Source organism: Pseudomonas sp. EA_65y_Pfl1_P113, from assembly GCF_963970525.1.
Taxonomy (GTDB): Bacteria; Pseudomonadota; Gammaproteobacteria; order Pseudomonadales; family Pseudomonadaceae; genus Aquipseudomonas; species Aquipseudomonas tritici.
Genome location: NZ_CAXAQM010000001.1, coordinates 227,146 through 284,133 on the forward strand (window position 1 = coordinate 227,146; position 56,988 = coordinate 284,133).

General features: G+C 59.9%; 51 protein-coding genes and 4 pseudogenes (2 of these 55 cut by a window edge). 21 read left to right on the forward strand and 34 right to left on the reverse strand.

All coding sequences use genetic code 11. The features are described 5' to 3' along the window. Together recJ and AACY52_RS01095 are read right to left on the reverse strand one after the other, a co-directional pair. On the reverse strand, positions 1-154 hold the beginning of the coding sequence (recJ, locus tag AACY52_RS01090; RefSeq protein ID WP_339417297.1) for a single-stranded-DNA-specific exonuclease RecJ. 1,556 nt of this gene lie to the left of the window's left edge; only the first 154 of its 1,710 coding nucleotides appear in the window; its start codon is at positions 152-154; its stop codon lies beyond the left edge, outside the window. Between the two features lie 172 nt (positions 155-326). Then, entirely contained in the window at positions 327-869 is a 543-nt protein-coding gene (locus AACY52_RS01095) for a YaeQ family protein (RefSeq protein ID WP_339417299.1), read from the reverse strand. 148 nt (positions 870-1,017) lie between these two features. On the opposite strand from AACY52_RS01095, the gene AACY52_RS01100 reads away from it, so the two are divergent. Together AACY52_RS01100 and AACY52_RS01105 are read left to right on the forward strand one after the other, a co-directional pair. Then, positions 1,018-2,217, forward strand: a complete 1,200-nt coding sequence (locus AACY52_RS01100; RefSeq protein ID WP_049711684.1) for a CaiB/BaiF CoA-transferase family protein — start codon at positions 1,018-1,020, stop codon at positions 2,215-2,217. 14 nt (positions 2,218-2,231) lie between these two features. Beyond that, a pseudogene (locus AACY52_RS01105) lies at positions 2,232-2,738 on the forward strand (hypothetical protein); the annotation flags it as partial. Positions 2,739-2,908: 170 nt separating this feature from the next. Here the strand turns inward: AACY52_RS01105 and AACY52_RS01110 are convergent. From AACY52_RS01110 to xerD, 5 genes are all read right to left on the reverse strand, one after another. Further along, positions 2,909-3,193 carry a DUF3509 domain-containing protein gene (locus tag AACY52_RS01110; protein WP_339417301.1) on the reverse strand — a complete coding sequence of 95 codons (285 nt, stop codon included), beginning with the start codon at positions 3,191-3,193 and terminating at the stop codon, positions 2,909-2,911. A gap of 247 nt (positions 3,194-3,440) precedes the next feature. Beyond that, the gene (thrC, locus tag AACY52_RS01115) at positions 3,441-4,850 is read right to left on the reverse strand and encodes a threonine synthase (RefSeq protein ID WP_339427481.1); all 1,410 of its coding nucleotides are present in this window, start codon (positions 4,848-4,850) and stop codon (positions 3,441-3,443) included. A 103-nt stretch (positions 4,851-4,953) separates the two neighbouring features. Next, positions 4,954-6,258, reverse strand: a complete 1,305-nt coding sequence (locus AACY52_RS01120) for a homoserine dehydrogenase (protein ID WP_339560173.1) — start codon at positions 6,256-6,258, stop codon at positions 4,954-4,956. Between the two features lie 129 nt (positions 6,259-6,387). Next, a complete protein-coding gene (locus AACY52_RS01125; protein ID WP_064053737.1) occupies positions 6,388-7,119 on the reverse strand; it encodes a thioredoxin fold domain-containing protein in 732 nt (243 codons plus the stop codon). 141 nt (positions 7,120-7,260) lie between these two features. After that, the gene (gene xerD / locus AACY52_RS01130) at positions 7,261-8,157 is read right to left on the reverse strand and encodes a site-specific tyrosine recombinase XerD (protein WP_339417307.1); all 897 of its coding nucleotides are present in this window, start codon (positions 8,155-8,157) and stop codon (positions 7,261-7,263) included. Positions 8,158-8,264: 107 nt separating this feature from the next. Here xerD and AACY52_RS01135 point away from each other — a divergent pair, with 107 nt between their 5' ends. Further along, complete coding sequence (locus tag AACY52_RS01135; RefSeq protein ID WP_339417308.1) at positions 8,265-10,064, forward strand: sodium:proton antiporter; 1,800 nt, start codon at positions 8,265-8,267, stop codon at positions 10,062-10,064. An 87-nt stretch (positions 10,065-10,151) separates the two neighbouring features. Here the strand turns inward: AACY52_RS01135 and rplS are convergent, their stop codons facing one another. From rplS to ffh, 5 genes are all read right to left on the reverse strand, one after another. After that, positions 10,152-10,502, reverse strand: coding sequence for a 50S ribosomal protein L19 (gene rplS / locus AACY52_RS01140; protein WP_003175895.1), 351 nt, complete (start codon positions 10,500-10,502; stop codon positions 10,152-10,154). A 45-nt stretch (positions 10,503-10,547) separates the two neighbouring features. Further along, complete coding sequence (trmD, locus tag AACY52_RS01145) at positions 10,548-11,321, reverse strand: tRNA (guanosine(37)-N1)-methyltransferase TrmD (RefSeq protein WP_339417309.1); 774 nt, start codon at positions 11,319-11,321, stop codon at positions 10,548-10,550. Further along, entirely contained in the window at positions 11,303-11,839 is a 537-nt protein-coding gene (gene rimM, locus AACY52_RS01150) for a ribosome maturation factor RimM (protein ID WP_339417310.1), read from the reverse strand. Before rimM ends, trmD begins: the two co-directional genes overlap by 19 nt. 5 nt (positions 11,840-11,844) lie before the next feature. Next, a complete protein-coding gene (gene rpsP, locus AACY52_RS01155) occupies positions 11,845-12,096 on the reverse strand; it encodes a 30S ribosomal protein S16 (RefSeq protein ID WP_003175899.1) in 252 nt (83 codons plus the stop codon). Positions 12,097-12,347: 251 nt separating this feature from the next. Beyond that, complete coding sequence (ffh, locus tag AACY52_RS01160; RefSeq protein WP_339560174.1) at positions 12,348-13,724, reverse strand: signal recognition particle protein; 1,377 nt, start codon at positions 13,722-13,724, stop codon at positions 12,348-12,350. A gap of 234 nt (positions 13,725-13,958) precedes the next feature. Between ffh and AACY52_RS01165 the strand changes: the two genes are divergently transcribed. The 3 genes from AACY52_RS01165 (at position 13,959) to AACY52_RS01175 (ending at position 17,608) form a co-directional block, all read left to right on the forward strand. Next, on the forward strand, positions 13,959-14,771 hold the full coding sequence (locus tag AACY52_RS01165) for an inner membrane protein YpjD (protein WP_370467834.1): 813 nt from the start codon (positions 13,959-13,961) through the stop codon (positions 14,769-14,771). 12 nt (positions 14,772-14,783) lie between these two features. Continuing rightward, positions 14,784-16,025, forward strand: a complete 1,242-nt coding sequence (locus AACY52_RS01170) for a transporter associated domain-containing protein (protein WP_339560175.1) — start codon at positions 14,784-14,786, stop codon at positions 16,023-16,025. 272 nt (positions 16,026-16,297) lie between these two features. Next, positions 16,298-17,608 carry an MFS transporter gene (locus tag AACY52_RS01175; protein WP_339417313.1) on the forward strand — a complete coding sequence of 437 codons (1,311 nt, stop codon included), beginning with the start codon at positions 16,298-16,300 and terminating at the stop codon, positions 17,606-17,608. A gap of 106 nt (positions 17,609-17,714) precedes the next feature. On the opposite strand, the gene purT is transcribed toward AACY52_RS01175, so the two are convergent. The 5 genes from purT to AACY52_RS01200 all read right to left on the reverse strand — a co-directional run bounded on the left by purT (position 17,715) and on the right by AACY52_RS01200 (position 20,909). After that, on the reverse strand, positions 17,715-18,896 hold the full coding sequence (purT, locus tag AACY52_RS01180; RefSeq protein WP_314567802.1) for a formate-dependent phosphoribosylglycinamide formyltransferase: 1,182 nt from the start codon (positions 18,894-18,896) through the stop codon (positions 17,715-17,717). A 70-nt stretch (positions 18,897-18,966) separates the two neighbouring features. Next, positions 18,967-19,434, reverse strand: coding sequence for a preQ0 transporter (locus AACY52_RS01185; RefSeq protein WP_339427482.1), 468 nt, complete (start codon positions 19,432-19,434; stop codon positions 18,967-18,969). A gap of 99 nt (positions 19,435-19,533) precedes the next feature. Then, the gene (locus AACY52_RS01190; RefSeq protein WP_339417315.1) at positions 19,534-19,749 is read right to left on the reverse strand and encodes a DUF1289 domain-containing protein; all 216 of its coding nucleotides are present in this window, start codon (positions 19,747-19,749) and stop codon (positions 19,534-19,536) included. After that, positions 19,746-20,270: a gamma carbonic anhydrase family protein gene (locus AACY52_RS01195; protein WP_339417316.1), complete on the reverse strand. Its 525-nt coding sequence runs from the start codon at positions 20,268-20,270 to the stop codon at positions 19,746-19,748. The genes AACY52_RS01190 and AACY52_RS01195 overlap by 4 nt, the downstream gene beginning before the upstream one ends. Before the next feature lie 36 nt (positions 20,271-20,306). After that, positions 20,307-20,909 carry a CoA pyrophosphatase gene (locus tag AACY52_RS01200; protein WP_339496818.1) on the reverse strand — a complete coding sequence of 201 codons (603 nt, stop codon included), beginning with the start codon at positions 20,907-20,909 and terminating at the stop codon, positions 20,307-20,309. Positions 20,910-21,058: 149 nt separating this feature from the next. Between AACY52_RS01200 and AACY52_RS01205 the strand changes: the two genes are divergently transcribed. The 7 genes and pseudogenes from AACY52_RS01205 (at position 21,059) to nagE (ending at position 29,542) form a co-directional block, all read left to right on the forward strand. Further along, complete coding sequence (locus tag AACY52_RS01205; protein ID WP_339417318.1) at positions 21,059-21,607, forward strand: NUDIX hydrolase; 549 nt, start codon at positions 21,059-21,061, stop codon at positions 21,605-21,607. Positions 21,608-21,627: 20 nt separating this feature from the next. After that, the gene (locus AACY52_RS01210) at positions 21,628-22,131 is read left to right on the forward strand and encodes a L,D-transpeptidase family protein (RefSeq protein ID WP_339417319.1); all 504 of its coding nucleotides are present in this window, start codon (positions 21,628-21,630) and stop codon (positions 22,129-22,131) included. 262 nt (positions 22,132-22,393) lie between these two features. After that, a complete protein-coding gene (locus AACY52_RS01215) occupies positions 22,394-23,152 on the forward strand; it encodes a GntR family transcriptional regulator (protein ID WP_339417320.1) in 759 nt (252 codons plus the stop codon). Between the two features lie 10 nt (positions 23,153-23,162). Continuing rightward, positions 23,163-24,269 (forward strand): N-acetylglucosamine-6-phosphate deacetylase, encoded by a 1,107-nt coding sequence (gene nagA, locus AACY52_RS01220; protein ID WP_339417321.1) that lies wholly within the window; start codon positions 23,163-23,165, stop codon positions 24,267-24,269. Further along, positions 24,250-25,272, forward strand: coding sequence for an SIS domain-containing protein (locus AACY52_RS01225; RefSeq protein ID WP_339417322.1), 1,023 nt, complete (start codon positions 24,250-24,252; stop codon positions 25,270-25,272). The genes nagA and AACY52_RS01225 overlap by 20 nt, the downstream gene beginning before the upstream one ends. Positions 25,273-25,308: 36 nt before the next feature. Beyond that, a pseudogene (gene ptsP, locus AACY52_RS01230) lies at positions 25,309-27,819 on the forward strand (phosphoenolpyruvate--protein phosphotransferase). A 25-nt stretch (positions 27,820-27,844) separates the two neighbouring features. Continuing rightward, positions 27,845-29,542: an N-acetylglucosamine-specific PTS transporter subunit IIBC gene (gene nagE, locus AACY52_RS01235; protein ID WP_339560176.1), complete on the forward strand. Its 1,698-nt coding sequence runs from the start codon at positions 27,845-27,847 to the stop codon at positions 29,540-29,542. A 225-nt stretch (positions 29,543-29,767) separates the two neighbouring features. Here the strand turns inward: nagE and AACY52_RS01240 are convergent, their stop codons facing one another. The 4 genes from AACY52_RS01240 to purL all read right to left on the reverse strand — a co-directional run bounded on the left by AACY52_RS01240 (position 29,768) and on the right by purL (position 34,803). Further along, on the reverse strand, positions 29,768-30,055 hold the full coding sequence (locus AACY52_RS01240) for a HigA family addiction module antitoxin (protein ID WP_010207958.1): 288 nt from the start codon (positions 30,053-30,055) through the stop codon (positions 29,768-29,770). A 14-nt stretch (positions 30,056-30,069) separates the two neighbouring features. Beyond that, entirely contained in the window at positions 30,070-30,348 is a 279-nt protein-coding gene (locus tag AACY52_RS01245) for a type II toxin-antitoxin system RelE/ParE family toxin (protein ID WP_015885715.1), read from the reverse strand. A 242-nt stretch (positions 30,349-30,590) separates the two neighbouring features. After that, positions 30,591-30,902, reverse strand: a complete 312-nt coding sequence (locus AACY52_RS01250; RefSeq protein ID WP_339417325.1) for an NGG1p interacting factor NIF3 — start codon at positions 30,900-30,902, stop codon at positions 30,591-30,593. A gap of 4 nt (positions 30,903-30,906) precedes the next feature. Then, positions 30,907-34,803, reverse strand: a complete 3,897-nt coding sequence (gene purL, locus AACY52_RS01255; protein ID WP_339427484.1) for a phosphoribosylformylglycinamidine synthase — start codon at positions 34,801-34,803, stop codon at positions 30,907-30,909. 286 nt (positions 34,804-35,089) lie between these two features. Here purL and mltF point away from each other — a divergent pair, with 286 nt between their 5' ends. Then, positions 35,090-36,550, forward strand: coding sequence for a membrane-bound lytic murein transglycosylase MltF (mltF, locus tag AACY52_RS01260; protein WP_339417328.1), 1,461 nt, complete (start codon positions 35,090-35,092; stop codon positions 36,548-36,550). Positions 36,551-36,694: 144 nt separating this feature from the next. Here the strand turns inward: mltF and AACY52_RS01265 are convergent, their stop codons facing one another. The 5 genes from AACY52_RS01265 to treP form a co-directional block, all read right to left on the reverse strand. Then, the gene (locus tag AACY52_RS01265) at positions 36,695-36,976 is read right to left on the reverse strand and encodes a PTS transporter subunit EIIB (RefSeq protein WP_339420597.1); all 282 of its coding nucleotides are present in this window, start codon (positions 36,974-36,976) and stop codon (positions 36,695-36,697) included. 2 nt (positions 36,977-36,978) lie between these two features. Next, a complete protein-coding gene (gene ptsP, locus AACY52_RS01270; protein ID WP_339560177.1) occupies positions 36,979-39,495 on the reverse strand; it encodes a phosphoenolpyruvate--protein phosphotransferase in 2,517 nt (838 codons plus the stop codon). Between the two features lie 138 nt (positions 39,496-39,633). After that, entirely contained in the window at positions 39,634-40,854 is a 1,221-nt protein-coding gene (locus AACY52_RS01275; RefSeq protein ID WP_339560178.1) for a carbohydrate porin, read from the reverse strand. A 70-nt stretch (positions 40,855-40,924) separates the two neighbouring features. Then, positions 40,925-42,571: an alpha,alpha-phosphotrehalase gene (treC, locus tag AACY52_RS01280; protein ID WP_339493431.1), complete on the reverse strand. Its 1,647-nt coding sequence runs from the start codon at positions 42,569-42,571 to the stop codon at positions 40,925-40,927. A 44-nt stretch (positions 42,572-42,615) separates the two neighbouring features. Further along, entirely contained in the window at positions 42,616-44,058 is a 1,443-nt protein-coding gene (gene treP, locus AACY52_RS01285) for a PTS system trehalose-specific EIIBC component (RefSeq protein ID WP_339420593.1), read from the reverse strand. A 239-nt stretch (positions 44,059-44,297) separates the two neighbouring features. Between treP and treR the strand changes: the two genes are divergently transcribed. After that, a complete protein-coding gene (treR, locus tag AACY52_RS01290; protein WP_339420592.1) occupies positions 44,298-45,002 on the forward strand; it encodes a trehalose operon repressor in 705 nt (234 codons plus the stop codon). Here treR and AACY52_RS01295 read toward each other — a convergent pair. From AACY52_RS01295 to AACY52_RS01305, 3 genes are read right to left on the reverse strand one after another with little or no spacing between them, the layout of a single operon-like run. Next, positions 44,975-45,244 carry a helix-turn-helix transcriptional regulator gene (locus AACY52_RS01295; RefSeq protein WP_339455909.1) on the reverse strand — a complete coding sequence of 90 codons (270 nt, stop codon included), beginning with the start codon at positions 45,242-45,244 and terminating at the stop codon, positions 44,975-44,977. The two genes, treR and AACY52_RS01295, sit on opposite strands and share 28 nt — an antisense overlap. A gap of 39 nt (positions 45,245-45,283) precedes the next feature. Then, the gene (locus tag AACY52_RS01300; protein ID WP_339436002.1) at positions 45,284-45,757 is read right to left on the reverse strand and encodes a DMT family transporter; all 474 of its coding nucleotides are present in this window, start codon (positions 45,755-45,757) and stop codon (positions 45,284-45,286) included. An 11-nt stretch (positions 45,758-45,768) separates the two neighbouring features. Beyond that, positions 45,769-47,166, reverse strand: a complete 1,398-nt coding sequence (locus AACY52_RS01305) for an amidohydrolase family protein (protein WP_339506060.1) — start codon at positions 47,164-47,166, stop codon at positions 45,769-45,771. Between the two features lie 162 nt (positions 47,167-47,328). Here AACY52_RS01305 and AACY52_RS01310 point away from each other — a divergent pair, with 162 nt between their 5' ends. After that, positions 47,329-48,222 carry a LysR family transcriptional regulator gene (locus AACY52_RS01310; protein WP_339560204.1) on the forward strand — a complete coding sequence of 298 codons (894 nt, stop codon included), beginning with the start codon at positions 47,329-47,331 and terminating at the stop codon, positions 48,220-48,222. Here the strand turns inward: AACY52_RS01310 and AACY52_RS01315 are convergent. After that, a complete protein-coding gene (locus AACY52_RS01315; protein ID WP_339560179.1) occupies positions 48,135-49,382 on the reverse strand; it encodes an MFS transporter in 1,248 nt (415 codons plus the stop codon). The genes AACY52_RS01310 and AACY52_RS01315 overlap by 88 nt on opposite strands. Before the next feature lie 88 nt (positions 49,383-49,470). Between AACY52_RS01315 and AACY52_RS01320 the strand changes: the two genes are divergently transcribed. After that, positions 49,471-50,265 carry a helix-turn-helix transcriptional regulator gene (locus AACY52_RS01320; protein ID WP_339420587.1) on the forward strand — a complete coding sequence of 265 codons (795 nt, stop codon included), beginning with the start codon at positions 49,471-49,473 and terminating at the stop codon, positions 50,263-50,265. 183 nt (positions 50,266-50,448) lie between these two features. Here the strand turns inward: AACY52_RS01320 and AACY52_RS01325 are convergent, their stop codons facing one another. Both AACY52_RS01325 and AACY52_RS01330 read right to left on the reverse strand, forming a co-directional pair. Further along, positions 50,449-51,747: an SLC13 family permease gene (locus AACY52_RS01325; RefSeq protein ID WP_339560180.1), complete on the reverse strand. Its 1,299-nt coding sequence runs from the start codon at positions 51,745-51,747 to the stop codon at positions 50,449-50,451. Between the two features lie 30 nt (positions 51,748-51,777). Beyond that, a complete protein-coding gene (locus AACY52_RS01330; RefSeq protein ID WP_339435996.1) occupies positions 51,778-52,611 on the reverse strand; it encodes an amidohydrolase family protein in 834 nt (277 codons plus the stop codon). A 213-nt stretch (positions 52,612-52,824) separates the two neighbouring features. Between AACY52_RS01330 and AACY52_RS01335 the strand changes: the two genes are divergently transcribed. Then, positions 52,825-53,562 carry a GntR family transcriptional regulator gene (locus AACY52_RS01335; protein ID WP_339435995.1) on the forward strand — a complete coding sequence of 246 codons (738 nt, stop codon included), beginning with the start codon at positions 52,825-52,827 and terminating at the stop codon, positions 53,560-53,562. A gap of 41 nt (positions 53,563-53,603) precedes the next feature. Here the strand turns inward: AACY52_RS01335 and AACY52_RS32105 are convergent. After that, positions 53,604-53,808, reverse strand: a pseudogene (locus AACY52_RS32105) (hypothetical protein); the annotation flags it as partial. Between the two features lie 437 nt (positions 53,809-54,245). On the opposite strand from AACY52_RS32105, the gene AACY52_RS01340 reads away from it, so the two are divergent. After that, on the forward strand, positions 54,246-55,460 hold the full coding sequence (locus tag AACY52_RS01340) for an aldose 1-epimerase family protein (protein ID WP_339420583.1): 1,215 nt from the start codon (positions 54,246-54,248) through the stop codon (positions 55,458-55,460). 157 nt (positions 55,461-55,617) lie between these two features. Continuing rightward, positions 55,618-55,977, forward strand: a pseudogene (locus AACY52_RS01345) (tyrosine-type recombinase/integrase); the annotation flags it as partial. 55 nt (positions 55,978-56,032) lie between these two features. Here AACY52_RS01345 and AACY52_RS01350 read toward each other — a convergent pair. Beyond that, a complete protein-coding gene (locus tag AACY52_RS01350; protein WP_339560181.1) occupies positions 56,033-56,581 on the reverse strand; it encodes a cytochrome b in 549 nt (182 codons plus the stop codon). A gap of 189 nt (positions 56,582-56,770) precedes the next feature. Between AACY52_RS01350 and AACY52_RS01355 the strand changes: the two genes are divergently transcribed. Then, positions 56,771-56,988, forward strand: partial view of a thermostable hemolysin gene (locus AACY52_RS01355; RefSeq protein WP_339560182.1) — the 5' portion only. Its footprint extends 460 nt past the window's final position; 218 of the gene's 678 nt are visible here — the first part of the coding sequence; it begins with the start codon at positions 56,771-56,773; its stop codon lies beyond the right edge, outside the window.

Sequence of the window (56,988 nt, forward strand, 5' to 3'; positions counted from 1 at the left end):
CCTTGAGCTGCTGATAGGGAATCAACCGCGCCAGGCTTTTATCCAGCTCAGCCTCCGATTGCACACCGCGCGCGGCATAAAGACGGGTCAACAGCGGTGGCAATTCACCAAGAAACGGCAGGACGGCGGGCAACGGGCGGGGATCGATACGCATGAGGTAACGGAAACTTCTCTACTGATACAACGGTTAAACAACAATCCTGCAAACGGTACAAACCTGATGTGGGAGCTGGCTTGCCTGCGATGCGGACGGCTCGGTGAAACAGTTACACCGCGGCGATACAATCGCGGGCAAACCCGATCCCACACAAGCCGCTTGCCACATTTTAATCGCGTCCGCCGACCAGCCACTGCAATTGCACTTCATGCTGGCCACGGTCGTCGGTCACGAAGATGGTGCCTTCGCTGATCATCACATCCCACTTGATCACGCGGGGCATGTCTTTGGCCAGAACCTCCAGGATCTCCTGGGGCACGGCGGCGATGTGTACGTTTTTCAGGTTGGTCGCCACCGGCACCACCTTGCCTTCCCATACACGCAGGCTACCGTAGGCCAGCAGGCTGGTGCGTTCGGTGCGGCGCGAGCACCAGGTCAGGCGGTCGGCATCGGGTTGGCCGACTTCGATCCAGTGCAAAACCCGATCATCCAAACTTTTTTCCCACAGGGCTGGTTCGTCTACATCTGACAGTCCACGACCAAACGCCAGTTGCTCGTTGTAAAACAGGGCGTAGGCCAACAGACGCACGGTCATGCGCTCTTCGGTTTCCGAAGGGTGGCGGGCGATGGTCTGTTTGACGCTCTCGTACACCGAGCGATCGAGGTCAGTAAGGTTGAGTTCGAATTTGTAGGTCGTGGACGGCTGGGCCATGAACGGACTTCTAGAGACAGGGAAAGGCGGCCAGTCTAACCGATGGCGGGGCCATTCAACGAATCCTGCGCTGCATCATCCTTATCCCTGGGCTGTCCGCCTATGTTAAAAGGCATCACACCACCGCACTGCGCAGACAAGGATCATCATGTCGTTTAATGCCAAACCGCTTGCCGGCCTGAAAGTTATCGAACTCGGTACCCTGATCGCCGGCCCGTTCGCCTCACGTATCTGCGCCGAATTCGGCGCCGAGGTGATCAAGGTCGAATCGCCGGACGGCGGCGACCCGCTACGCAAGTGGCGCAAGCTGTACGAGGGCACGTCGTTGTGGTGGTTTGTGCAGGCGCGCAACAAGCAGTCGCTGACGCTGAACCTCAAGCACCCGGACGGCCTGGCCATCCTCAAGCAGTTGCTGGCGGACGCCGACATCCTGATCGAGAACTTCCGCCCCGGCGTGCTGGAGAAGCTCGGCCTGAGCTGGGAAACCCTGCACGCACTCAACCCCAAGCTGGTGATGGTGCGTCTCTCCGGCTTTGGCCAGACCGGCCCGATGAAAGACCAGCCAGGGTTTGGCGCGGTGGGCGAATCCATGGGCGGCCTGCGCTATATCACCGGCTTCGAAGACCGCCCACCGGTGCGCACCGGCATTTCCATCGGCGACTCAATTGCCGCGCTGTGGGCGGTGATCGGCGCGCTGATGGCGCTGCGTCATCGCGAAGTCAACGGCGGCGTGGGCCAGGTGGTCGATGTAGCGCTGTATGAAGCCATCTTCGCCATGATGGAAAGCATGATCCCGGAGTTCGATGTATTCGGTTTTATTCGCGAACGCACCGGCAACATCATGCCCGGTATCACGCCGTCCTCCATCCACACCAGCGCCGACGGCAAGCATGTACAGATCGGCGCCAACGGCGATGCGATCTTCAAGCGCTTTATGTCGGCCATTGGCCGTGAAGATTTGGCCAACGATCCAGAGTTAACCAGCAATGACGGACGCGATGGCCGTCGTGATGAGCTGTATGGCGTAATCGATCGCTGGGTGAATTCGCTGCCACTGGATGAAGTGGTCGCGATATTGAATAAAGCCGAAGTGCCTGCCAGTCGCATCTACAGTGCCGAGGACATGCTCGGCGATCCGCAATTCCTCGCCCGGGAGATGTTCCTCAAGGCCCAGCTTCCCGACGGCAAGGACTTCAAGATGCCTGGCATCGTGCCCAAGTTGTCGGACACGCCAGGCAGCTGCGAATGGGTCGGGCCGCAGCTGGGTGAACATAACAACGTGCTACTCAATAAACTGGGATACGACAGCGCTGCCATTACTCGCTTGCGTGAGGATGGCGCGATTTGATGGTTTACCCTGCTCAGAGCGAGTTGGCAGCGTTCATTGATGAGGACCAATTTGACCTGCAAGCCTTCCTCGGCTCCCCTACCGCACGCATTGGCGCAACCGCCGAACGCAGCTAAGGTCCGTTGATCGATGCACAACTCAAGGGTGCCGTCCCTCACACACTGGCACTCCATTACGGCAATGACGCCCTGGGCAGCCTGCTGCAAATGCAGCGCCTGGGCCGACTGGAAGCCGTTCTGGGTTACGCGCCGGAGATCCGCTATCACGCCATGCAACAAGGCATTGCCCCTGAAGACCTGATGTTCTACCCCATCAAGGGGTCAGCGCCCTACCAGCGTACGCATATCGGTTGTTCGGCCACACCTGAAGGTCGCCAGGCCATACAGCGAATTGATCGGGCCTTGCGCCATATCCCACAGGAACAGCTACAGGCTTCCTACGCCGAATGGCTGGACCCGGTCATGCGTGAACACTATCTGCAGGACAACCCGAGCTTTTTCCTGGATTCACCTGAACCCTGACAAATCGCAGGCAAAAAGAAACCCCGGAGCGTGGGGATACACTTCGGGGTTAAACGTGGCCTACAAAGACCCGTACAGCAAGGCACAAACACCGGAGCACAATGTCTGCTCTTGCTGTTACGAAATCTGACCGGCCGCCTTGTAGGAAGTTTCCACACTTAAACAATTCTTCATGCAACGGCAGCGCCACGAGCCTGGGCGGCGTTGCGCAAGGCCGCGATGACCGACGGTTCCAAGCGCCCTTCGGCAATCTTGAGATCGCGCAAGAGGCAGTCCACCACATCCACCATCACGCGTTTATCCATCAATTGTGCGCGATCAACTTCACGCTCGACCACGATCGCGCCAGCAGGATTCTTCACGGTCACCAGGCACTCGCCCTGCACACCGGCGGTGGTCAGCGAAACCTGATAAGGGCTCAGCGCTTCTTCTAGCAATAGGCTGATACTTTCCATCTCGATCACCACTCAATAGTTCGGGAACAATCGTTTCAACGGGAGAGCTGCATCTATCCTAAGTGACTGGTTGTGACGTAGGAAAGTTCGCTTTTTCGTCTTTTGGGGCCGTCAGGGGCTGACGGATTCCAGCATGCGCTCGCAACATGACAACGAAAAAACGGCCGCACCTACCGAACCTGCAAGCCATAAAAAACGCCGCTGACCCAAGGAAGGGAAAGCGGCGTTTTTGCCTGCACGGTTTGCCTTACAGCGGCTTACCACGGTTGCCATGCTGGCTGACAAACGCCTGCACAGCCTTGAGGTCATTGGCCAATACAGTGCAACGCTCTTCACGCTCGAACAGGTCAGCCAAGTGCGCCGGTAATTCCAGCGCCTTGCCAACGCCCGCCTTCTCCACCGCTTCCGGGAATTTCACCGGGTGCGCGGTGCCCAGGATCACCATCGGGATATCCAGGCTGCGGCGGCATTCGCGGGCGGCCTTCACACCAATGGCAGTGTGCGGGTCCAACAGCTCGCCGGTCTGGGCATAGACTTGTGCGATGGTTTCGCAGGTCTGCGCATCGTCCACAGCCAGGGAGTCGAAGAGCTTGCGGGTTTCGGTCCAACGCTCTTCGTCAACGCTGAAACCGCCACCGCTCTTGAAGGTGTCCATCAAACCCGCGATGGCCGCGCCGTTGCGACCGTGCATGTCAAACAGCAGGCGTTCGAAGTTCGACGACACCATGATGTCCATCGACGGCGACAGCGTGGCGTGCAGGGTTTCCTTGACGTACTGATTGCCGCTCATGAAACGGTGCAGGATGTCGTTGCGGTTGGTGGCGACGATCAACTGGTTGATCGGCAGGCCCATGTTGCGTGCCAGGTAACCGGCAAAAATGTCGCCGAAGTTGCCGGTCGGCACCGAGAACGACACCGAACGTGCAGGCCCGCCCAGTTGCAGGGACGCGTGGAAGTAGTAGACGATCTGGGCCATGATCCGCGCCCAGTTGATCGAGTTCACCGCCACCAGGCGCGTGCCTTTCAGGAAGCTCTGGTCAGCAAAGCTGTTCTTGACCATTTCCTGGCAGTCATCGAAGTTGCCTTCAATGGCGATGTTATGGATGTTCTCACCAAAAATGGTGGTCATCTGGCGACGCTGCACTTCCGACACGCGCTTGTGCGGGTGCAGGATGAAGATGTCGACGTTTTCGCAGTGTTTGCAGCCTTCGATGGCAGCCGAGCCGGTATCACCGGAGGTAGCGCCGATGATCACCACGCGTTCGCCGCGCTTCTCCAGCACGTAATCGAGCAGGCGACCCAGCAGTTGCAGGGCAAAGTCCTTGAACGCCAGCGTCGGGCCGTGGAACAGCTCCAGTACCCATTCGTTGCCGTTCAATTGACGCAACGGGGCGATGGCGCTGTGGGAAAACACGCCGTACGTCTCTTCCAGAATCTTCTTAAATTCCGCATCCGGAATGCTGCCGGTGACAAACGGGCGCATCACCCGGAAGGCCAGCTCGTGGTACGGCAGGCCGGCCCAGGAAGCGATTTCTTCCTGGGTGAAGCGTGGCAGGTTTTCCGGCACGTACAGGCCGCCGTCAGTGGCAAGACCTGCCAGCAAAACGTCTTCGAAATTCAGGGCCGGTGCCTGGCCGCGGGTGCTGATGTAGCGCATAGGGGCAAACCTTCGGTTTGGGCTTCAAGCTTCAAGTGACAAGCTTCAAGTTAAAGCAGATCTGCTTCTACTTGAAGCTTGTAGCTTGGCGCTTGCAGCTGAATTAATTCAAATGTTCGACACGGATACGGACTACCGGCCCAACCACGCCCTGGAGAGCTTCGAGCGCTCGGATGGCGTCATTCATGTGTTGTTCGAGCACACGGTGGGTCAGCAGGATCATCGGCACCTGGCCGTTTTGCTCCTCGACTTCCTTCTGCATGATCGACTCGATGTTGATCCCGCGCTCCGACAGGATGCTGGCGACCTGGGCCAACACGCCCGGATGGTCCTGGGCCTGGATACGCAGGTAGTAGGCACTTTCGCAGGCTTCGATCGGTAGGATCGGGTGGGCCGACAGCGAGTCCGGCTGGAACGCCAGGTGCGGCACGCGGTTCTCCGGGTCGCTGGTCATGGCGCGGACCACGTCCACCAGGTCAGCGATCACCGACGAAGCCGTTGGCTCCATGCCGGCGCCGGCGCCGTAGAACAGGGTCGAACCGGCGGCGTCACCGTTGACCATCACGGCGTTCATCACGCCATTGACGTTAGCGATCAAGCGATCGGCCGGGATCAGCGTCGGGTGCACACGCAGCTCGATACCGGCCGGCGTGCTGCGCGCTACGCCCAGGTGCTTGATGCGGTAGCCCAGGGCTTCGGCGTAGTTCACGTCAGCAGTGGTCAGCTGGGTGATGCCTTCGGTGTAAGCCTTGTCGAACTGTAGCGGGATACCAAAGGCGATGGACGCCAGGATGGTCAGCTTGTGCGCCGCGTCGATACCTTCCACATCAAAGGTCGGGTCGGCTTCGGCGTAACCCAGGGCCTGGGCCTCGGCCAGCACGTCTTCGAAGGTACGCCCCTTCTCGCGCATTTCGGTGAGGATGAAGTTACCGGTACCGTTGATGATGCCGGCGACCCAGTTGATACGGTTGGCGGACAGGCCTTCACGGATCGCCTTGATCACCGGGATGCCACCAGCGACAGCGGCTTCGAACGCAACGATCACGCCCTTTTCACGCGCCTTGGCGAAGATTTCGTTGCCGTGCACGGCGATCAGCGCCTTGTTGGCGGTGACCACGTGCTTACCGTTCTCGATGGCCTTGAGCACCAGCTCGCGGGCCACGGTGTAGCCGCCGACCAGTTCGATGACAATATCGATTTCAGGGTTGGTGGCAACGGCGAAGACATCGTTGGTAATCGCAATACCGGTCGTTGCGAACTGTGGCTTTGGCGAACGCGTGGCAATTTGCGCCACTTCAATCCCACGGCCTGCGCGGCGGGAAATTTCCTCAGCGTTACGCTGAAGTACGTTGAAGGTGCCGCCACCGACGGTCCCTAACCCACAGATGCCTACTTTGACCGGTTTCACTGAAGAACTCCCCATGAAACGGCCGACGCGAGGTCGGCCGTGGAAAACAGCCGCATAACTGCGGCTTTCAATTAATGGCCCGTGGACTTATCCACGGGCCATGATCGTCAAAGGTTCGACGATGCTGGTTTATTTGGCACTCAGCGCCAGTTTGGCAACTTGTGGCGCGGGCTGGTAGCCCGGAATCACTTGGCCGTCAGCCAAAACGATGGCCGGTGTACCGTTCACGCCAATGGACTGGCCCAGCGCGAACTGCTTGGAAACCGGGTTGGCGCACTTGGCGGCTTTGATTTCCTTGCCGTCGACCATCTTGTCCATGGCCGCTTTTTTGTCGGCCGAGCACCATACGGCTTGCAGTTGCTCGTCACCCGGCGAGCCCAGGCCCTGGCGCGGGAACGCTACATAGCGCACTTCCACGCCCAGCTTGTTGAGCGCGGGCACTTCGGCGTGCAGCTTGTGGCAGTACGGGCACGTGGTATCGGTGAACACCGTGATGTGAGTCTTGGTCTCGCCGATCGCCGGGTAGACCACGGTTTCAGCCACAGGGATGCCATTGATCAGCTTGGACACGCCCAGGCGCTCGGCTTTCTCGGTCAGGTTGACCGGTTTGCCGTCCTTCAATTGGAACAGGTAACCCTGGACGATGTACTGGCCGTCGGCACTGGCGTACAGCACGCGGCTGCCCTTGAGCTTGACTTCGTAAAGGCCGGCCATCGGGCTGGCACTGATGCTTTCGATCGGGGTGTCGAGCTGCAGGTTGGCCAAGCTCTTGCGGATGGTCTGCTCGGCAGCGTCATCGGCGACAACAAAGGTGGAAACCAACGCAATGGCTGCGGCGGCAATAATCTGGGTCAAGCGCATGGGAACTCCTGAAGGCAGATGCAGGGACGGGCGCAAGACATGGGTCTGTTAATACAGGTCTGAGCCGTCCCCTTTGCTAACCGGCAAAGCCTACCACAGTTGGGCCGCAGGGCAGCCCGTGGCGGGATAAATTGGCGGTTTTCAGCCTCTCGGGTGGTGCTTGGCGTGCATTTCCTGCAAACGTGCGCGCGCCACGTGGGTGTAGATCTGGGTGGTGGATAAGTCGCTGTGGCCGAGCAGCATTTGCACCACGCGCAAATCCGCACCGTGGTTGAGCAAATGGGTGGCGAAGGCATGGCGCAACGTGTGGGGCGACAGGGACTTGCTGATCCCGGCGACCTTGGCCTGATGCTTGATGCGGTGCCAGAAGGTCTGGCGGGTCATCTGTTCACCGCGCAGGCTGGGGAACAACACATCACTGGGGCGTCCGCCAAGCAGTTCGCTGCGGGCATCACGCATATAGCGCTCGACCCACACTATCGCCTCCTCCCCCATTGGTACCAACCGCTCCTTGCTGCCCTTGCCCATCACCCGCAATACCCCCTGGCGCAGGTTCACTTGTTCCAGGGTCAGGCTGATCAGCTCGGTTACCCGCAGGCCGCAAGCGTACAAAACCTCGAGCATGGCGCGGTCGCGCTGGCCGATGGCTTCGCTGAGGTCGGGGGCAGCGAGCAAGGCCTCCACGTCATTTTCCGACAAAGACTTAGGAAGCGGCCTACCTAATTGTGGCATGTCGACTTGTAGAGTCGGATCGACTGCGATCAGCTTTTCGCGCAGTAAATAGCGATAAAAGCCACGCACACCCGAGAGAAATCTCGCAGTAGAACGCGGCTTGTAGTGTTGCTCCAGACGCCAGGCTAAGTGATCGAGGATCAGCTCGCGTCCGGCATTGGTCAGCTCGAGGTTTTTCTCCTGCAACCAGCCGTTGAACAGGGCCAGGTCACTGCGGTAAGCCTGGCGTGTGTTGTCCGACAAGCCTTTTTCCAGCCAAAGGGCGTCGAGGAAACGGTCGATAAGAGGATGATCAATGGCGGGCATGGGCACTCAAGTGACGCGGCACGGGGCTTTGCGGCAATTAATTAGTGAACTGTGATTAGGGTCACTAGTCTTTCATAGCCCGCTACTTCAAGGAACAGGGAGCTTTAATGAACGAACAACAGATTTTGTTGGCCTTTGGCGGCATTGGCGTGGCCGCACTCGGCTGCCAATGGCTGGCCTGGCGCCTGAAACTGCCGGCAATTCTGTTCCTCTTGCTGAGCGGGATTCTGGCCGGGCCGGTACTGGGCTGGCTCGACCCGCAGGAAATGTTCGGCCCCTTGCTGATGCCACTGGTGTCGTTGGCCGTGGCGCTGATCCTGTTTGAGGGCAGCCTGACGCTGCACCTGTCGGAATGGAAGGAGATTGGCAGCGTCGTCCACCGCCTGGTGACCCTCGGCGCGCTTTCGACTTGGGCGGTAATCACGCTGGCAACCCACTGGCTGCTGGGTTTCGACTGGATGCTGGCGCTGCTGTTCGGCACGCTGACGTTGGTGACGGGCCCGACGGTGATCGTCCCGATGCTACGCGTGGTGCGCCCCAAAGCCTCCATCGCCAACATCCTGCGCTGGGAAGGTATCGTCATCGACCCGATTGGTGCACTGCTGGCCGTGGTGGTCTACAGCTTCATCATCAGCCGCGCTTCCGGTGATGGCTTGAGCCATAGTCTGCTGACTTTCGGCGGCGTGATTGCCTGCGGTAGCCTGTTCGGGGTTGCCGGCGGCTGGCTGCTGGGGCAGATCATGCGTCGACAGTGGTTGCCGGAATACCTGCACAACCTGGCGACCCTGGCCGGGGTGCTGGGCGTATTCATCGCCGCCAATGAAGTCATGCACGAGTCAGGCCTGTTGGCGGTAACGCTGATGGGCATGTGGATGGCCAACATGAAAGGCGTGGATGTGCGACACATCCTGCACTTCAAGGAAAACCTCAGCGTACTGCTGATCTCCGGTTTGTTTATCCTGCTGGCGGCGCGCCTGGACCTGAATGCATTGATTGCCCTGGGGCCCTTCGTCCTGATCCTGTTGCTGATCATTCAGTTTATTGCACGCCCCCTCAATGTCGCGCTGTCGACCGCCGGTTCGAAGCTGAACTGGCGGGAACGCGCACTGCTGGCTTGGATTGCCCCCCGTGGGATTGTGGCCGCAGCGGTGTCGGCGATATTTGCGATTCGCCTGGATGAAGCCGGTCACGAAGGTGCATTGCTGCTGGTGCCGCTGACCTTTGCGGTGATCATCGGCACCGTGGTACTGCAAAGCGCCACCGCCCGCCCCCTGGCCCGCCTGCTGAAAGTCGCCGAGCCTGCGCCCAGTGGCTTTCTGATCGTCGGTGCAAATGGCCCGGCGCGCATCCTGGGCAAGGCTCTACAGCAATTGGGCAGCCGCGTGCTGTTGACCGACTCCAGCTGGGAAAACATCCGCGCCAGTCGCATGGAGGGGCTACCGACCTACTTCGGCAACCCGGCCTCGCAGCATGCCGAATCGCACCTGGACCTTGTGGGGCTTGGACATTTGCTGGCACTTTCGCCCTCGGGTGAACTGAATACCTTGGCCGCCATGCGCTTTCGCCACGACTTCGGGCATCGCCTGTTCACCCTGACCAGCAGCCAGGAGAGCCGTCGCACGGACAAGCACCGGGCCAGTCATGAACACCGCGGGCACCTGCTGGGCAGCCAACCCTTGAGCTATACCAAGCTCGCCAGCCTGCTGGGGCAAGGCGCCGAGCTGTACACCACCCACCTGACCGATGGGTTTGGATGGAACGACTACCAGGCACTGCATGGTGAACGGGCGATCCTGTTGTTTGCCCGTGACAACAGTGGCTGGGTGCATGTGGTAACACCAGAGAGCGGTTTGAAACCAGTGGCGGGATGGGCGTTATTGGCAGTCATCCAGCCAGGGCAGTCCTAGCCTCAACTGCCACCCTGCGATACGCACAAATCGCAGGCACAAAAAAGCAGCCCGTAGGCTGCTTTTTTCTGCATCGGGAAGCTGGACTTAAGCCAGTTTTTCCTTGATGCGAGCTGCTTTACCGGACAGGTCACGCAGGTAGTACAGCTTGGCTTTACGTACGTCACCGCGACGCTTGACGGCCATGCTGTCGATTTGCGGGCTGTAGGTCTGGAAAGTACGCTCTACGCCAACACCGTTGGAGATTTTACGAACAGTGAAAGCACTGTTCACACCACGGTTACGCTTGGCGATTACCACGCCTTCGAACGCTTGCAGACGCGAACGGTCGCCTTCCTTCACTTTCACCTGAACGACAATAGTGTCGCCCGGGGCAAAGGTAGGGATCTCTTTGGTCATCTGCTCTGCTTCGAGTGCAAGGATGATTTTGTTAGTCATGCTGTGCTCCTAAGGTAAGTCAATGGACCTACCATCGATACGTTGTTAACTATCGTCCCGCGCGAGGATGTATTCCTCGAGCAGCTTCTTCTCTTCTCCAGAAAGCGAGCGGCTATCCAGAAGATCGGCGCGTCGTTCATAGGTCCGACCAAGGGACTGCTGTAAACGCCAACGCCGGATGTGTGCGTGATTGCCACTTAGCAATACGTCGGGAACACGCTGATCCGCATACACCTCCGGGCGGGTGTAGTGCGGGCAATCCAGCAAACCGTCCGTGAAGGAATCTTCCTCCGCGGAGTCCGCATGCCCTAAAGCTCCAGGCAGCAGTCGTGTAACCGCATCTATCAGGACCATCGCCGGCAGCTCGCCGCCAGACAGGACATAGTCCCCAATCGACCACTCTTCATCGACATGAGCGTCAATAAAACGCTCGTCAATGCCTTCATAGCGACCGGCAATCAGGATCAGTGCTTCCTCATTCGCCAGTTCGCGGACCCCAGCCTGTTTCAGCTGACGGCCTTGAGGGGACAGGTAAATTACCTTCGCCTTCTCCCCGGCGGCGGCCTTGGCCTGAGCCAACGCGTCTTCCAGGGGCTTGATCTTCATCACCATGCCTGGGCCACCGCCAAATGGGCGGTCATCCACAGTGTGATGTCGATCCGTCGTGTAGTCTCGCGGGTTCCAACAGGTAAGCTGCAACAGCCCCTGTTTCACCGCCCGACTGGTGATGCCGTACTCGCTGATAGCGGAAAACATCTCGGGAAACAAACTGATCACTTCAATGCGCAGATTAGCCACGCTTAGAAGTCCGCATCCCATTCCACCTTCATCTCGCCCGCCGCCAGGTCAATGGCCAACACGCATTGCTCTGTATAGGGCAACAAGCGTTCGCGATCATCCAGGCTGCCAGCGCAAGGCTTGACCACCATTACATCATTGGCGCCGGTTTCCAGAAGATGATCGATTTTCCCGAACAATTGCCCGAGTTGATCAATAACCTTCAGACCTTCCAGCTGGTACCAGTAGTACTCGCCGTCGGTCAATTCAGGGAACAGGTTGCGCGGCACGCAGATCTCGTAACCGGCCAGAAGACGAGCTTCTTCACGATCATCAAGACCCTTGAGCTTTGCGACCAGGAACTTATCGCTCCCGCGTCCACTGACCAGCTCGACCTGTTTCACACTACCTTCGCGCTTGAGCGTCCAGGTTTTGTACTGCAACAGGTTTTCAGTCGGATCAGTAAAGGAATACACCTTCACTTCGCCGCGAACGCCATGAACAGAGTAAATCTTGCCGATAACGATCAAATCATCAGCAACAGCTGGCGTCGCGCTCATATTGCTCAGGCTGCGGCCTTAGCCGAGTCCTTCAACAACTTTGCAACGCGCTCGGATGGCTGTGCACCAACGCTCAGCCAGTAGGCTACGCGCTCTTGGTTCACGGACAGACGAACTTCTTGGCCACGAGCAACAGGGTTGAAGAAACCAACCTGTTCCTTGTGCGAACCGTCGCGCGGGTTGCGGCTGTCGGTTACGGTCAAGTGGTAAAACGGGCGCTTTTTGGAGCCGCCAAGGGCAAGACGGATTGTTAGCATGTGAACATCGTTCCTGTAGTCGGTGCTGCAAATCTAAATGCACAGCGGGCATAGGTGCCCGAAAGGCCGCATATTCTAAGGAATATCCGGACTTTTGCAAATGTCTTTTTCTGGCGCCTATCAGCGTGCCATTCAGATCTGCTATAGAGCCGTCGGTTAAAACGGCAGGTCAGCCCCCGCCAACGGCGGGTTTGCTGGAGATCCCACATCCCTGTGGGTCGGAGCGCAAGTCGGGCTTGCGCTCGAATACTTTACATTTTCGGCATACCGCCGCCGGGCAACATACCGCCCATGCCGCGCATCATCTTGGCCATACCGCCCTTGGCGGAGAATTTCTTCATCATCTTCTGCATCTGCTTGTGTTGCTTGATCAAGCGACCGATGTCCTGCACCTGGGTACCGGAACCCATGGCGATCCGACGCTTGCGCGAACCGCTGATCAGCTCAGGGTCGCGGCGCTCGGCCGGGGTCATGGAGTTGATGATAGCTTCCATCTGCTTGAACTGCTTCTCTGCCGCACCCTGGGCATTGCCCATTTGCGCCAGGTTGACACCGCCGATGCTCGGCAGCTTGTCCATCAGGCCGCCAAGGCCGCCCATGTTCTTCATCTGTTGAAGCTGGTCGCGGAAGTCTTCGAGGTCGAAGCCCTTGCCCTTCTTCAGCTTCTTGGCCAGTTTATCGGCCTTGTCCTTGTCGAGCGTGGCTTCGGCCTGCTCGATCAGGCTGAGCACGTCGCCCATGCCGAGGATTCGCGAGGCAATACGCTCGGGGTGGAACGGCTCGAGCGCTTCGCTCTTCTCGCCCATACCGATGAACTTGATCGGCTTGCCGGTGATGGCACGTACCGACAACGCGGCACCGCCACGCGCGTCACCGTCGACCTTGGTCAGGATCACGCCGGTCAACGGCAGTGCGTCACCAAAAGCCTTGGCGGTGTTGGCCGCATCCTGGCCGGTCATGGCATCGACCACGAACAGCGTCTCGACCGGGTTGATCGCAGCGTGCAACGCTTTGATCTCGCCCATCATCTCTTCATCGATGTGCAGGCGACCGGCGGTATCGACGATGACCACGTCGATGAATTTCAGCTTGGCTTCTTTAATAGCTGCGTTGGCGATGTCGACCGGCTTCTGGCTCAGGTCAGACGGAAAGAAGGTCACGCCTACTTCGCTGGCAAGCATTTCCAGCTGCTTGATGGCCGCCGGACGGTACACGTCGGCCGACACCACCATGACGGACTTTTTCTTGCGCTCTTTAAGGAAGCGCGCCAGCTTGCCGGCGGTGGTGGTTTTACCCGCACCCTGCAGACCGGCCATCAATACGACGGCCGGCGGCACGGCGCTGAGGTTCAAGTCTTCGTTGGCCGCGCCCATCAGGCTTTCGAGCTCGGCCTGGACGACCTTCACAAAGGCCTGACCCGGCGTGAGGCTGCGGGACACTTCGGTACCTACCGCGCGCTCTTTGACCGAGTTGACGAAGTCCTTCACCACCGGCAAAGCCACGTCGGCTTCCAGCAACGCCATGCGCACTTCACGCAGGGTGTCTTTAATATTGTCCTCGGTCAGCTTGGCCTTGCCGGTGACATGGCGCAGCGTCTGCGAGAGACGGTCAGTCAGGTTTTCAAACATGCGCGATCCTTTCAGGCCCTATTCAACGAAGTGCATCGGTAGACCGAGGTAATGGCGGCCCAGGCTGCGGTAAATCGCTATTTGAAACAGCGCTCGGCGAGCCTGCGGCGTGGGCAGGTCGCGGATTATAGCGAAGACTGCCGCCATGCACACCCGCTGTCTGGCCTGAGAGTCTTTCGTGTTACGCAGGGGTATGCCAAACTCAGCGCCTTTCGGGCTTGCCTATCAGGATTTATGCTCCCTTTGCCACCCAGTTTGCTACCCAGCCTCGCCGCCGCCATTTTGTATGCCGCTGCGACTCTTTATCAGGGCACTCGTCTGGCCCAAGGCACCAAGGCTGATAAACGCCTGCTGGTCGGCCTTGGCGTCCTAGCCCTGCTGGCTCACGCTGCCAGTCTTTTTAGCCACCTGATGACCCCAGTCGGCCTGGGCCTGGATTTTTTCAGCGCCGCCAGCCTGATTGCGGCGGCCGTCATCGCACTGACCTTGCTGGCCTGTTATCGGATTCCCGTCGAAAACCTGCTGGTGCTGCTATTCCCACTGGGCATGCTGACCGTGTTGCTGGCGCAATTCGCGCCCACTGGCACGGTGCAGGTGATTGATGAAGAGCCGGGCATCCTCGCGCACATCCTGCTTTCCATCCTGGCCTACGGTATGTTCACCATTGCCGTCTTCCAATCCCTGCTCCTGCTGCTGCAGGACCACCAGCTCAAGCACAAGCACCCCTCGGGGCTGATCAAGAACTTCCCGCCGCTGCAAACCATGGAAAGCCTGCTGTTCGGCTTCCTCTGGGCCGGCTGGACGCTGTTGTCGCTGTCGCTGATTTCCGGCTGGCTGTTCGTCGAAAACCTGTTCGCCCAGCACTTGGTGCACAAGACCCTGCTGGCGTGCCTGGCGTGGGTGGTGTTCAGCGTGTTGCTGTGGGGCCGCAACCGCCTCGGTTGGCGCGGACACAAGGCGATCCGCTGGACCCTGGCTGGTTTCTGCCTGCTGATGCTGGCCTATTTCGGCAGCAAGCTGGTTCGCGAATACATCCTGCACATCTGACGGGCCGCGATCATGGACAACTTGCCGCTGGAGCCGATGCTCGCAGTAATCGCCTTGCTGGTGTTATGGGCCGCGCTGTTTACCGCCATCGAAGCTGCGCAACAACACTTGCTGGCCTTGCGCCCTGGTACACGCCAGGGTGACAAGGCTGCCGCCCGCCTGAGCTTCCCGCGTAACAGCCTGATCCTGTGCAACAGCCTGTGTCGCGCCGCCGTGGTGATCCTCTGCACGCTGCTGGCGATCTATGCCTGGGCGCAGAACGGCCCCTGGCTCGGCTGGCTGATCTCCTGCGCGATCCTGCTGATACTCGCCGACTACCTGCCCCGTGCCCTCGCCGTTCGTTATCCGCAAGCGGTGCTGGGCTTTGGAAACACGCTGCTGGGCGTACCGCTGAAAATCCTTTACCCCCTTGCCTGGCTGCTCAATGGCATCAGCCTGTTGCTGTTGCGTCCATTCGCACGTCAATCCGGCGTGGTGAAAAAGAGCGATGAACCGCTGCCCGACCAAGACCACGACGAAACGGAACCGGAAGCCGACGAAGACCACCGCCCCGGCATGCCCGGCATCCACGCCCTGGACAACATCACGGTCAACGACATCCTGGTACCGCGCAGCGAAGTGGACGGCATCAGCCTAGATGACTCGGTCGAAGAAATCATCGAGCAACTGCGCACCTCCGAGCGCACACGCCTGCCGGTGTTTCACAGTGATATCAACCAGGTCCAGGCGGTGCTCAACACGCGGCAGATCCAGCACCTGCTGCCCGACGCCAGCCTGACCAAGGAAGCGTTGCTCGCCGCCTGCCACGAACCCTATTTCGTTCCCGAAAGTACGCCGCTGCAACTGCAACTGCTGAACTTTCACAAGCAGCAGCGACGCCTGGGCATGGTGGTGGACGAGTACGGCGAAGTGCTGGGCATTGTCACCCTGGAAGATATCCTCGAAGAAATCGTCGGCGAATTCGAAAGCGAGCAGAGTGCGGACAACCCGCATATCGAAGCGCAACCGGATGGCCGCTATATCATCGATGGCGCCGCCTCGATCCGCGAACTGAACAAAAGCCTGAACTGGCACCTGCCCAGCGACGGCCCCAAGACGCTGAATGGCCTGGTGACCGAAGCACTGGAAACCATCCCAGACTGCGCGGTGTGCCTGAAAATCGGGCGCTATCGCCTGGAAATCCTCGAGACCGAGGACAACCGCGTGAGCAAGGTGCTGATCTGGCATACCAGCAGGATGCCGGTGGCTGCCTGAATCAACTCGTTCCCTGTGGGAGCTGGCTCCAAACCTTAGATCCTCGCCAACACCCTTGTTGTATGCGCAAACCCCTTCCTATAATCCCTGCGGCTTACCAAAGCCCCGCCAGACCGTGTGCTACCCGCACCCAACGCGTCCAGGCACCGCTTCATCCTGTCTGACCGGTGTTCGCTCCCATCCCGAGCCGCCCCGCGCACAACCCTGATCCATGGGTGTTTGACCAATAATAATCCGCGTCCAAACGCGCAACGACCATCAGGGATACTGCCATGAGCACAACCTACAACGAGGCCGCGCCCGCCGCCCCGACCAACTCGACTGCACGGGTTGCCACCGCGAGCATTGTCGGCACCGCCATCGAGTTCTACGACTTCTATATCTACGCCACGGCTGCTGCGCTGGTGATCGGCCCGGTGTTCTTCCCACAGACCTCCGGCACCGCGCAGATGCTGGCGTCGTTCCTGACTTTTGGCATCGCCTTTATCGCCCGCCCGCTGGGCTCGGCGCTGTTCGGCCACTTCGGCGACCGTATCGGGCGTAAATCGACACTGGTCGCATCGCTGTTGCTGATGGGCGTGTGCACAACGCTGATCGGCTTATTGCCCGGCTATGACAGCATCGGAGCCTGGGCACCGATCCTGTTGTGCGTACTGCGTTTCGGCCAGGGCCTTGGCCTGGGCGGGGAATGGGGCGGCGCGGCACTGCTGGCGACCGAGAATGCGCCCAAGGGCAAGCGCGCATGGTTCGGCATGTTTCCGCAGCTTGGTCCATCCATCGGGTTCCTGGCGGCCAACGGCTTGTTCCTGATCCTGGCCATGAGCTTGAACGACGAGCAGTTCCGCAGCTGGGGCTGGCGCATTCCGTTCATCCTCAGCGCCGCGTTAGTGATGGTTGGCCTGTACGCACGGCTGAAGCTGCATGAAACCCCGGTATTCGCCAACGCCGTGGCCAAAGAAGCACCAATAAAAGTGCCGCTGGTGGAACTGTTCAGCCAGCATTGGCTGCCCGTACTGCTGGGCGCCATGTCCATGGTGGTGTGCTATGCGCTGTTCTATATCACCACGGCGTTTTCCCTAAGCTACGGCGTTTCGACCCTGGGCTACAGCCGCGAGACCTTCCTTGGCTTGCTGTGCTTCGCAGTGCTGTTCATGGGCCTGGCCACGCCGCTGGCAGCCCTGGCGAGTGATCGTTACGGGCGCAGGCCGGTGCTGATCGTCGGTGCGATCCTGGCGATCCTGTCGGGCTTCACCATGGAGCCGCTGCTGACCCACGGCTCGACCTGGGCGGTGGCGCTGTTCCTGGCCTTGGAGCTGTTCCTGATGGGCGTGACCTTCGCGCCGATGGGCGCCATGCTGCCGGAGTTGTTCCCAACGCGCGTGCGTTATACCGGCGCGTCGGCGGCGTATAACCTGGGTGGGATCGTGGGGGCTTCAGCGGCACCGTTCTTCGCGACCAAGCTGGTGGCGATGGGTGGGCTGAGTTATGTCGGTGGGTATGTGTCGGCGGCAGCGCTGCTCAGTTTGATTGCTGTGCTGTGCCTGAAAGAGACGCGGGATAATGACTTGAACAAGGTCGCCTGATAGACCGCCTTCGCGAGCAAGCCCGCTCCCACAGTTTGACCGCATTTATCCAATAGGAACGCGGTCGAATGCAGGAGCGGGCTTGCTCGCGAAAGGCGCGCCTCGATTACAGCTCGACTACAACGGCTTTGGAAGCACGGGTAGCCTTCGCCCGAGCCGCTTCAATCGACTCATCCCGCGCCAACGCCACACCCATCCGACGCTGACCCTTCACTTCCGGTTTGCCAAACAGGCGCAACGCCGTGTCCGGTTCGCTCAACGCAGCGCCAAGGTTGGCGAACGCCGTCTGGGTCGACTGCCCTTCCACCAGGATCACCGCCGAAGCCGAAGGCCCGAACTGACGGATCAACGGAATCGGCAACCCCAGGATTGCGCGAGCGTGCAGCGCGAACTGCGACAAGTCCTGGGAAATCAGGGTTACCAAGCCCGTGTCATGCGGACGCGGCGATACTTCGCTGAACCACACCTGATCACCCTTGATGAACAACTCCACGCCAAACAGGCCACGGCCACCCAGGGACTCGGTCACGGCCTTTGCAACGCGCTCGGATTCGGCCAGCGCAATCGGGCTCATGGCCTGTGGCTGCCAGGATTCCTGGTAGTCGCCCTTCTCCTGACGATGGCCAACCGGTGCGCAGAACGTGGTGCCACCGACGTGACGCACCGTCAGCAAGGTGATTTCGTAGTCAAAGTCGATAAAGCCTTCGATGATCACCCGGCCTTTACCGGCGCGCCCGCCTTCTTGGGCGTAATCCCAGGCTTTCTGCACGTCGTCAGCGCTGCGCAACAGGCTCTGGCCCTTGCCCGACGAACTCATCACCGGCTTGACCACACACGGGAAGCCCAGGTCTTGCACGGCCTTGCTGTAGTCTTCGAAGGTATCGGCGAAGTGGTACGGCGAGGTCGGCAGGTCCAGCTCTTCGGCGGCCAGGCGACGGATGCCTTCGCGGTTCATGGTCAGCGAGGTAGCGCGCGCGGTCGGGATCACGGTGAAGCCTTCGGCTTCCAGCTCGACCAAGGTGGCAGTGGCGATGGCTTCGATTTCCGGCACGATGAAGTGCGGCTTCTCGGCTTCGATCACGGCACGCAGGGCGGCACCGTCGAGCATGTTGATGACGTGGCTACGGTGCGCCACCTGCATGGCCGGCGCGTTGGCGTAGCGATCCACGGCAATCACTTCAACGCCCAGGCGCTGCAGTTCGATTACCACTTCCTTGCCCAGCTCACCGCAGCCACACAGCAAAACGCGGGTCGCGGTTGGCGACAATGGAGTTCCGATTCGGGTCATCTCAGGTCCTCAGGGGGAGCGGATCATGGGGAGAAAGGCCGGCATTTTACATGAACTGTAAAAATTGGCCTCAGTTGGCGACGGCACGCTTGCGGATCCGCCACGCCATGATCAGCCACACCACCGTGACGCCGGCAAATTTCGACACCAGTGCGGTGCCCACTACCGCGGGAGTGAGCGCGCCGATCAGGCCGAAAAAGATAAAGGTATCGAGGGGAATGCTCAGCGCCGAACTGATCCACAGGCGGTCGTGGAGCGGGCGCTTGGTGATGCTGAACACCAGCCAGTCGATGCACTCGGAGACCGCAAACGCTGTGGCACTGGCCAGTGCGATAGAAGGGTCGGAGGTGATATACGACAGCACCAGCGCCGCCAGCATGGCGAGGATTGCGCCGTGACCGAAGCGGGTCTGCACCATGTCGCGCAGGATAAACACCAAGCCACCCCAGGCGGACCAGATGACATCCAGGTGCGGGGCGTTGGAAAAGGCGAAGTTGATCAGCACGACGCTGCTGATATAGGCGATCAGGAAGAGCATGGGGGTGGGCCTGTGGGTGATGCCGCACAGGGTACTTCACAGTAACCATTGTGGCGAGCGGGCGACTGCAGTGAGCGGGCTTGCCCCACTCACTGCAAATCAGCCGCCGGATTTGCCGGAAACCATAAACACCAACCCACTCGCCACCGCCCGCTCATGGCACAACCCCAACACCACCCGGCGCTCGGCATTGTCCATGCGACTCCAACGCGTAATCTCATCCACGGTGCGCTGACAGCCGGTGCAAATATCATCATCATCCAGCGCGCAAATGCTCACGCACGGCGACGCGACGGGCCGTTCACTCGGGTTCATTCTTCCTGCTCAACCAAGTCACGCGCATAACGCTGCGAGTTATGCACATAGTGCGCAGCGCTGGCTTCAAGCATGCGTTTTTGTGCGTCGGTCAACGCCCGCACCACCTTGCCTGGCGACCCCATCACCAGCGAACCATCAGGAATTTCCTTGCCCTCGCCGATCAGCGAGTTGGCGCCGATGATGCAGTGCTTGCCGATCTTCGCGCCGTTGAGGATCACCGCGTTAATGCCGATCAGGCTGTAATCATCCACCGTGCAACCGTGCAGCATGGCGTTATGACCAATGGTCACGCCGGTGCCCAGGGTCAGCGGGTAGCCCATGTCGGTGTGCATTACGCTGCCATCCTGCACATTGCTGTTCTTGCCGATCAGGATCAGTTCGTTGTCGCCGCGCAACACCGCGTTGAACCAGACGTTGGCGCCCTCCTCCAGCTTGACCTTGCCCACCAGCGTGGCATTCGGTGCCACCCAGCTCTGTGGATGAGTCTCGACGCGGGCGTCGCCCAGGCGATATTTCATGATTTTCCCTCACGGCGTTGCCATTCAAACGATGGCTTAGATATTGATGAAGCTCTTGGGTGGCTGGTGCAGGCTGATGTCGGCGTCGTCATAGAGCAAATTGATCAGCTCGACGATCATAATCGCCGTCAGCCCCCAGATCTTGTATTCGCCAAACCGATAGCTGGGCACGTACCAACTGCGGCCCTGGTAATCGATTCGGTGGGTATGTTCGCGCGGGTCCTGTCGGAAAAAGTCCAAAGGCACGCTGAAAACAGAGGCAATCTCGGCATCATTGGCCAGGTATTCGACGTAATCGGGGACGACGCCTACATAAGGCGTGACCCGAATGCCGTGCAGGGAGATCAAAGGGCTCAGCGGGCCGATCACTTCGACCAGACCAGGCGGCAGGCCGATTTCTTCTTCGGCCTCGCGCAGCGCGGTGAAGATCAGGTCCGGGTCTTCGGGGTCGCGGCGCCCGCCGGGAAAGGCCACTTCGCCACCATGGGTCGACAGGCCACTGGCGCGCAGGGTCAGGATCAGCTCAGGTTCGTCACTGCGGGTAATCGGCACCAGCACCGCGGCCTCGGGGAAACGCCCGTCAGTTTCCAGCATGTGGGGGGTGTGATTGCTTACCCGGCGAAGTAGCTCGTCCAGCATGAGTCATCTCGGTCTGTTGGCTACCTTGCATCATGCACCAAAGCTCGCGGGGGCCCAAGCCCAAAACCCGCGTGGTGTCGCTAAACGACAACTTGTTGCAGCGCCCTGCCCGTCACGCCAAGATAGACGCACTTTCCAGGAACCCCAGCATGAATTTCTGCAGCCAGTGCGGTAAACCGGTTTCCCAGCGCATCCCCGAAGGCGACGGCCGCCTGCGCTTTGTGTGTGATCACTGCCAAACCATTCACTATCAGAACCCCAACATCGTTGCCGGCACGGTGCCGGTGTGGGGCGAAAAAGTGCTGCTGTGCCGCCGCGCCATCGAGCCGCGCCTGGGTTACTGGACCCTGCCCGCCGGTTTCATGGAAAACGGCGAGACCGTCGAACAGGCCGCCGCCCGCGAAACCCTGGAAGAAGCCTGCGCACGCGTGCACAACATGGCCATTTACACGCTGATTGACGTGCCGCATATCAACCAGGTGCATATCTTCTACCGCGCCGACCTGCTCGACCTGGACTTTGCCGCAGGCCCCGAAAGCCTGGAAGTGCAGTTGTTCGACGAAGCCGACATCCCTTGGTCCGAGCTGGCTTTCCGCACGGTCGGGCGGACCCTGGAATACTTTTTCGCTGACCGCCGACAGCAATCCTTCCCGGTGCGCAGCGAGGCTGTACCGCCGCTGGGCAAGTCCGCCCCATGACACTAGGGATACCCGTTTCAATGCGTTGGTTGCTTGCTCTTATCTGCCTGTCGTTCGCGAACCTGTCGTCGGCCGCCACCGTAGAAACCCTGGGCGGCAAAACCGTCGAAAAAGTCCTGGTGCTCAAGTCCGCCCATCAGTTGCAACTGATCAACGACGGCAAGCCCATCAAGACCTACCGCATTTCCTTGGGCAAGAACCCCAAGGGCCACAAGCTGATCGAGGGCGACCGCCGCACACCAGAGGGCCTCTACTGGCTCGACTGGCGCAAGACCAGCGACCGCTTCAACCTGGCCATGCACATCTCCTACCCGAATATCAGCGACGCCGCCCGCGCTCGCCGCGAAGGCGTGAAGCCGGGCAGCATGATCATGATCCACGGCACCCCCGACACCGAGGATTACCCGGAACAGTGGTTTCACACCCTGGACTGGACCGACGGCTGCATCGGCATGCGCAACGTGGATATGCGTGAAGTGTGGAACCTGGTCAAAGACGGCACCCTGATCGAGATTCGTCCGTAATCTCGTACCGTTCGTAAAATAATTCAAAAAAAATTCCTGCGCCAGGCGGCGCCTGCCGGTGAATACCAGTTCACCAGGCCGGGCTGCACAGTTCTGCGCGCGATACAGACCTCTCTAATACCACTTGATACCAAGCCCCATTGCAGGGCCCTTAAACCATTGCTTGCACCGTTTTGGCTGCATTGACATGGTATTTAAGTGGTATTAATTTTCGGCCATTACCGGGCGACAACACTCCAATAACGCATCGGAAACCTGACAGATGAATCCCATCCTGGCCCTGCGCCCTGACGATAAACAATCCACGCCGCTGTACCTGCAATTGGCGCGCAAACTGGAAGCGGCGATCCATGCCGGCCAGTGGACGTCCGAACAGGCACTGCCGTCGGAACGCGTGCTCAGCGAGCAACTGAGCATCTCGCGAGTGACCGCTCGCAAAGCGCTGGAAGTGTTGTTTGCCCAAGGGCTGATCCGCCGCAATCAAGGCTCCGGCACCTTTATTTCGCCACGCTTGGAACAGCCGCTGTCACGCTTGTCGGGGTTCAGCGAGATGTTGCGGCTCAAGGGCTTTGTGCCCACTTCCCAATGGCTGGAGCGCGAAATTACCCAGCCGACCCACGAAGAACTGATTCGCCTGGGGTTGTCGCCCGCCGACAAAGTGGCGCGCCTCAAGCGTTTGCGTAAGGCCGACGACACGGTGATGGCAATTGAAATGACCACCCTGCCCGCCTCGGTGCTGCCGCATCCGCAAGCCATTGGCAATTCGCTGTACGAATACCTGGAAGGCATCGGCAAACCTGTGGTGCGTGCCCTGCAGCACATCCAGGCAATCAACGCCTCGGATGAGTTCGCCAAGCTGGTGGGCATCGCCCCCGGCACCGCCATGCTGCTGATGACCCGGGTGGGCTACACCGCCGACAACACGCCCATCGAAATTACCGACACCTACTGCCGCAACGACTACTACGACTTCGTCGCAGAGCTGCGCCGCCATGATTACTCCGCTGAACTGCGACTCTAGAGAACTGCCCATGTCCGAAGACAATATCCTCACGCCCGCCGGCTGGATTCGCGGCCGGCTGGTGCACGAACACGGCAAGGTAACCGCCATTGACGGTGTTCCCTGCGACCCGGCGGAAAACGATTTGCCTTACCTGCTGCCAGGCTTTATCGACCTGCACGTGCACGGCGGTGGCGGCAAAGACATCATGGAAGGCTTGGAGGCCTTCGAGACGATTACCCGCACACACGTGCGTTTTGGTACGACCTCGCTGCTGGCTACCACCATGACTGCACCGGTCGACGAGATTTCCAGCGTGCTCGGCCAACTCGGCAGCTTCTGCGAGCAGCGCCCGACAGGCAGCGCCCGCGTACTCGGTGTGCATTTGGAAGGGCCCTACATCAATCCGGGAAAACTCGGCGCCCAACCCAATTTCGCCCACACTGCGTTGATGGCCGAAGTGGAAGCCTACCTGCGCCTGGCGCCGATCCGCGTGATCACCATCGCCCCGGAAATCGCCGGGCACGACGCTCTGATCCGCGCCCTCAGCGAACGCGGTGTGCGCATGCAGATCGGCCACACACTCGGCAGCTATGAAGAAGGTGTTGCAGCCCTTGCCGCCGGTGCCACCAGCTTCACCCATTTGTACAACGCCATGAGCCCGCTGCATCACCGCGAGCCCGGCATCGTCGGCGCGGCCCTGGCTCACGCGAAATATGCAGAACTGATCCCGGACCTGCTCCACGTGCACCCCGGCGCCATGCGCGTGGCGCTGCGTTCGATCCCGTGCCTGTATTGCGTCACCGATTCCACCGCCGCCGCCGGCATGCCCGATGGCGAGTACAAGCTGGGCAGCCACACCGTGACCAAATGCCTGGGTGGCGTGCGCCTGGCCGACGGCACCCTGGCCGGCAGCACGCTGACCATGGACCAGGCGCTGCGCAACCTGGTGAAAATCGGCCTGCCCATCAGCGAAGCCTCACAACGCCTGTCGCAATTTCCTGCGGACTACCTGGGCCTGGAAGAACGCGGTCGCCTGCAAACCGGCAGCTTTGCCGACTGCGTACGCCTGGACCGCTCCCTGATACTCACCGACGTAATGGTCGAAGGAGAAACCATTGACTTCAAAAATGCTTGAAGAGGCCCTGGCCTCCTGCGACGCCGTCGCCGCCCAACTGCAACGCCTGGACCCGGCGCTGGAGGAAATCGCCGGCCGCCTGCGCCGTCAGCCGCCACACGTGGCGATGACCATCGCGCGTGGCAGCTCGGACCATGCCGCCAGCTACTTCGCCTACTTGGCCATGCAGCATGTGGGCATTCCGGTGGCGTCATTGCCCATGTCGGTGGTGACCTTGCTGCAGGCGCCGATGAAAGTCAGCGGCCAGGTGGTGTTTGGTTTCTCCCAGTCGGGCCAGAGCCCGGACCTGGTCAACAGCCTGCGCCTGCTGCGCAAGCGCGGCGCCTTGAGCATTTCGCTGGTCAACGCCGAAGACTCACCGCTGGAAGCCGCCTGCGAGTTTCATATACCGCTGTGTGCAGGCCCGGAACAGAGCGTGGCCGCGACCAAGAGTTTTATCGCCACCCTCAGCGCCATTGCGCAATTGATCGGCCACTGGAACGGCGACGCCGAGCTGCTGCAAGCCTGTCGCGCCCTGCCCGATGACCTGCGCGCCGCCGCCCAACAGGACTGGAGCATCGCCATCGATGCCCTGCGCGACTGCCAGCAACTGATGGTCATCGGCCGAGGCGCCGGTTTTGCCATCGCCCAGGAAGCCGCGCTCAAGCTCAAGGAAACCTCGGCGATCCAGGCCGAAGCCTTCAGCAGCGCCGAGGTGCGTCACGGCCCGATGGCCCTGATTGGCGACAACTACCCATTGCTGGTTTTTGCCCCACGCGGTGCCGAGCAAGCCGGCCTGTTGAGCCTGGCCGCCGATATGCGCCAGCGCGGTGCACGCGTTTTGCTGGCCGCGCCGGACGATATCGCCGAGCGCGACCTGCCCCTGAGCCGCGCCGAACACCCAAGTCTGGACCCGATCCTGGCGATCCAGAGCTTTTACGTCATGGCTGCGGGTTTAGCCGAAGCCCGGGGCATGAATCCCGACCAGCCACGCCACCTGAGCAAAGTCACTCGCACTCACTGAGTCGATTGCCGTGTTTTCCTGATGAGTACCGTGCCGATGTCCAAGAACAATAATGATCTGACCCTCAGCGCTCCCCTCACCGGGCCGGTGCTGGCCCTGGGCAACGTTCCCGACGAAGTGTTCGCCAGCGGCGCGATGGGCGACGGCATTGCCATCGACCCGCTGAACGATTGCCTGCACGCACCGTGTGACGGGGTGATCATCCATGTCGCCCGCACCGGGCATGCGCTGACCATTCGCGCCGATAACGGCGCCGAAGTGTTGATGCATGTGGGCATCGACACGGTCGAACTGAAGGGCGAAGGCTTTGCCTTGTTGGTGAAGGACGGCGCGCGGGTCAGCAAGGGTCAGGCGTTGGTGCAGTTTGACCTGGACCGCATTGCGCGCCAGTGCAAGAGCCTGGTCAGCCTGATCATCCTGACCAATGGCGAGCGCTTCGAGTTGCGCGCGGTAGTGGAGAAAACGGTCAAGGTCGGCGAGCCGCTGGTGCAGATCGTGGCGCGTTCGGCGGCGTCGGCTCAAGCGCCTGTGGATAACTCGGAAGCTGAAGCCAGCGCTAACGTGCGCATCACCCATCGGGGCGGTTTGCATGCGCGCCCGGCGGCATTAGTGCGCAAGGCCGCCCAGGGTTTCAGCAGCCAGGCACAGCTGCAGTTCGGCGATAAGTCGGCGTCGTGCGACAGCCTGATTGGCTTGATGGGTTTGGGCATTGGCGAGGGTGACGAAGTCCGTGTGAGCTGTCGCGGCAAGGATGCAGAGGCCGCGTTGCAGGCGTTGGTCGCGGCCTTGTCCGCTGCTATCAAAGAAGAACACCACGCCCCTGCCATCGTCGCGCCACGCCGGGCAAATACCGAAGTTGGCGTGTTGCAAGGTGTGTGCGCTGCGCCGGGATTGGTCTGCGGGCCGCTGTTCCGCCTGACCGGTATCGAACTGCCAGCCGACACCGGCAACCATTCTGCCGACGAACAACTGCAACGCCTGGACGCTGCGCTGGAGCAAGTGCGCAGTGAAATCCGCACGACACTGGAGCACGCCCGCCAGCGTAAGAACGTCGAGGAAGAGGACATCTTCGCGGCGCATCTCGCCTTGCTGGAAGACCCGACACTGCTGGAAGCGGCCACCGGCGCCATCGAAAACGGCAGCGCCGCTACCCACGCCTGGCGCAATGCGATCCAGGCGCAATGCGCGGTGTTGCTGGCCTTGGGCAAACCCCTGTTCGCCGAACGTTCAAATGATCTACGGGATTTGCAACAACGCGTATTGCGCGCACTGCTGGGGGAAGCCTGGCACTTCGAATTGCCTGCAGGTGCGATCGTCAGCGCCCACGAATTGACGCCGTCTGATCTGCTGCAATTGAGTGCCCAGGAGGCTGCCGGCATCTGCATGGCCGAAGGCGGCGCCACGTCCCATGTAGCAATCCTGGCCCGTGGCAAAGGCTTGCCGTGTGTGGTGGCGCTGGGCGCCGACGTGCTCGACGTGCCCCAAGGCCAACGCGTGGTACTCGACGCCGTCAATGGCCGTCTGGAATTGGAGCCCACCGAAGCGCGTCACGCCGAAGTGCACCAGATTCGTAACGCACAGAACCTGCGTCGCCAACAGCAACAGGCCCAAGCCCAGGAGCCGGCGCGCACCCGCGATGGCGTGACCATTGAAGTCGCGGCCAATGTCGCCTCCAGTGCCGAAGCCCAGGTGGCCTTTGAAAACGGCGCTGATGGCGTCGGCCTGCTGCGCACCGAATTTCTCTTCGTCGACCGCCGCACCGCGCCGGATGAGCAGGAACAACGTCACGCCTATCAGGCAGTGCTGGATGCCATGGGCGACAAGTCCGTGATCATCCGCACCATCGATGTGGGTGGCGACAAGCAGCTCGACTACTTGCCACTACCTGTCGAAGCTAACCCGGTGCTGGGCCTGCGCGGTATTCGCCTGGCTCAGGTCCGCCCCGACGTGCTCGACCAGCAATTGCGTGCCCTGCTGCAAGTAAGCCCGCTGGCGCGGTGACGCATCCTGCTGCCGATGGTCAGCGAAGTGGATGAGCTGCTGCACATCCGCCAGCGCCTGGATCAACTGTGCGTAGAGCTGGAACTGACCCAACGCCCCGAACTCGGTGTGATGATCGAAGTGCCCGCCGCCGCGCTGATGGCCGACCAGTTGGCCAAGCACGCAGACTTCCTGTCCATCGGCACCAATGACCTGTCCCAGTACACCCTGGCGATGGACCGCGACCACGCCGGCCTCGCCGCGCGGGTCGACGCGTTGCACCCGGCGCTGTTGCGGCTGATCGCCCAGACCTGTGCAGGGGCTGCGAAACACGGGCGCTGGGTGGGTGTATGTGGCGCCCTCGCCTCCGACCCGCTGGCTACGCCGGTGCTGATCGGCCTGGGTGTCAGCGAACTGTCGGTGAGCCCGCCGCAGATCGGCGAAATCAAGGACCGCGTCCGCCACCTGGACGCGGCGCAATGCCGGCAATTAAGCCAAGGCCTGCTCGACCTGAGCTGCGCAAAGGCCGTTCGCCAAGCCTGTCAACACCACTGGCCGTTGAGCTGATAACAACAACAAAAGGAGACACGCCATGTACCAACATTTCATCGAAGGCCTGCAACGCCTGGGCCGTGCACTCATGTTGCCGATTGCGATCCTGCCGATTGCCGGCCTGCTGCTGCGCCTGGGCGACACCGACCTGCTGAACATCGCGGTGATGCACGACGCCGGGCAGGCGATCTTCGCCAACCTGGCACTGATCTTCGCCATCGGCATCGCCGTGGGTTTCGCCCGCGACAACAACGGCACAGCGGGCTTGGCCGGGGCGATTGGTTACTTGGTGATGGTCTCCACGCTCAAGGTGATGGACACGTCCATCAACATGGGCATGCTCGCCGGTATCGCCAGCGGCTTGATGGCGGGCGGGCTGTATAACCGCTTCAAGGACATCAAGCTGCCGGAGTACCTGGCGTTCTTTGGTGGGCGACGGTTTGTGCCGATTGTTACCGGGTTCAGCGCGGTCGGGCTGGGGGTAATCTTTGGTTTGATCTGGCCGCCCATCCAGCAAGGCATCAACAGCTTTGGCGTGCTGCTGATGGAAAGCGGCAGCATTGGCGCCTTCGTGTTTGGCGTGTTTAACCGCCTGCTGATCGTCACTGGCCTGCACCATATCCTCAACAATATGGCGTGGTTTGTGTTTGGCACCTTTACCGATCCGGCGACCGGTGCGGTAGTGACCGGCGACCTCACCCGCTACTTCGCGGGCGACCCGAAAGGCGGCCAGTTCATGACCGGCATGTTCCCGGTGATGCTGTTCGGCCTGCCCGCTGCGTGCTTGGCGATGTATCGGAATGCGCTGCCTGAGCGCCGCAAAGTGATGGGCGGGATTTTCCTGTCGATGGCGCTGACCTCGTTTTTGACCGGGGTGACTGAGCCGATTGAATTTGCGTTCATGTTCCTCGCGCCATTCCTGTACCTGATCCACGCCGTGCTGACGGGCCTGTCGATGGCTGTCACCAATATGCTGAATATCCACCTGGGGTTTACCTTCTCCGGTGGGTTTATCGACATGGTGCTGGGTTGGGGCAAGTCCACCAATGGTTGGTTGGTGTTCCCGGTTGGGCTGGCTTATGCGGTGATTTACTACAGCGTGTTCAACTACTGCATTCGTCGCTTCAACCTGAAGACACCGGGCCGGGAAGATGTCCAGGTGGTGCAGGCTGAGGTAATGACGGATAACCAGCGGGCCAGTGCCTACATCCGTGCGTTGGGCGGTTCGGCCAATCTGTTGAGTGTCGGCGCCTGTACGACGCGCCTGCGTTTGGACATGGTTGATCGCACCAAGGCGGTGGACTCGGAGCTCAAAGCACTGGGCGCCATGGCCGTAGTTCGGCCGGGGAACGGCGGGAGTTTGCAGGTGGTGGTCGGGCCGATGGCGGATAGCATTGCTGATGAGATTCGCTTGGCGATGCCGTCGTTTGTTGCCAGTGCACCGTTGTCGGCTGCGCCTGTGAATAAGCCGGTGACGGTGAATGTGCAGGAGGCCGAGAAATGGCTGAGCGCGTTGGGTGGCCGCGGGAATGTGCGGGAGTTGGAAGCGGTGGCGATGACCCGGTTGCGGGTGGAGTTGGGGGATGATTCGGGGTTGTCTGAAGCTGATCTCACTGCGCTAGGTTGCCAAGGCGTCAGCCAGCTGGAAAGCGGTGTTTGGCACCTGTTGATTGGTGACAAGGCTTTAGGGTTGGGCGAGGCATTGGAGCGGTTGGTTACCCGTCCAATCAACGCCTGACCACTCTGTGGCGAGGGAGCTTGCTCCCTCGCCACAGAGTGGGTGGGGTCAGTTGCTGATCGGTACTTCCTGTAGGTCCAACACTCTCAGTTGTTAGGAACTTCGGCAGACCCGAGGGTCTCCCGCACACAGCCACCATGACTCAATAACCGCTGTATGAAAGCGGCATGATTATAGGTGCGCTGTTCAGCACTAACAAATTATCGGCGGACTCTTTAATCTCGGTTACTCAATCCGAGCAAACCGCTCAATAACAGGCTGTTCTCTATGCTCTGCCTGCCACAGGTCATAACTGCTCTGCATTGAGAGCCACATCTGGGCCTTGCTGATGCCTGCGCGCTCAAGCCGCACAGCTAGATCAGGGCTAACAGGCGCATGCCCATGAAGAATTCTTGAAAAGGTTTCCCTAGCGAAACCCAGGCGTCGAGCAACTTCAGTGATCGTCATTCCAAGCCCGGGAATGACATCCTCAAGCAGTATTTCCCCTGGGTGAGGAGGATTGTGCATACCCATAAACAGACCCCTTCTCAGTGGTAATCCAGATAGTCGACCAGCTCGACTTGATCGTCATACATACGAAAAATGATGCGCCAGTTACCACTGATGCTCACTGACCAGTAGTCGACAAGATCGCCCTTCAAGCGATGGAAGCGCCAACCTGGCAGTTCCAGATCACTCCAATGAATCGCGCTATCTAAAATCAGCAAGACACGGCGCAAGCGATTCACGTGGTTGGCATTGATCCCTTTCGTTGAGCCCGTTTCATAAAAGATGCGAAGGCCTTTATGTTTCCAACTAACGATCATGGCGCGATTGTGACGTTATACATCACGCCCGGCAATAGCCGCATATCAGTTCTGGTCGTCAGACTCATAACATTCCACCACTGAGAAAATGCAAAGCAGGGAGGCTAGGGAGAGGAGTTCCGAGGGACAACCTGAAAGGCTTGTGGGAAAGATCTGAGGCGCCTGCGATGAGGCCCCACAGACAACAAGAAACCCGCTGACCAAACTGGCCCAGCGGGTTTCTTGTTTTTGCAGCGTGCGAGTTAAAAATCCGCCAACTGCCACACCTCATACGCCGGTGTCTCATACGGGTGGCTAAGCTTGAGCGCAGCCACAACCGCCGCAATCAATTCGTCCGCCACCACGAGCTCAACCTTCCATTCCTCAACCACTTCAACCTGGCCCACCTGCCCAATAAACGGCTGGCTGCCGTCCATTGCGCGAAATTGACCCTGGCCCAGCACTTGCCAGGCGCAGCTGTCGTAGCTGCCGATGCGCCCGCCGCCAGCGGCGAAGACGGCGGCTTTCACCGTCTCCACATGGCTGTCGGGCACGAAGAAGGCGAGCTTGTACACCGTCTTAGTTCACCCACGCGCGTGCGTTGCGGAACATGCGCATCCAGGCGCCGTCTTCGCTCCACTCCTCCGGGCGCCACGAGTTTTGCACGGCGCGGAAGACACGCTCCGGGTGCGGCATCATGATGGTCACGCGACCGTCGCGGCTGGTGAGGCCGGTGATCCCGCGCGGCGAGCCGTTCGGGTTGGCCGGGTAGGTTTCGGTGACCTTGCCGTGGTTGTCGACGAAACGCAGCGCCACGGTGCCGGACAGGTCGGCTTCGAGCAGGGCTTCTTCGCTGGCGAACTCGGCATGGCCTTCACCGTGGGCGATGGCGATGGGCATGCGCGAACCGGCCATGCCTTGCAGGAAGATCGAGTTGGATTCCTGCACCTGCACCATGGCAACACGGGCTTCGAACTGCTCGGAACGGTTGCGCACAAAGTGCGGCCAGAACTCGCTGCCCGGAATCAGTTCGCTGAGGTTGGACATCATCTGGCAACCGTTGCACACACCCAGGGTGAAGCTGTCGTTGCGCTCGAAGAAACCCTGGAACGCGTCGCGGGCACGGCTGTTGAACAGGGCCGATTTGGCCCAGCCTTCACCGGCACCCAGCACGTCGCCGTAGGAGAAGCCGCCGCAGGCGACGAGGCCTTTGAACTCATTGAGATCAACGCGACCGGCGAGAATGTCGCTCATGTGCACGTCGATCGCATTGAAGCCGGCGCGGTCGAACGCGGCCGCCATTTCCACCTGGCCGTTGACGCCCTGCTCACGCAGAACCGCAACGTGTGGACGAATGCCTTTCTTGATGTAAGGCGCTGCGATGTCCTGGTTGACGTCGAAGCTGAGCTTGGTGCTCAGGCCCGGGTTGTCTTCTTCCAGGATCAGGTCGAACTCCTGCTCAGCGCACTCGACGTTGTCACGCAGACGCTGGATCTGGAAGCTGGTCTCGGCCCACTGGCGTTGCAGCAAGCGGCGCTGGCCGGCAAACACGGTGTCGCCATTGAAGGAGATGTTGATCTCGCCGTTGTTGATCGGCTGGCCGATCACCGCCACGCAGTCGTCCAGGCCGGCGGCGCTGAATTGGGCGAGTACGTCCGGGGTCGCGTCCTGGCGCACCTGGATCACGGCGCCCAGCTCTTCGTTGAACAGGATGCCGTTGATTTCAGACGCATCCTCGGCAACGCTGTCGAGCACGATGTTCAGGCCGCAGTGACCGGCGAAAGCCATTTCCACGACGCTGGTCAGCAAGCCGCCATCGGAACGGTCGTGGTAGGCCAGCAGGTGGCCGTCGGCATTCAGGCCCTGGATCACGGCGAAGAAGGCTTTGAGGTCTTCGGCGTCGTCGACGTCCGGCGCGTGCTTGCCGAGCTTGCCATGGGTCTGTGCCAGGATCGACGCGCCCATGCGGTTCTGGCCACGGCCGAGGTCGATCAGGATCAGGTCGGTGGTGCCCTTGTCCATGCGCAGTTGCGGGGTCAGGGTCTGGCGGATGTCGGTGACCGGTGCAAAACCGGTAACGATCAGCGACAGCGGCGAGGTGACGCTCTTGTCGGTGCCGTCTTCGTTCCAGCGGGTGGCCATGGACATGGAGTCCTTGCCTACCGGAATGGTGATGCCCAGCTCCGGGCACAGCTCCATGCCGACTGCTTTAACCGTGTCATACAGGCGTGCATCTTCACCCGGGTGACCGGCAGCGGACATCCAGTTGGCCGACAGTTTGATGTCGGACAATTTACCGATACGCGAAGCCGCGATGTTGGTGAGGGTTTCACCAATCGCCATGCGGCCCGACGCCGGAGCGTCCAGCAGGGCCAGCGGCGTACGCTCGCCCATGGCCATGGCTTCACCGGTGTAGACGTCGAAGCTGGTGGCGGTGACGGCAACGTCTGCCACCGGAACCTGCCACGGGCCGACCATTTGGTCACGGGCAACCAGGCCAGTGATGGTGCGGTCGCCGATGGTGATCAGGAAGCTTTTGCTCGCCACGGCTGGGTGGTGCAGCACGCGTTCGATACTGTCGGCCAGCTCCAGGGTGCTTGGGTCGAAATCATCGCCCAGCTCGGCTTCACGCACGGCCGAACGGTGCATGCGCGGGGCTTTGCCCAGCAGCACTTCGAGTGGCATGTCCACCGGGCTGTTGCCGAAGTGGCTGTCGGTGACGGTCAGTTGCGGCTCGGCCGTGGCTTCGCCGACCACGGCAAACGGGCAACGCTCGCGTTCGCAGATGGCCTGGAAGCGCGCGAAGTCTTCAGGGCCAACGGCCAGAACGTAGCGTTCCTGGGATTCGTTGCTCCAGATTTCGTGCGGGGCCATGCCCGGTTCGTCGTTTGGAATGTTGCGTAGTTCGAAACGGCCGCCACGGTCGCCATCGTTGACCAGTTCGGGGAAGGCGTTGGACAAACCACCGGCGCCGACGTCGTGGATGAAGCTGATCGGGTTCTTGTCACCTAACTGCCAGCAACGGTCGATGACTTCCTGGCACCGGCGCTCCATCTCTGGGTTCTCGCGCTGTACCGAAGCGAAGTCCAGGTCCGCCGAGCTGGTGCCGGTGGCCATGGAGGACGCTGCGCCGCCGCCCAGGCCGATCAACATCGCCGGGCCGCCGAGGACGATCAGCTTGGAGCCGACCAGGATCTCGCCTTTCTTGACGTGTTCTTCACGGATGTTGCCCATGCCGCCGGCCAACATGATCGGCTTGTGGTAGCCGCGCACTTCATCGCCACGCGGGGTGGTGATGGACTGTTCGAAGGTACGGAAATAACCGGTCAACGCCGGACGACCGAATTCGTTGTTGAACGCGGCGCCGCCCAGCGGGCCTTCGATCATGATGTCGAGTGCGGTCACGATGCGCTCAGGCTTGCCGTACGGCACTTCCCACGGCTGTTCGAAGCCGGGGATCTGCAGGTTGGACACGGTGAAACCGGTGAGGCCAGCCTTGGGCTTGGCGCCACGGCCGGTAGCACCTTCGTCGCGGATTTCGCCGCCTGAACCGGTGGCTGCGCCAGGGAACGGGGCAATCGCGGTCGGGTGATTGTGGGTTTCAACCTTCATCAGGATGTGCACCGGCTCCTGCACCGCGCCGTACTGGCGGGTCTCAGGGTCCGGGAAGAAACGGCCGGCAACAGAGCCGACGATGACCGAGGCGTTGTCCTTATAAGCCGACAGAACGCCTTCGCTGTGCATCACGTAGGTGTTCTTGATCATGCCGAACAGGCTTTTTTCCTGGCTCTCGCCGTCGATGTCCCAACTGGCGTTGAAGATCTTGTGACGGCAGTGCTCGGAGTTGGCCTGGGCAAACATCATCAGTTCGATGTCGTGCGGGTTGCGCTTCAAGCCGTTGAAAGCGTTGACCAGGTAGTCGATCTCGTCTTCGGCCAGGGCCAGGCCCAACTCGGTGTTGGCCTTCTCAAGGGCGGCGCGGCCACCGCCGAGCACGTCAATCGCGGTCAGCGGCTTGGGCTCGGCGTGGCTGAACAGGCCGGCAGCCTGTTCCATCTGGCTGACGATGATCTGGGTCATGCGGTCGTGCAGGCTGCTGGCGATCAACTCGGCGTCGGCATCGCTGAACTGGCCCGCGACATAGAAGGCAATACCACGCTCCAGGCGCTGGATTTTTTCCAGGCCACAGTTACGGGCGATATCGCTGGCCTTGCTCGACCAGGGCGAAATGGTGCCGAACCGTGGCAGAACCAGAAACAAGCGGCCATTGGGCTCTTGAACGGGAACGCTCGGGCCGTACTTCAGAAGGCGTGCGAGCACTTGCTGTTCGTCGGCGGCCAACACGCCGGTAACGTCGGCGAAGTGAGCAAATTCAGCATACAGGCCTGTAACCGCTGGAACCTTCTGGCTCAGTTGCTCAAGGAGTTTGCTGTGGCGAAAGGCAGAAAGGGCAGGAGCGCCGCGCAGGATCAACATCTTCGGGACAGCCTCGGGAAGGGGTGTGCTTTGAGGCCGTGCATTCTAGCGTAAACCGCCGCCAACGGCACCCGAAACGCTACCGGTGGCGACTGCCAGACGTCAGTTGGCCGGATTGCACCGCTTTTGAGGGGGCGTCCGGGGTATTCCGCGCAGTTATTTTAACCGTCACAATCCCTCGCCAAGCCCCGTTTCTGCGGGCTGCAGCACAGTTTTGCAAGCGCTAGCAGACAAGTCCCGCGCTGTCGAGATATGGCGCCGTGGGCCGTTTGCGTATACTGCGCAGATGTTCTCCCCAACTGCTTTGCGCCCGCGATGCGCCAAATGGCTTATCGCAACCGGACTCTTCCTGATGCTCAGCGCCTGTGTTGATAAGCCCAGCACGCTCGAGCGAATCAAGGAGGATGGCGTATTGCGGGTGATCACCCGAAACAGTCCGGCCACGTATTTCCAGGACCGCAACGGTGAAACCGGTTTCGAATACGAACTGGTCAAACGCTTTGCCGACGACCTGGGGGTAAAGCTGGAGATCGAGACCGCCGACAACCTGGATGACCTGTTTGGCCAGTTGGGCAAGCCCAACGGCCCGGTCCTCGCTGCCGCAGGCCTGGTCAGCAGCGAACAGCGCCGGACGCAGGTGCGTTTCTCCCACCCTTATTTAGAAGTCACCCCACAGATCATCTATCGCAATGGCCAGTCCCGCCCGACGAACGCGGCAGACCTGGTGGGCAAGAAGATCATGGTGCTCAAGGGCAGCACCCACGCCGAACAACTGGCGGCGCTCAAGAAGCAGAATCCTGCGATTGAATACGAAGAGTCCGACGCCGTTGAAGTCGTCGACCTGCTGCGCATGGTGGACGAGGGGCAAATCGACCTGACCCTGGTGGACTCCAACGAAGTCGCCATGAACCAGGTGTACTTCCCCAAAGTGCGCGTGGCCTTCGACCTGGGCGATCCCAGCAATCAGAGCTGGGCCGTGGCGGCGGGTGAAGACAACAGCCTGCTCAACGAGATCAACAGTTACCTGGACAAGGTCGAGAAGAACGGCACCCTGCAGCGTCTCAAAGACCGCTATTACGGGCACGTCGATGTACTCGGCTACGTAGGCGCCTACACCTTTGCCCAGCATCTGCAGCAGCGGTTGCCCAAGTATGAGAAAAACTTCCGGGCCTATGCCAAGAAAGAGAAGGTCGATTGGCGCCTGTTGGCAGCCATTGGCTATCAAGAATCGCTGTGGCAACCGACCGTCACCTCCAAGACCGGCGTGCGCGGCCTGATGATGCTGACCCAGAACACCGCCCAGGCGATGGGCGTGTCCAACCGCCTGGACCCCAAGCAAAGCATCATGGGCGGCGCCAAGTACCTGGCCAAGATCAAGGATGAACTGGACAACAGCATCGCCGAGCCGGATCGCACCTGGTTTGCCCTCGCCGCCTACAACGTGGGCAGCGGCCATCTGGAAGATGCGCGCACGCTGGCCAAGCGCGAAGGTTTGAACCCGAACAAGTGGCTGGATGTGAAGAAGATGCTGCCGCGCCTGTCGCAAAAGCAGTGGTACAGCAAGACGCGCTACGGTTATGCGCGCGGTGGTGAGCCGGTGCATTTTGTGGCGAACATCCGGCGGTATTACGACATTCTGACTTGGGTGACGCAGCCGCAGTTGGAAGGTAACCAGGTGGTTGAGGGCAACCTGCACGTGCCGGGTGTGGATAAGACCAAGCCGCCGGAAGATAACTCGCAGCTGTAAGACACGCTATTCAACACGCTGCAAAACCCTGCGGGAGCGGCGGTGCGACTTGCCCGCGATGGCGGCCTGGCAGTCGAAATACCCGCAGCCTGACACACCGCTATCGCGGGCAAGCCCGGCTCCCACATTGATCTGCGTTGATCTCTAGACCGAGCCCAGCCCGGTAAGCAGGTGCACGACCCCACCCGCCAACACCATCACCCCAGGCACACCCGCAGCCTTTAACGCTGCAGCATCCACCTTCGCAGCATCCTGCAGCTGCACCCGCACCCGCGTCAGCGCCACCCGCTGCTGCGACTTGAGATTATCCGCGCCGCCCAACGCCCGTAGCACATCAGCCGACAACAAACCCGGCGCCGCTACCGTCTCGGCAATCAAATCCGGCGTGAGGGCCTTCCAGAACGCCTGCTGCAATTTCTCGAACATGCTCAAAGCTCCACAACAGGTGAGGTTTCAACGGTAGCCGCGTGATATTGGCGCAATGCCTCACGCACCTGACCGGCTTCTTCCAGGCCGAGCACCTGGCGGGCAATGATCTGGCAGCCAGCCAGGTCCAGCTCGCGCACGGTGGCCTTGATGGTGGGGATCAACGGCACGCTGACCGACAACTCATCCACACCCAGCCCGATCAGCACCGGCACCGCCAGCGCTTCGGACGCCAGTGCACCGCACACGCCGACCCACTTGCCATGAGCATGCGCGGCCTTGACCGTGGTGGCGATCAAGCGCAACACCGCCGGGTGGAAGCTGTCGGCCTGGCCGGCCAGGCGCGGATGGTCGCGGTCCATGGCGAGGGTGTATTGGGTCAAATCGTTGGTGCCGATAGAAAAGAAATCCACATGGGGCGCGAACACGTCCGCCATCAAGGCGGCAGACGGTACTTCAATCATGATCCCCAGCTTCGGCAACTCGCTGAGCCCCAGCGCCAGCGCTTCCTCTTCGAGGATCTTACGGGCTAGGCGCAACTCCGACAGCAGGCTGACCATCGGCAACATGATATGCAACCGCGCAAAACCGGCACTGGCGAGGATCGCGCGGAACTGTTCGCGCAGCAACTCCGGGCGCTCCAGGCACAGGCGGATGCCGCGCAAACCGAGGAATGGGTTGGTCTCGGCGTCCATGGGCACATAGGTCAACGGTTTGTCGCCACCAACGTCGAGGGTGCGCACCACAAGGTTGCGCTCGGAGCCCAGGGCACGGGCGATCGCGGTGTAGGTCGCCGCTTGCTCGTCGGGGCTCGGCGCGCGGTTGCGGTCCAGGTAGAGAAATTCCGAGCGCAACAGGCCGACGCCTTCCCCGCCGAGGTTCAAGGACTGTTCCACCTGCGTCAACGAAGCCACGTTGGCGGTGACTTCGACGTGATGGCCATCGCGGGTGGTTGCCGGTAGAGACGCGTGCGCCACGTCGCGCTGATGGCGCAGCGCCTGTTGCATGCGCGCCGCCTCCAACTGTTCGATCTCGGCCAGGTTCGGCTCAAGGTGCAGCTCGCCTTTGTCGGCGTCGAGCAGGACCTGTTTGCCATTGGCCAACGCCAGCACTTGGGCCGACACACCGCAAATCGCTGGTAAACCCAGGGCGCGGGCGAGGATCGCGACGTGGCTGGTTGCGCCGCCGCCGACCGTGACGAAACCCAGCACCTTGCGTGTATCCAGGCTGGCGGTCTGCGACGGCGTCAGTTGTTCAGCGATCAGGATCGCGCGTTCCGGCAAGTCCCAGGCGCTGTCTTGAATGCCGAGGATCAGTTTCAGCACGCGCTGGCCGACGTCGGCCAGGTCTGCCGCACGTTCGGCAAGCAGAGCATTGCCTGAGCCCTGGAACACGCTGGCCGTCGCGACCGTGGCACGGTTCCAGGCAAATACGGCGCTCTTGCCGTCAGCCAGCAGGCTGTGGGCTTGTTCCAGCAAGGTTGGGTCTTCGAGCAGTTCCTGATGTGCCCGGAAGATCTCTGCCTGGGCACTGCCGGCGGCCTTGTCTTGCAGAGCTTGCAGCGCTTCGGTTGCAGCCAGCAGGCCACGCGCCAGGGCAGCACGTTCAGCGGTTTCACCCGTGCCGTGTTCAATGATAGCCAGCTCAGGCTCGGTCACTTGAACGACCTGGCCAAACGCCGAACCCGGTGACGCACACACGCCCCGCAGCAGCGTTGCCGACAATACCGCCGCGACCGGTTCAGCAACGGTCGCAACCGCCTCGCCACAGCCTTCAGCCAACAAGCCCACCAGCGCGTTGATCGCCGCCTCGGCCTCCTCCCCTGCCGCGCTCACTTGCACGGTGTCGCCCTGCACGGTTTGCAACGCCATGATCGCTACTAGCGACTTCGCATTGGCGCTCTGGGTTTGCTTGTGCAGGTAGATGCTCGCATTGAAACCCTTCGCCGCCTGGGCGAGCACCGCCGCAGGGCGGGCGTGCAAACCGTTGGGGTTAGGCAAGGTCAGCGGTTTGGAGAACAGCGCATCGCCGTCCTCCTCGTCCAGCGTTTCAACAGTTTCACGTGGGGATAACTGCAACAACGGCTGGCCGACCGCCACAAGACCGTTCGCCAACAGGGTAAACGGCTCGCCGCTGACCACCAGCATCAAGGTCAGCAAACTGCGCGCATTGAGCGCCACATAATCGGCATCGAATTCGATCAGCGCTTGCCCGGCCTCCACCCGCTGGCCTTCCTGCACCTGCCGAGTGAAGCCCTGGCCTGCCAGGTTCACGGTGTCCAGGCCGATATGCATCAGCACCTGGACGCCGTTGTCGTCGGTGATGCTGACGGCATGCCCACTGTCCTGGATATTACTGATCACCCCGGCCAGTGGCGCGCAGAGGGTCTGCGACGTGGGGTCGATGCACAGGCCGTCGCCGATCAGGCGGCTGGAGAATACCGGGTCGGGCACTTTGTCCAACGCCAGCAGCACACCCGACAAGGGCGCCAGCAGTTCCAGGGGTTGAGTTGTGATCATGGCTTCACCTGCTGTTTTGTTCTGTAAATATCATTGGCTGGATGCAAAAATTTGGAGTAACGACGATCAAAATGTGGGAGCGGCGGTATGACGATTCGACTTGCCTCCCACATGTTTAGTCCGTGTACACCCGTCTAGTTATTTCCACCAATATTCAACTTGCACACCAACGTTCGCCCCATGCCGCGCCGTGCCGTAGGAGCCGGTGTCTGACAACGCCGACCCCGCCGCCAATTCATTCGCCGCGCGCTTGGCCGCTTCGTTCCACGTTGCATAGGTGTAGTACAAGCGCACTTGCGGCCGCGCCCAGAAATCCGGGCCTTTGGGCGACCAGGTTGGGGCGAAGGTAAATTTGCTCAGCTTGCGCGTGCCGCCGCTGGCGTCGACCTGATCATGCCCAAGCTCGGTGACCAGCTTGAACTGCTCGCTGATGGCGTACGCCGGGCGCACACCGAGGGACATCCAGGTCTGATCCTGGCTGCCGGGACGAATGTCCTTCTGGTACACCGCCTCGATCTGCCCACCGAAACGCGGAGTCACCTGCCAGTCGAAAAACTCCACGGCGCGGTAACTTTTGCTGCTGTTATCCAGGAAGGTATTGCCGGTGTAACCCAGGCCAGTGCCTGGGCCTTCGCCATACTGCAAGGCAAACTTGTTCTTGGCGCCCAGGAAAGGTTTTTGCACGTGCTGCGCGGTGATCGCCCAGCCGCTGTTGGTGTCACGCCCGCCCGCTTTTTCGATGTAGCTCAAGCCCAGCTCCAATTCGCCGCCAGGGTTAGTCTTGAAGCCTGCGACGTTGAAGTCGTGACGGGTGGCGTATTCCTTCTGGTACAGGTTGTCCTTGCGGGAAATCGCGTAGCTGTACTTGAGGTCGCCGATCAGTACGTCCTCGATCCCCCCGCCCGTGGCGCTCTGGTTCCAGTAGTAGAAGTCGGAGATATGGATGTCGTTACGCTTGTAGTAACGCCGACCGGCCCACAGCGAGCCGCCATTGAGGCTGGGCAGGTTGGACCACTGCGCATACATCTGCGGCATGCGCGCGGTGCCGTTGTTCTCGCCCTGGAACTTCAGTTCACGGTCGTACTTGTTGTAGAGCGACGCCATGGCATCGACGCTGAGCACCGAGCCGTCGTCGAGGGTAACCAGGTCCTGGCGCAACTCCAGTTCGCCGTACTGCTCGCATTCGTTACCCAGGCGGTATTTGGTTTGCGCCCCCGGCAGTTGGAAACATTGCTGTGGGCCGCTGCCCGTTGAAGTCCCCGCGCCACTGCGCACGTAACCGGCAAATTCCAAGGCTTGAGCGCCAATAGGCAGGCTTAAACAAGACGCAACGAGGCCCAGCTTTATTGTTGTTTTCATAAAGCACTCCGATATTTTTATTATGTTTTTTCAAAGCGCCCCGTGCTCCCACACGGGGTTACAACGAGTCTCAGTCCTTGAGGTGCAGCACAAACGATTCGTAAGGACGCAGCGCCACCGTGGCGGTACGTTGCGGGCAGTCGGGGTAGTTGCTGATCAGCAGGCGTTGTTCACTTGCAGGGTTGATCACGGTGTCCGGCAGTTGGATGTCGCAGGGCGTGCCGTAGAAGTTGTTCAGCACCAGCAGGCGCTCGCCATGGCCTTCGCGCAGGTACGCCCAGACCTGTAAGTGGTCTTGCAGCAGTTGACGGTACACACCTTCTTGGATCAGAGGCTCATGCCGGCGCAAGGCAATCAGCACACGGTAGTGATGCAGCACTGAATCCGGGTCATCCAGCTGGCTTTCGACATTGATTGTTGAAGCATTTTCCGGAATACCGATCCAGGGCTCGCCGGCGCTGAAACCCGCATTTTCCGCCGCATTCCACTGCATCGGCGTGCGACCGTTGTCCCGCGACTTCTGCATGATCGCCGCCATGCTCGACGTCTCGGACTCGCCGACATCGCGCTTGAGGCGGAAGATATTCAGCGTCTCCACATCGCGGTACTGCTCGATCCTGTCGAAGCCCGGATTGGTCATGCCCAACTCTTCGCCCTGGTACACGAACGGCGTGCCCTGGAGGAAGTGCAGCGCGGTGGCGAGCATCTTGGCCGAGACCACGCGGTGCTCGCCGTCATCGCCAAAACGCGAGACCACCCGTGGCTGGTCGTGGTTACACCAGAACAGCGCGTTCCAGCCGCCACCGGCTTGCATGCCCATTTGCCAGTCGGAGAGGATCTGCTTGAGTTGCAGGAAATCGAAGTCAGCTTTCACCCACTTCTGCAGGTTCGGGTAGTCCACTTTCAGGTGATGAAAGTTAAAGGTCATCGACAGCTCTTTCGACTCCGGCCGCGAGTAGCGAATGCAGTGTTCGAGGCTGGTGGATGACATCTCGCCGACATTGATCAGGTCATGCCCTTCGAAGACTTCGCGGTGCATTTCCTGCAGGTATTCGTGCACATTCGGGCCGTCGGTGTAAAAGCGGCGGCCGTCGCTGTTGTCTTCGGGAAAGTCGGCGGGCTTGGAGATCAGGTTGATCACGTCCAGGCGGAAACCGCCCACGCCCTTGTCGCGCCAGAAGCGCATCAGCTTGAACACTTCGGCGCGCACCTGGGGGTTGTCCCAATTGAGGTCGGCCTGGGTGTGGTCGAACAGGTGCAGGAAGTACTGGCCGGTTTGCGCCTCGTATTCCCAGGCCGAGCCGCCGAACTTGGATTCCCAGTTGTTCGGCTGGTCGCGCCAGATGTAGAAGTCGCGGTACGGGTTATCGAGGCTGCTGCGCGCCTGCTGGAACCACTCGTGCTCGATGGAGGTGTGGTTGACCACGATATCCAGCATCAGCTTAATGCCACGTTTGGCCGCTTCGCTGATCAGCAGGTCGCAGTCGGCCATGGTCCCGTAGCTCGGGTCGATGGCGTAGTAGTCGCTGATGTCATAGCCGTTGTCCCGTTGCGGCGAGCGCAAGAACGGGGTGATCCACAGGCAGTCCACGCCCAGCCATTTCAGGTAATCGAGTTTGTCCACGATGCCCAGCAGGTCACCGGTGGCGTTACCCGCGTGGCTGTGGAAGCTTTTGGGGTAGATCTGGTAGATCACCGAGTGTTGCCAGTTTTGCATGGTGGGTTCCTTCAGTAGAGTTGTGTGCTGGCGAAGGCGCCAGATCAGGCGACCCTGTATCCGGGCCGAACAATCTTCATGCTCAACGCACAGGTCAAAACAAACGGCACCACCATCGCGATGACCATGCCGATCACAAACACCGCGATGGATTGCGGCACGATCGAGATAAATCCAGGCAAGCCCCCCACCCCAATGGCCGAGGCCTGCACCTTGTTCAGCGCGAGGAAAATGCTGCCCAGCGCCGAGCCAACAAGGGCCGCATAAAACGGAAACTTGAAGCGCAAATTCACCCCGAACATCGCCGGTTCAGTGATGCCGAAATACGCCGAAATTGCCGAAGTCGAAGCCATGCTTTTGTCCCGCGCATTGCGGCTCATGTAGAACACCGCGAGCGCGGCGCTGCCCTGGGCCAGGTTGGACATGACGATCATCGGCCAGATAAAGGTGCCGCCCTGGGTGGAGATCAGTTGCAGGTCCACGGCAAGGAACATGTGGTGCATGCCGGTGATCACCAGCGGCGCATACAGCAGGCCGAAAATCGCCCCGCCGACCATCGGCGCCAGGTCAAACAGGGTGACCACGCCTTCGGTGATCAGGATGCCGAGGTGACGGGTCACCGGGCCGATAATCGCCAGGGCCAGCACACCGGTAACGACGATGGTGGTAATCGGCACGACGAGCAGTTGAATCGCATTGGGCACCCGCGCCCGCAACCATTTCTCGATCACGCTCATCACATACGCCGCCATCAGGATCGGCAGGATCTGCCCCTGGTAGCCGACTTTTTCGATCTGGAACCAGCCAAAAATATCGAAGTACGGCAGGCTCTGGCCGTCGAGCCCGGCCACGGCTTTGCCGTAGTTCCAAGCGTTGAGCAGGTCCGGGTGCACCAGCATCAGGCCCAGCACGATGCCAAGGATTTCACTGCCGCCGAAGCGCTTGGCCGCCGACCAGCCGACCAGCGCCGGCAGGAACACGAACGAGGTGTTGGCCATCAGGTTGATCAGGCTCCACAGCCCATCCAGGTTTGGATAGGCCTCGAGCAGCGTCTTGCCCTCGATGAACATGCCCTTGGCGCCCATCAGGTTGTTCACGCCCATCAACAGGCCGGCGATGATCAGCGCGGGCAGGATCGGCATGAACACATCGGAAAACACCCGCACCAGGCGCTGCATAGCGTTGGTCTTGTCGGCGCCCTTCTTCTTCACATCGGCGATGGTGGCGGCGGCGAGACCGGTCTGTTCGCGCAGGGCGGCGTAGACCCTTTCCACTTCGCCGGGACCGATCACCACTTGGAACAGGCCGCCGGTGAAGAACGAACCCTTGACCAGATCGACCTGGCTCAGCGCGCTGCCATTGACCAGGCTCGGGTCCTTGAGCGCCAGGCGCAGGCGGGTCACGCAGTGGGCAGCTTGCTCAAGGTTGTCGCGGCCCCCGAGGTTTTCGAGGATCTCGCGGGCAATGTTCGAATAGTCGTGGCTCATGCTTGTTTTCCACTTTGATTTTTTTATTTGAGGGGCAGTCATTGGCAGCACGCCGAGGGCAAAAGTACTCGTCTGTACGAGTTAAAGCAACAGCTCGTCTGTACGAGTCTGATTTTGTTTATTTCCTGTAGGCCGCCGCATCGCTGCAAGCCGCATAAATCCAAGGGCCTAATGGACAAACCCCCTCTCTGCCACTAAGGTTCCTGCCTTGACCGCAACCCCGGCAAAGAGCCATCCCCATGAGCAAATACAACCAGATCTACACGGATCTGCTTGCCAGCATCACCACCGAACGCCTGCAGCGCGGCACGCGCCTTCCCTCCGAAACCGAACTGATGGACAGCTACCAGGCCAGCCGAGGCACCGTGCGTCGCGCCATCGAGCAGTTGCAGGAGCGTGGGTTCGCGCAAAAAATCCATGGCAAGGGCACGTTCGTGTTGTCGCCCAACCCGATCGAGTTCCAACTCGGCGGCATCGTCAGCTTCCACGAAACCCACGCCGACCTGGGCGACGACGTACACACTGAAGTGGTCGAGTTCACCCAATGCCCACTGGAGGGTTCACTGCTGCAGCACATCGAAGCAGAGCCCGGTACGCTGATCACCCGCATCAAGCGGGTAAGGCGCATCGGCGGTAAACGCGTGATCCTCGACATCAACCACTTCGTCGCTGATGTGATCCCGGGTTTGGACCGCGACATCGCCGAACAGTCGATCTACGCGTTCATTGAACAGACCTTGCAACTGCAGATCGCCTACGCCCAACGCACTATCGAAGCCCTGCCACGCGGCAAGGACGACCAGGCACACCTTGACCTCGAAGGGCAGAGCCATGTGATCGTGGTGAGCAACCAGACGTTTTTGCAGGACGGGCGGCAGTTCGAGTACACCGAGTCGCGGCATACGTTGGACAAGTTTTACTTTTCGGATATTGCGCGCAGGTAAGCATCAACCGGGAAGATCATTGCACTGCGATACTTTTTGCCAGCCCTGCCGTCCATGCAGCAGTCATCTTCTCTCCTACCGCCGCGAACTTCGGAGATCGTGTTGTTCTCGCCCCGCGAAATGGTGGAGCGGCTCATGCCATGACGGTGCGCAAGCTGGCTCTGTGAAAGCCCCTCCGTTCTTTCGCACCAGACAGGGCATTCGCCAAGAAGACTGGCGGTGTCGGTTAGGGTTTTAAACATGGTTGCGTCCTACGAAACAGGATGGGGTAAACAAGGCAGTCAGTTGGAGAAAAGCGCTGACCACCTGTCACCGAACAGGGCGATGGCCAAGCCTGCGAGCATCACCATCGCCCCGGCCAACTTGACGAGAGACACCGGCCTTTCCGATGCCCCCATCAATCCGAAATGATCGATAACCAGTGAAGAGATAATCTGACCTGCGATAGCGAGGCCCAGTAGGGCTGACAGGCCGATTTTTGGCGCAAGCACCACATAACTAAGCAAGGCACCGGCACCCAGCAGACCGCCCAGCAGGCTCCACCAGGGCTGGGCAGGTATAGCCGCCAGTGAGGCCACTATCCCGCCACGCATCAATGAAAAGACGCCCAGGCATACCGCTCCGGCAGTAAATGAGAACAGCGCCGCCGCTACGGAATCTCCACCCACACCTTTAGCGAGTTGACCATTCAGCGTGGTCTGCAGGGTTATGCCAAGCCCTGCGGCGATGGCCAGCAGGTAGTAGGCTGCGTTCATCTCGCGTCTCCTTACTTGGCTGACTCAAGCGGCATAAATGTCTCGGCAAAAATATCCGGCTGGTAGCCTGCGGCAGCAAACAGATGCTCACGGGATTCGTCGATTGCTGCACGCAGCCTTTCGCTGTCCACGCCCAGCACCTTGCCGCCGCGCTTGACGATGCGCCCGCCAATCATGACCGTGTCGACATTGCTGCGTTCGGCCGCGTGTACCACGGTGCCGAATGCGTTACCCGACGGGTAAAGGTTGATGTCCTGCGCGTTGATAAGGATCAGGTCGGCCTGTTTGCCGGGGGCCAGGCTGCCGACTTTGTCCTGCAATCCGGCACAGGTAGCGCCGTCGAGAGTGGCGGCTTTGAGCAGGCCATGAGCAGGCAGGGTCACCGGATGATGTGCTGCGCCGCAGCAGCGCTGCTGATGCATGCCCATGACGCGCTGCAGATAGAACGCCACCCGCATCTCCATGAACATGTCACCGCTGTAGGAGGTTTCGTTATCGACACTCAGCCCCGGACTGATGCCGTGACGCTGGGCCGACTGCATGGCGAACATTCCATCTTCGATGCCGTAGTGGGCATCTGAACGCGGGCATACGTTGACCCGCACGCCAGCCTCGCGAAGGATTTTCCAGCCGGCGTCCGGCAGCGAGGTGCAGTGGTTGAAGATGTTATCGGTGCGCAGCAGGCCCTCGCGATGCAAACCCTCCAACTCAGCTGCCATGTCCCCACCAAAAAACTCAGTGATGATCGGCAGCCCCAGACGCCGGGCTTCAGCCCACAGTTCAGGTTCCAGCTGCGCCATCACCGCCAGCGAGAGCAGCGGGTTGTCACCGTTCCTGACGTATTTTTCCTGCAGGCGCTCTAGGTTGCCGGGCCAATGGGCTTTGTCCCATTCACCAGAAACCGGCGCACCGGAGGCGTGTACAGACCGGATACCAGCATCGAGCAGCGCCTCGACCGCGGCGTCGGAGTGCGCGCCGGTGCGGCTGTTGTGCGAGTTATCGACCACGGTCGTGATGCCCGCATCGATGCAGCCCAATGCAGTCAGTAGATTGCCGATATACATGTCAGCCGGGCGATAGTATTTGGCGAACGAGAAGTGCGTTGCGTTGCAGTAGTCTTCCAGGGTTTGGGCATTCGGATTGATTCGACGCAGTTGGCCCTCCCAGGAGTGACGATGCGTATCGACCATGCCGGGCATGGCAATCATGCCGGATGCCTCGAGAACAACGGCGTCGCCGGCCTCGATGTTTTCACCGATGGCCGTGATGGTGCTGCCCTCGATAAAGATATCGCCGCGCGCCAGATTACCGATATCGCCGTCCATGCTCAGCACAGTGGCGCCGCGGATAAGGGTGCAGGCGGCGGGAGCGGCCGGGGCCAGCACGATGCTGCGGTTATATTCGGCCATTTTCTGTACACCTCTTCACATTTCGTTGGAAGCAATGTACGCAAGGCGATACTGCGGGAAAAAGATGGTAAAACTGTTTTAATTATTCAATTTCCACGAATAATAAGGCCTTTCCCGATCACTGCTTTGAGGCTGCTAACAGTCATGGACCGTATTCAAGCGATGCAGGTTTTCGTCCGCGTGGCTGAGGCAGGAAGCTTTATCCAGGCGGCACAGACGCTCTCTTTGCCAGCCTCGACGGTCACCAGCAGCGTTAAAAATCTTGAGAAGTACCTGCAAGTGCGCTTGCTGAACAGAACCACACGGCGAGTCAGCCTGACGCCTGAGGGCGCTCAATATCTGGCGCAATGCCGGGAAATATTGGAGCTGATCGAACACACAGAGACCAGCCTGACGGATTCCGTAAAGCGGCCACAGGGGCGTTTGCGTGTCGATATGCCGGGTGGCATTGCACACTTCATCGTCATGCCAAACCTGCAAGACTTTTACAGGCGCTACCCGGATATCTACCTGATGATAGGCGTGAACGATCGGCAGGTTGATCTGGTTCAAGAGGGTGTCGATTGCGTTATTCGTACAGGCGAGCTCGATGACTCAACGCTCGTTGCGCGCCCACTCGGCCGGTTTCGCTGGGTGACCTGTGCGTCTGTCGCCTATCTCGAAGAAAACGGTACTCCGCAAACTCCGCAAGACTTGTCTCACCACCGGGCCATCCATTACTTCTCGGGCCGCGCACGGCAAGCAAGCGAAATGCGCTTCGCCCGTGGCACCGACAAGATCTCAGTCCCTGTGAACGGCAAAGCGGCTGTCAACGAGACTGGGCTCTATATCAAAATGTGCCTTGAAGGCTTCGGGCTAGTGCAGCTCGCTGAGAACGTGGTCAGCGAGCATCTGCGAGAAGGGCGGCTGGTTGAAGTGCTTGCTGACTGGCAGCCCGCATCGGTTCCTGTGCACCTGCTATACCCGCATCAGCGCTTTCTATCGCCAGCTGTGAGCGCATTCGCTGACTGGATTGCTGGGCTTGTTCGCGACGATGATTCAGCAGATTCAAGTTGAACGTTGCGCCCGGCCAGCATGCCGGTGAATGCGCCGGCTACGGAGATTGCGGCTGTGATCAGCAGCGGTGCTGTCCAGCCCCCGGTCCAGTCGTGCAGTTGGCCCAGCAGCAAGGGGCCTGCGGCTGCCATCAGGTAGCCGACGCACTGCGCCATGCCTGACAGTGCCGCCGTGTCACCGGCATTTTTTGTGCGCAAGCCGATGAAGGTCAGGCCAAGCATCATGCTGGCACCAGAGCCGAAGCCCAGGACCGCGGCCCACAACATGGCGTAGTCTGGCGCGTAAATGAGCCCGATCAGGGATGAGGCGGTTAACAGGCTGACGGTAGCGGCTGCCAGTTTCTGGTCTTTGAGACGGCGAAGCGTGGCCGCTAGAATCAAGCCGGGTATTGCCGTGGTCAGTTGAAGCGTGCCGTGTACCGTGCCTGCTTGCTCCGGGGATATGCCATGATCCATCAGAATGGTCGGCAGCCAGCCGACGGCAACATAAAAAGGCATCGCGTTCAGCCCCATGAACAGTGTGACCTGCCATGCCAGCGGCGAACGCCAGACGGCCACGGTTGGCGCTTGTTTCGGACCGGACAGCTTTACGTGCTCGTGTTTTTTCAACTGCGGCAGCCACACCACCAGCGCCAACAACGGGGCTGCGACCAACAAACTCAGGGCAATCGGCCACCCCCATGATTGGGTCAGCGGAATTATTACGGCTGAACCGACAGCGCCCGCTGCGCCCATCGTGATGGAGTATGCGCCGGTCATGGAAGCCATTTTTGTCGAGAAGTCGCGTTTGATCAGGCCGGGCAGCAGCACGTTGCCCAGGGCGATCCCTGTGCCTATCAGTATCGTACCGGCGTACAACGCGCATACGCTGCCTGCGGAGCGGAGCAGGATGCCCGATGAAATGACCACCAGTGCACCGAAAAGCGTGCGCTCGATGCCGAACCTGCGGGCGACCGATGCGCTGAGCGGGGAGAAGGCTGCAAAGGCAAGTAATGGCAGTGAAGTAAGCAGGCCTAGAGCTGAGGCGCTCAAGCCAAAATCATTCTGGATCAGCGGCAAAACGGGCGCGATGCTGGTAAAGGGAACGCGCAGGTTTACGGCAATAAGTAGAATGCCTGCCACGAGCGCAATAGCCCGCCACTTGTTTTTTGTGTCTGACATATTCTCTATCTGTCCTCGGAAAAGAGAACAACTGTAGAGAGTCCCAAAATTATCTAATATAGATATCAAGACACCTGATACCTAAATTATGCCAAGTTCAAAAAATGGCGTTTCCTCCCCGGAAGATTTCGATTCAGATCTTTTCGCTGAGGCAGCGATCGCCCTCAAGGTTGCGCCCGAACTCAATCATTCGAGTGTCAGCCCGCATGATCATCGTAAGGGGCAACTGATCCTGTCTTTGCAAGGTGCAGTGAGTTGTGAGGTACAAAATGCACTCTGGCTTGTCCCTCCCCAGCACGCGGTATGGATTCCGGGCGGTACTCCTCACAGTTGCCGAGTGACCGAAAACGCTCGTACCTGCTTTCTGTTTGTTGAGCCCGGCGCAGCAGCTATGCCTGAAGCGTGCTGTACGGTTGCAATCACGCCCCTTGTCCGGGAATTGATCCTGCATCTCGCTGAACAGGAACCTTCTTATCTGTCCGAGGGCAAGACAGCGCGACTGGTTGCAGTACTGCTTGAGCAGCTTTGCGATGCCCCGTTGAAAGAGCTGCACTTGCCGATATCAGACCACCCTAAGATCAAAAAAATCGCAGATACGCTTTTTGCAGACCCCGGCGACCGAACCACTTTGCGCGAGTGGGCCACTCGGCTTGCAACCAGCGAACGATCACTGGCCAGACTGGTGGAAAGCACGACTGGGCTGAGCTTCGGACGCTGGCGCCAACAGTTGCATTTGATGATCGCACTGAGTCATTTGGCGGAGGGTGTCTCCGTGCAGCGTGTGGCGGGCATTCTGGGATATGACTCTGTTAATGCCTTCATCACCATGTTCAAGAAAGCCTTGGGTAAACCGCCTACACAGTATTTTTCCTCGCTACGTTAACGCAGATAGCGCGATCAAAGCCTTAACGGGATGGGTGACGGCAAGCAATCCCATTCGATTTGACCGATATCGGATGGCCGGCACCCTTCCCGGCTCATCAATGAGGATCATTTTTCCCTATTGGTTGATCGACGTGCCAAACGCAACGACTCGGCAAAGGCGCCGAGCCGTGAAGAGCCGTGCTTAAACGAACGTCAGGACAGCGTTGAACACCAGTGCCGCGACAAAGCCAAGAGGCGCTGCGCGAAACAGGAGCTGCTGGAACAATGAGCTGCGGCTATGCTCCGTGGTACATGAGCCTAATATCAAGCTGCCACCAGAGGAGAACGGCGAGATGGAGGTGGCTTGAGCGCCCACGACGATGGCCACGAACAGGATCATCGGATCGAGCCCCAGTGCCGTGGCAAGCGGTGGCACCAATGGGAACAGCGCCGGCGTCACCACCCCCAGTGTGCTGGAGAACAGTGACATGAACGCCGCCACCACACCGAAGACAATCGGTACCATGATCGGCGCAATGCTATTGCCCATCCACGATGCCAGCAAGCCGATGGTCCCGGCCTTGATCGCGACCGAAATCAGCATGCCCACACCGCAGATCATGATCAGCGTGCCCCAGGGCACGGACGCCATGGCCTTGCGTTCGTCGCCCAGTTTCAGCAAGAGCGCGATCACCGAGAACAGGCTGGCGATCAAACCGATGTCCATCTTCGAATTGATGAAGCTCACCGTGGAGTTGTCCGGGAAGACAATTTGCGCGATGGGCGCCGCCAGCACGATCACCATCATCGCCAACGTCAGCCACAGGGTGATTGTCTGCTCGCGGTTCAGCGGCGTCGGCACGGCGACCGCATAAGCGGACGCCTTCATCGCCTTGCCATGGCCGGTGAGAAACACCAATACCGAAATCACCGCCAGCGGTATCACCAAGGTACTGGCGAAAATCGCTGCGGCGTTGATGAAAGCCTCGTTTTCCGGGATGCCGGCATTGACCATCAAGCCACGAAAAATGATACCACTCTGGCTGGAGACGAAGTTGGCTCCGCTCAACGCGCCATAGTTGACCGCCATGCCGCCCGTGATCAGGCTCATCCCGGTGCGCTCACACAGCAGCAACGTGATGGGCGCCATGAACGCCAACACTGTGTAGTAGCCTGCCCCCATCGCCGAGATGGCGGTTGCCGTGAAGAAGACCGCGAACGGCAACAGTTGAGGCATCGACCGGCATCGATAAATCAGATGCTCCGCCAGCTTTTCAAGCGTGCCATTGACGGTGGCAAAACTATAGAACAGACAAACCGAGAAGATGATGAAGAAAATCTTCAGCGGCCACAGGCTGATGACTTCGGACGGGCTCAACCCCATACCGTAACAGCCGATCAGGTAAGCAAAAGCGATGGCAAACAGGCCTATGTTGATCTTGGTTTTGTAACCGAGGGCGACGGCGACAACGATTGCCGCGACGACGAGCAGGCTCATCATGATGGAAGTCCTATTGTTGTTATTGATGGTTTAGCGGGAAATGTCGAAGCCAAACAGCTTCGCTGGGTTGTCCTTGAGCACATGCGCCCGCTCGGCCGCGTCCGGCAGCAAGCCCTCGAGGAAAGCGACTTGCCGGGCATAGTCCGTCTGCTGTTCAAACTGAGTGTTGGGCCAATCGCTGCCCCAGACGAGTCGCTGGAGACCGCCACTCGCGTCGCGCACCAGAGCCAGCGCATGCGACGCCTGGGCCAGATCGGATTGACTGCGGTACGCGGCGGACAGCTTGAGCCACACCCCGTCATCCTTCAGCAACTCTAGAAACGCCTGATGGTTGGGGTTCCCTGCATTGATGCCCCCCGTCGGCAGGCCGAAATGATCGATGACCACGGTCACACCGCAGGCTCTGATGGCCGATACGATCAGCGCCAGGTCATCGATGCCGCGCTGAATTTCCACTTGCCATCCCCGCAGCGCTAATTGCTGGAATAGAGCGGTCCAGGCTGGGCCGCTGTAATCCGCCAGCGCCTTACCAATGAGATTCAAACGGATGCCGACCACACCGGCTTCTGCCAATTCGTCCAACTGGGTTTCGCTGACGGCGACATCCACCACCGCCACCCCACGCAAGCGCTGCGGATAACGGCGCAACGCGTCGAGCATGAAGTGATTGTCGGTGCCCAGAAAGCTCGGCTGAATCAACACGCCGTGTGAAAAACCGTGGCGATCCAGGTGATCCAGGTATTGCTCCACCAAAGCGTTGTAACCCGGGCTGTAGCGACGGTTGGCAACCATCGGCAGATCCTGGCGGAAGACGTGGGCGTGCGTGTCCACACCGGTGAAGGCAGGCGGGTGAAGGCTGGTCATAAACAGATAACCCCGATCGTTTGTTGTTATGGCAAATCACCTGCCGCCCATGAGAAACCAGGTCCTTTGGCCTAATCTGCCATCGTCAGCATGTGTATAGAAGCTGAAATTCATATATATGACTAGATAACCATATATTCAGGGATAGATATCTGTCAAACCTCACACAGGTGATAAAGTGGCTCCGCATGCCGAAAAGGAATCAAAGAAAAAATGAACGCCCCTACACTCGGATACGACGAGCGCTTGCCGCTCTATCAGCGCTTGCGAGAAGAAATGCTCGCCAAGATCGGCACCGGCGAATGGATGCCAGGCTCGCCCATCCCCACGGAGACCGAGCTCACCAAACACTATGGTGTGGCCATCGGCACGGTACGAAAGGCCGTGGACACACTGGTCAATGAAGGCCTGCTCCTGCGCAGCCAGGGCCGTGGCACCTACGTGCGCCGCCCCAACTTCGATGCCTCACTGGCGCGATTCTTCAGGCAAGTGAATGCCGCGGGTGGGCGAGAAATACCGACCAGCAGCATCCTGGCAAAGGACCGGCAAAAACCCTCACAGCCGGTGGCAACAGCACTGAAGTTGGCGGACGACGAAGACGTCGTGCACCTGGAGCGGCTGCGGATGGTTGAAAGCCGCACACTGTTTCACGAGGATATCTGGCTCCCCGTCACACGATTCGGCGTATTGCTGGACATTAATTCCGAAAGCTTCGGCAAACTGCTCTACCCGTTTTATGAAACCCAGTGCGGCCAATGTATCGGCTCGGCGACCGAGACCCTCACCGTGCAGCAAGCCGACCGGGGCATCGCCAAAATCCTTTCGATCAAAGAAGGCGCCCCGGTCGTCACCATCGAGCGCACCGCCCTCGGCTATGACAGCTCCCCACTCGAATACCGAATTTCCCGCGCGGCGGCCGAGGGGTTCAGGTACCAGATCGATATCTCATGAGCCCAGTGGCAAGGGCACCCACGCCCTCGCCGCCCGGTGTCGGGATTACGCAGGCGGTCCAACCGATCCAGCGCCAGCTCACCGAGCATGATGATCTGTGCAATTCCCAACAACGCATTACGACTCGGCCACTGAAACGTCTCCGCCAAGTCGCAGGCCATTACATTGGCGACGCCAAGGATCCACAGGCGTGAACCAGCAAGCTTTCGGTGTCGAATCCGGGTTAACCGCATACATCGTGCTCGGGCCCAGTTGCGGGTTTTGATGTCTTCGGTGTTGAGGGAATGGTCGAGGGAGTTGGCCTTATGAGCACCACATTTGGAGCAAAACCGATAGGGAATTTTAGATGAGCGTCGGCTTAGGGGCCAGACTGTGTGAAAACGCATGCGCCGTATTGAAGTCTCGTTGCTACGTAAAATCTGCGAGCGTTTTGTTAATCAGCGGCCCGAAAATTTGCGTGAGAGCGCGATGTTCGTTCCAGTCCTGACTGAAAAATCTGCTCCAAAACGTCTTCACACAGCCTGGGTCGATTGCCGCTATTCGCGAAGTGCATCTTAGGGTCTTTAGCCGGCAACAGAAGGGAGAAATGAGCTATCAGCGACATCACCGTGTCGATCTTTTAGCTTGCTGAAACGTTTCATCACGTTTATAAAAATGGCACAACTCCAAGAAAGGCTGCCGCCATGACCCCGCTCAAACTTTTTGTTGCCCTCAGCGCACTGTCCGCTGCCTCCCACGCCATGGCCTGGGATTACGTTCTGCTCGACACTGACAAAGCCGCCCAGAGCTGGCAGATCACCAGTCAGCAACTCGGAATAAAAACCGACAAACCCTTCAGCGTTACCTTGCGCACCTTGCACGGCGGTCGGCAGGAGGGCGTCAGCATCGTCGACATCGATAACGGCACGATGAAACTCTCGGTAGTGCCGACTCGCGGAATGAACGTCTTGCAGGCCTCGGTTGGCAATGTACGCATGGGCTGGGATTCGCCGGTCAAGGAAGTGGTCAATCCGTCTTTCATCGAACTCAATGGCCGCGGTGGTCTGGGCTGGCTGGAAGGTTTCAATGAGCTGGTCACCCGCTGCGGATACGAATGGGTCGGCCACCCCGGCGTCGACAACGGCGAACTGCTCACCCTGCACGGTCGGGCCGCCAACATTCCTGCGAATAAAGTCACGCTGCATATCGATGAAAAACCACCGTACGCCATTACCCTGCGCGGCGAGCTGAAAGAGCAGGCGTTCAAGAAGGTCGACTTCTCGGTCGCGACCGAACTGGTCACCGAACCCGGCAGCGTCGTGTTCGCCCTCAACGACACCCTGACCAACAACGGCGACTATCCGAAGGAATACCAGGCGCTTTATCACAGCAACTTCAGCACCCCTTTCCTGGAGCAGGGCGCTCGTTTCGCCGCGCCGGTGAAACAGGTGTCGCCGTTCAACGACAAGGCCAAGGACGATCTGCCCGACTGGCAAACCTACCGCGCACCGACCAAGGACTACGACGAAACGGTGTACAACGTGGTGCCGTATGCCGATGCCAAGGGTGATACGTTGACCGTGTTGCATAACAAGGCCGGTAGCCTGGGCGTTTCGGTCGGCTTCAATACCCAGACACTGCCCGTGTTTTCCCTGTGGAAAAACACCGACACCCAAGGCCAGGGCTATGTCACGGGGCTGGAGCCGGGGACCAGTTTTTCCTACAACCGCCGTTATCAGCGACCACTGAATCTGGTACCGACAATTGGGCCCAAGGAACACAAGCAGTTCCGCATCAGCTATAGCTTGTTGGCGGATAAGGCGGCGGTAGATAGAGCCTTGAAGCAGGTTAGCGAGATTCAGGATGGGCGGGAGACTGAGGTGCGGCAGACGCCGTTGGTTGATCTTACCAAGGGGTGACAGGGGCTGGAGCATTGTCGCCCGATATTGCAGCCCATCGGCCATGTGTTCGCGTCTGATCCCGTCGGCTTGTTCAAGGTCCACCAGCGAGCGCGCGACCTTGAGCGGCGATGGGCTGCTTGCAACGGTTCGGTCACTGTCCTCGGTTGGCCGACTGCAGCCCGTCCAATTCGAGATCACTGCGAAGACGCGACTCGCTGTGGAGGAATGGGTACAACAGGCTCGACTTAGAAATAGGGACTTTCTGTTTCCAAGTTGGCTAAAAACTTCCGAGCATCTATCCACGCGTCAATACTCACGCATAGTGGAAGCCTGGGTAAGCTCCATCGGCCTCGACCCAGTGCCATATGGTACTCATACGATGCGTCGTACCAAGGCTTCATAGATCTATCGATGAACGAAAAACATCAGAGCAGTACAGATACTTCTCTGTCACACCAAGCTAGAAAGCACTGTCAGATATCTTGGCGTCGAAGTGGACGACGCGCTTGAGATGGCTGAGCAGACTGAAGTATGAGCGGGTAACGGCGACGGGGCAGTTCACCGCGTCGCCTTCGGCCAATAGCTGTCCTTCATGAATTTCGCTCAAACACCATCCTTTCCAGCGTATTGTCCTTCATCCAATAGTGATGAAACAGACCCGCCACCGCGTGCAAACCAATCAACCAATATCCTGCAGTGCCAACCAGCTCATGCCAGTACTTCAGCTGTTTGGCGAAGTCCGGGGCAATGGCTACCGGTGCCGGCACGTGAAAGCCAAAGTAAGGGAACGGCTTATCGCCAGCTGCGAGCATCAGCCAGGCGAGGATGGGCGTTGCGATCATCAGCCCGTACAGCGCCAGGTGTGTCAGATGCGCGATAGCGGTCTGCCAAGCCGGTGGTTTTGGGATGATCGGTGGTCGTGGGCTCAGGCGCCCGACCAGGCGAACCCACACCAGGGCGAAGATGCTTGTACCAAACAAGCCGTGAAAGCCCATGAGCAAACCCCGCGCTTCGCTGCCTTTGGACAGATAACCCTTGATTTCAACACAGGCATATACCCCGACGAACAGGGCGAGCATCAGCCAGTGCAGGGCTATTGAAAGTTTTCCATATCGGGTTACGGCGGTGTCGCTGGTCATAAGAAGCGCCTGTTGATTGTTGTGAGGGACCGTTGATCCGGTTTCCTTGAACCGGCTGCGTCACCCTGCTCGTCCTGCCTTAAGAGAGTCTGAAGATCGACCCAAAGGTTATTCCTCTTTCACCTTCAGACTTCGTTAAGAAATGGCTTGGATACTTCGCTCAATCTCATTGAGGAAGGCGTTCGGCCCATGCTCGATCTCGACTGGAACATCCCCCTGCCCTTGCATTTTGGCCAAGCTGAAACGTCACCGTTAACCTTGGCTGGTGCTTTGCCGAACGACGCTTTGCGAGCGACGTTCGAAGACTTTATCCAGCAGCGTTTTCGCAAGGCCCACGGCGCCGACATCCGCCACTTCATGCCCGAGCTGTTCGGTATGCACAACGTTGAGGGCCAATTGTGCGCAGT

Excerpts from the sequence above, each read along its gene's own strand:
- AACY52_RS01095 (WP_339417299.1), bottom strand. The coding sequence starts at position 869 with ATGGCCCAGCCGTCCACGACCTACAAATTCGAACTCAACCTTACTGAC.
- AACY52_RS01100 (WP_049711684.1), top strand. The coding sequence starts at position 1,018 with ATGTCGTTTAATGCCAAACCGCTTGCCGGCCTGAAAGTTATCGAACTC.
- AACY52_RS01110 (WP_339417301.1), bottom strand. The coding sequence starts at position 3,193 with ATGGAAAGTATCAGCCTATTGCTAGAAGAAGCGCTGAGCCCTTATCAG.
- thrC (WP_339427481.1), bottom strand. The coding sequence starts at position 4,850 with ATGCGCTACATCAGCACCCGCGGCCAGGCACCGGCCCTGAATTTCGAA.
- AACY52_RS01125 (WP_064053737.1), bottom strand. The coding sequence starts at position 7,119 with ATGCGCTTGACCCAGATTATTGCCGCCGCAGCCATTGCGTTGGTTTCC.
- xerD (WP_339417307.1), bottom strand. The coding sequence starts at position 8,157 with ATGCCCGCCATTGATCATCCTCTTATCGACCGTTTCCTCGACGCCCTT.
- AACY52_RS01135 (WP_339417308.1), top strand. The coding sequence starts at position 8,265 with ATGAACGAACAACAGATTTTGTTGGCCTTTGGCGGCATTGGCGTGGCC.
- rplS (WP_003175895.1), bottom strand. The coding sequence starts at position 10,502 with ATGACTAACAAAATCATCCTTGCACTCGAAGCAGAGCAGATGACCAAA.
- trmD (WP_339417309.1), bottom strand. The coding sequence starts at position 11,321 with ATGGGATGCGGACTTCTAAGCGTGGCTAATCTGCGCATTGAAGTGATC.
- rimM (WP_339417310.1), bottom strand. The coding sequence starts at position 11,839 with ATGAGCGCGACGCCAGCTGTTGCTGATGATTTGATCGTTATCGGCAAG.
- rpsP (WP_003175899.1), bottom strand. The coding sequence starts at position 12,096 with ATGCTAACAATCCGTCTTGCCCTTGGCGGCTCCAAAAAGCGCCCGTTT.
- ffh (WP_339560174.1), bottom strand. The coding sequence starts at position 13,724 with ATGTTTGAAAACCTGACTGACCGTCTCTCGCAGACGCTGCGCCATGTC.
- AACY52_RS01165 (WP_370467834.1), top strand. The coding sequence starts at position 13,959 with ATGCTCCCTTTGCCACCCAGTTTGCTACCCAGCCTCGCCGCCGCCATT.
- AACY52_RS01170 (WP_339560175.1), top strand. The coding sequence starts at position 14,784 with ATGGACAACTTGCCGCTGGAGCCGATGCTCGCAGTAATCGCCTTGCTG.
- AACY52_RS01175 (WP_339417313.1), top strand. The coding sequence starts at position 16,298 with ATGAGCACAACCTACAACGAGGCCGCGCCCGCCGCCCCGACCAACTCG.
- purT (WP_314567802.1), bottom strand. The coding sequence starts at position 18,896 with ATGACCCGAATCGGAACTCCATTGTCGCCAACCGCGACCCGCGTTTTG.
- AACY52_RS01185 (WP_339427482.1), bottom strand. The coding sequence starts at position 19,434 with ATGCTCTTCCTGATCGCCTATATCAGCAGCGTCGTGCTGATCAACTTC.
- AACY52_RS01190 (WP_339417315.1), bottom strand. The coding sequence starts at position 19,749 with ATGAACCCGAGTGAACGGCCCGTCGCGTCGCCGTGCGTGAGCATTTGC.
- AACY52_RS01195 (WP_339417316.1), bottom strand. The coding sequence starts at position 20,270 with ATGAAATATCGCCTGGGCGACGCCCGCGTCGAGACTCATCCACAGAGC.
- AACY52_RS01200 (WP_339496818.1), bottom strand. The coding sequence starts at position 20,909 with ATGCTGGACGAGCTACTTCGCCGGGTAAGCAATCACACCCCCCACATG.
- AACY52_RS01205 (WP_339417318.1), top strand. The coding sequence starts at position 21,059 with ATGAATTTCTGCAGCCAGTGCGGTAAACCGGTTTCCCAGCGCATCCCC.
- AACY52_RS01210 (WP_339417319.1), top strand. The coding sequence starts at position 21,628 with ATGCGTTGGTTGCTTGCTCTTATCTGCCTGTCGTTCGCGAACCTGTCG.
- AACY52_RS01215 (WP_339417320.1), top strand. The coding sequence starts at position 22,394 with ATGAATCCCATCCTGGCCCTGCGCCCTGACGATAAACAATCCACGCCG.
- nagA (WP_339417321.1), top strand. The coding sequence starts at position 23,163 with ATGTCCGAAGACAATATCCTCACGCCCGCCGGCTGGATTCGCGGCCGG.
- nagE (WP_339560176.1), top strand. The coding sequence starts at position 27,845 with ATGTACCAACATTTCATCGAAGGCCTGCAACGCCTGGGCCGTGCACTC.
- AACY52_RS01240 (WP_010207958.1), bottom strand. The coding sequence starts at position 30,055 with ATGGGTATGCACAATCCTCCTCACCCAGGGGAAATACTGCTTGAGGAT.
- AACY52_RS01245 (WP_015885715.1), bottom strand. The coding sequence starts at position 30,348 with ATGATCGTTAGTTGGAAACATAAAGGCCTTCGCATCTTTTATGAAACG.
- purL (WP_339427484.1), bottom strand. The coding sequence starts at position 34,803 with ATGTTGATCCTGCGCGGCGCTCCTGCCCTTTCTGCCTTTCGCCACAGC.
- mltF (WP_339417328.1), top strand. The coding sequence starts at position 35,090 with ATGTTCTCCCCAACTGCTTTGCGCCCGCGATGCGCCAAATGGCTTATC.
- AACY52_RS01265 (WP_339420597.1), bottom strand. The coding sequence starts at position 36,976 with ATGTTCGAGAAATTGCAGCAGGCGTTCTGGAAGGCCCTCACGCCGGAT.
- ptsP (WP_339560177.1), bottom strand. The coding sequence starts at position 39,495 with ATGATCACAACTCAACCCCTGGAACTGCTGGCGCCCTTGTCGGGTGTG.
- AACY52_RS01275 (WP_339560178.1), bottom strand. The coding sequence starts at position 40,854 with ATGAAAACAACAATAAAGCTGGGCCTCGTTGCGTCTTGTTTAAGCCTG.
- treC (WP_339493431.1), bottom strand. The coding sequence starts at position 42,571 with ATGCAAAACTGGCAACACTCGGTGATCTACCAGATCTACCCCAAAAGC.
- treP (WP_339420593.1), bottom strand. The coding sequence starts at position 44,058 with ATGAGCCACGACTATTCGAACATTGCCCGCGAGATCCTCGAAAACCTC.
- treR (WP_339420592.1), top strand. The coding sequence starts at position 44,298 with ATGAGCAAATACAACCAGATCTACACGGATCTGCTTGCCAGCATCACC.
- AACY52_RS01295 (WP_339455909.1), bottom strand. The coding sequence starts at position 45,244 with ATGTTTAAAACCCTAACCGACACCGCCAGTCTTCTTGGCGAATGCCCT.
- AACY52_RS01300 (WP_339436002.1), bottom strand. The coding sequence starts at position 45,757 with ATGAACGCAGCCTACTACCTGCTGGCCATCGCCGCAGGGCTTGGCATA.
- AACY52_RS01305 (WP_339506060.1), bottom strand. The coding sequence starts at position 47,166 with ATGGCCGAATATAACCGCAGCATCGTGCTGGCCCCGGCCGCTCCCGCC.
- AACY52_RS01310 (WP_339560204.1), top strand. The coding sequence starts at position 47,329 with ATGCAGGTTTTCGTCCGCGTGGCTGAGGCAGGAAGCTTTATCCAGGCG.
- AACY52_RS01315 (WP_339560179.1), bottom strand. The coding sequence starts at position 49,382 with ATGTCAGACACAAAAAACAAGTGGCGGGCTATTGCGCTCGTGGCAGGC.
- AACY52_RS01320 (WP_339420587.1), top strand. The coding sequence starts at position 49,471 with ATGCCAAGTTCAAAAAATGGCGTTTCCTCCCCGGAAGATTTCGATTCA.
- AACY52_RS01325 (WP_339560180.1), bottom strand. The coding sequence starts at position 51,747 with ATGATGAGCCTGCTCGTCGTCGCGGCAATCGTTGTCGCCGTCGCCCTC.
- AACY52_RS01330 (WP_339435996.1), bottom strand. The coding sequence starts at position 52,611 with ATGACCAGCCTTCACCCGCCTGCCTTCACCGGTGTGGACACGCACGCC.
- AACY52_RS01335 (WP_339435995.1), top strand. The coding sequence starts at position 52,825 with ATGAACGCCCCTACACTCGGATACGACGAGCGCTTGCCGCTCTATCAG.
- AACY52_RS01340 (WP_339420583.1), top strand. The coding sequence starts at position 54,246 with ATGACCCCGCTCAAACTTTTTGTTGCCCTCAGCGCACTGTCCGCTGCC.
- AACY52_RS01350 (WP_339560181.1), bottom strand. The coding sequence starts at position 56,581 with ATGACCAGCGACACCGCCGTAACCCGATATGGAAAACTTTCAATAGCC.